Genomic DNA, 54583 nt, shown 5'->3' with positions numbered 1-54583 from the left:
CTCGAAGTCATTCCTGCCACAGCCTGAGGCCGCACCCACATGGATCGTGGCAGGCATGAAGGAAATGTTTCGGGCATAAAAAAGCCCCCATTGCCTGCATAGGCAATGGGGGCTTTTTAAGGGGGGCTTACTTCTCGACGAACGCACGCTCGATCAGGTAATCACCAGGCTCGCGCATCCGCGCCGAGATCTTCAGGCCGAAGCTGTCGAGCACTTCGCTGGTCTCGTCGAGCATGCTCGGGCTACCGCAGATCATCGCGCGGTCGTCCTGCGGGTTGATCGGTGGCAGGCCGATGTCGCTGAACAGCTTGCCGCTGCGCATCAGGTCGGTCAGGCGACCCTGATTCTCGAAAGGCTCGCGGGTCACGGTCGGGTAGTAGATCAGCTTGTCACGCAGCGCCTCGCCGAAGAACTCGTTCTGCGGCAGGTGCTCGGTGATGAATTCGCGGTAGGCGACTTCGTTGACGTAGCGTACGCCGTGAACCAGGATCACTTTTTCAAAGCGCTCGTAGGTTTCCGGGTCCTGAATCACGCTCATGAACGGCGCCAGACCGGTGCCGGTGCTCAGCAGGTACAAGTGCTTGCCCGGGTTCAGGTCGTCAAGAACCAGGGTGCCGGTAGGCTTCTTCGAGATGATGATCTCGTCGCCTTCCTTCAAGTGCTGCAGTTGCGAGGTCAGCGGGCCGTCCTGCACCTTGATGCTGAAGAACTCCAGATGCTCTTCCCAGTTCGGACTGGCGATCGAGTAAGCGCGCATAAGCGGGCGGCCGTTGGGCTGTTGCAGGCCGATCATCACGAACTGACCGTTCTCGAAGCGCAGGCCCGGATCGCGGGTGCACTTGAAGCTGAACAGAGTGTCGTTCCAGTGATGAACACTGAGGACACGCTCGTGGTTCATGTTGCTCATGTACGTTTGACTCCTGGAGATTGGGTCTGCGCTGGCTTTTGAAGGCGACGGTGCGCAATTGCATCGCATTCTAATAGCGACGACAATATCTGTTAACTGGATTATTAAGATAAGGGTTATCGGTTATATCGATATGCGATTTACTCTCCGTCAACTGCAAGTCTTCGTCGCCGTCGCCCAGCAAGAAAGCGTATCCCGTGCTGCGGGTCTGCTCAACCTCTCGCAGTCGGCCGCCAGCACGTCGATCACCGAACTCGAGCGCCAATCCAGCTGCCAGCTGTTCGACCGCGCAGGCAAACGGCTGAGCCTCAACGCCCTCGGCAAACAGCTCTTGCCGCAAGCGGTGGCCCTGCTCGATCAGGCCAAGGAAATCGAAGACCTGCTCAACGGCAAATCCGGTTTCGGCTCGCTGTCGGTGGGCGCGACGCTGACCATCGGCAATTATCTGGCGACCCTGCTGATCGGCAGTTTCATGCAGCGCCACCCGGAAAGCCAGGTGAAGCTGCACGTACAGAACACGGCCAATATCGTGCAACAAGTCGCCCACTACGAAATTGATCTGGGTCTAATCGAAGGCGATTGTAGCCACCCGGACATCGAAGTGCAGAGCTGGGTTGAAGATGAGCTGGTGGTGTTCTGCGCGCCGCAGCATCCGCTGGCCCAACGCGGCAGCGCGACCATGGAAGAACTGACTCGCGAGGCATGGATTCTGCGTGAACAGGGTTCCGGCACGCGGCTGACCTTCGATCAGGCCATGCGTCACCATCGTAGCGCACTGAATATCCGTCTGGAGCTGGAACACACCGAAGCGATCAAACGCGCGGTGGAATCAGGACTAGGGATTGGCTGCATCTCGCGGCTGGCGCTGCGTGATGCGTTCCGCCGCGGCAGTCTGGTGCCGGTGGAAACGCCGGATCTGGATCTGGCGCGACAGTTCTACTTCATCTGGCACAAACAGAAATATCAGACTTCTGCCATGCGCGAATTTCTCGATCTGTGCCGCGCTTTCACCGCCGGGGTGCAGCGCAGCGACGAGATCGTTTTGCCGACAATCGCTTAAAGCAGAATCACTGCCCACACCAGCGCGATCATGCTCAATGCCACGAATTGTGCGGCGCTGCCCATGTCCTTGGCATTCTTCGACAGTGGATGCAGTTCCAGCGAGATGCGGTCAATGGCCGCTTCTACCGCCGAATTCAGCAACTCGACGATCAGCGCCAACAGGCACACAGCGATCAACAGCGCTTGTTCGACACGGCTGACACTGAGGAAGAACGTCAGCGGAATCAGCACCACATTGAGCAGTACCAGTTGGCGGAACGCCGCTTCACCAGTGAAAGCTGCGCGCAGGCCATCCAGCGAGTAACCGGAGGCATTGAGGATACGTTTCAGGCCGGTCTGGCCCTTGAAAGGTGACATAAAGTAGAAACCAACCAAAAAGGAGTGGGAAAGCTAGATCAACAAAAGTCAAAAAAGCGTGAAGACGCCAGCCATTATTGGCTCGGAATTGACTCAAGTTGTTGCAGCAGTAAAGCCGCTTGCGTGCGAGTGCGCACATTCAGCTTGCGAAAGATCGCCGTGACGTGGGCCTTGATGGTCGCTTCCGACACGCTCAGTTCATAGGCAATCTGCTTGTTCAACAGGCCTTCGCAGACCATGGTCAACACGCGAAACTGCTGCGGCGTCAGGCTGGCGAGGCCATCGCTGGCGGCTTTGGCTTCGTCGGAAACACTGACCGCCTCGAACGCTTGTGGCGGCCAGAACACATCGCCATCGAGCACTTTGCGCACCGCTTCCTGAATCACGCTGAGGTCGCTGGACTTGGGAATAAAACCACTGGCGCCGAACTCACGGGATTTGACCATCACCGAAGCTTCTTCCTGCGCCGAAACCATCACCACCGGAATCTGCGGGTACTGCCCGCGCAGCATGACCAACCCGGAAAACCCGAAAGCGCCGGGCATGTTCAAGTCCAACAGGACCAGATCCCAATCAGCCTTTTCGGTCAGACGCGCTTCCAGCTCGGCGATGCTCGCCACTTCCACCAGCCGTACATCCGGGCCAAGGCCCAGCGTCACCGCTTGATGCAGGGCGCTGCGAAACAGGGGGTGATCATCGGCAATCAGGATGTCGTATGTGGCCATTTTTCAAATGATCCTGTTTTTGATGGCAGACCCGGAGCATTCCGGTCTGGCCAAAGCAACTCAAGATGCCGCTTTCAAGCGATATCCACAGGGGCACGTTCAACGCCAATCATCAGCAAACACGGCGTTTCAAACCTTGGCCGCACCCTAATCGGCGCCAAGCATGCCCAGCGAAGACGGGGTGGTCAAGCAGCACGGCCGCTGGCTTGTACAGTATGGGCCACTATTGGGCCAACTCCGGCTGCGGCTTTCGTATATAAGGCAACAACTCGGCGTGGGCCGGCGTCGCTTCATTCATGTCCAGTTGCTGTTTGGCGCCGAGGTAATGCTGGCTGAACACGTCGAAATAGGCGTCCAGAGCCGAGGCGGCGTCGCTGTCACCGGCCAGCTCCAGGCACAACGCCGCGACTTCGGCGGTGCACAGGTGCTCACTGCGGGTCGAACGGCGCAAGCGGTAGCGCGAGAGTTTATCGGGCAGCAGACTGAGAATCGGCAAGCGATCGAAATACGGGCTCTTGCGGAAAATCTTCCGCGCTTCGGTCCAGGTCGCATCCAGCAGAATGAACAACGGGCGCTTGCTGCTATCGATCGCGACAGTATTGGTCACTCGCGACGGCTCCACGTATTCGCCGGGAAACACCAGGTACGGTTGCCATTGCGGGTCGTTGAGCAGCGCCAGCATCTGTGGATCGGGCTCGGTGCGCGACCAGATGAACGCGTGGTTATCGCGCACGACGTCGGCAATCAGCCAACCGGTGTTGCTCGGCTTGAACACTTCCTTGCCGGTCATGATCAGACACACGCCCGAACGCGTTTCGACACTCGGCCGCCAGGCGCACAGGCAATGGCTGATGATCACCCGGCAATCGCGGCAACGTTCGGAGCGAAAGCCACGGGCCTGAATCGGCTTGATGCCCTCGTCCTCGCGCTGATCGCGCAAGCGGGCTACGGCGTTGGGGGCATGATGGGTCACGGGCAACGCCTTACGGCAGGAAAACTCGACACGCACAGCACTCGGCAAGGCTATAAAGGCCGGCAGTTTACCAGAGCGGCGAGTGCAAACCTGTACCGTCCCGACCGGCTCCCCTATAATCCGGCGCCACTGAACGCACAGCCACAGGGCTGGTCGAACCACCAGTCACTGAATCAGGAGAGTTTCATGCTGCGCCTTATCGTTCCTACCGCTGCCATTCTGCTGGCGTCGTCCTTCACCGCTCAGGCTGCATCCCTGAGTGAGCAGAATCTGAACCGCGAGCTGCGCAACGTCGCCGCACAAAGCAGCGTCGGCACGCCACGCGCCATCAGTGAAGACATTCTTGATCAGGGTTTCACCGTGGAAGGCACGCAGTTGATCAACCACCTGAGCGTGCAGAAGAGCCACGCCGACAAAATGCGCGCTGACCCTAAAGCCGTGTATTTCCAGTTGGGCGCCTCGGTGTGCAACAACCCGTCGTTCCGCAAGCTGATGGCCAAGGGTGCGATCATGCGTTACGACTTCACTGAAGTGAAAACCAACAAAGCGATCGGCTCCGCCAGCTACCAGGAATCGGATTGCCCGAAAGCCGCCCCAGCGAAGAAGAAGTAATCATCGCGAATTGGCGCGCCGCTGTTCATCCTCGGCGCGCAGTTCGGCCAGCAAGGCCTGCAGATAGTGTGAACGGCGCTCGCCGCCCGCCAACCGCCGGCAGCACTCCTCTTCGAGACTGAGTTGATTGGTCTCGGCTGCCGCTTTCAACATCCGATACAACTGCGTATCGATCTCCAGAATCACTCTGGCCATATGTCCCGCCTCCTTGCCACCCACGAATCCTTGAATTGCATGCGCCTGGCCTACGGTCGTTGACGCAAAGCTGTCGTACGGCGCCTGTACGTTAGTTAATCAGAGGGATTGCCGCTTGGCGCACGTTCGGACGAGCGGTGAAGCAACGCGCGGAAAATCAATAAACGATTGCCAGCCAAAACTTTACGGCGCAATGATCAAGTCAGCGCAAATCCGTGCGAGGGTCTAGATTCAGTGTATTCCCGATCTTTTTTCAACGGCAGGCAAGGAACTGCCGATCGTGTGTTTTTTGCAGCGCGGCACTGACGCCGCTCGTCAGGGCCGACGCCCTGTGCAGAAGGAGACGTTGAATGCCTTACCAACCGAATGACTTGCTCAGTCGTCATTTTCAGGAAAGCGGCCCCGACCTCATCAGCAAGGTCGAAGAACAACTCAACCGTGTTTCCCCCAACAGCCCGAATATCCCTATCTACCGCGACATGATCCTGACCGTGCTGCGCATGGCCCAGGAAGACCACAATCGCTGGAACGCCAAGATCACCTTGCAAGCCCTGCGCGAACTGGAGCAGGCGTTTCGGGTACTGGAGCAATTCAAGGGCCGACGCAAAGTCACCGTATTCGGTTCGGCGCGCACACCGGTCGAACATCCGTTGTATGCGATGGCTCGCGAACTCGGTGCAGCCTTGACCCGCTCGGGAATGATGGTCATCACCGGGGCTGGCGGCGGCATCATGGCCGCCGCGCACGAAGGTGCCGGCCGCGATCACAGCCTTGGCTTCAATATCACCCTGCCCTTCGAACAGCATGCCAACCCGACGGTGGACGGTACCGGCAATCTGCTGCCGTTCCACTTCTTCTTTACCCGCAAGTTGTTTTTCGTCAAAGAGGCCGACGCACTGGTTTTATGCCCCGGTGGCTTCGGCACGCTGGATGAAGCGCTGGAAGTGCTGACATTGATCCAGACCGGTAAAAGTCCATTGGTGCCGGTGGTGCTGTTGGATGCGCCGGGCGGCACGTTCTGGCAGGGCGCGATGGACTTTATCCGCCAGCAACTGGAGAGCAACCGCTACATCCTGCCGACCGACATGAAACTGATGCGACTGGTCTACAGCGTCGACGAGGCGGTGGAGCAGATCAACCAGTTCTACAGTAACTTCCACTCCAGTCGCTGGCTCAAGCGCCAATTCGTAATTCGCATGCATCACAAACTCAGCGATCAGGCGCTGGAGCACATGCAGGAAGCATTCGCCGATCTGTGCCTGAGTGACCAGTTTCATCAGCACGACTACGCCGGCGAGGAACACGATGAAGCGCAGTTCAGCCATTTGGCGCGACTGGCCTTCACCTTCAACGCGCGCACTCACGGGCGTCTGAGGGAGTTGATCGATTACATCAACCTACCGGAAAACTGGGCAGATTCCCAACCGCAAACAGCGCAACGCAGCCGCGAACCGTCAAAGGTAATTTGAGGGCAAAAAAAAAACGGCCCGCTATTTTCATAGCGGGCCGTTTTTATTGAATCGGTTTAATCGTCCATCCCTCGACCGCTGAACAAGCGGTTGATCATCTCCATCGAGAACCCCCGATAGGCCAGGAACCGGCCCTGTTTGGCCCGTTCTTTCGCATCAATCGGTAAATGCCCGGAGAACTTGCGTTGCCACGTCTCCTGCAATTGCTCCTGCCAACTGATACCGCTTTCGCGCAGGGCGAGTTCGATATCGGCGCGCTGCAAACCGCGATGGCTCAGCTCTTCGCGAATCCGCAGAGGGCCATAGCCGGAACGGGCACGGTAGGAAACAAAGCTTTCAAGGTAACGGGCTTCGGAAAGCAGCCCCTCTTCCGTCAAACGGTCGAGGGCTGTTTCGATCATCTGCGCCTCGGCGCCGCGCTGACGCAATTTGCGCGTCAGCTCGACTCGACCATGCTCGCGACGTGCGAGCAAGTCCATGGCGGTTCGTCGCACCGCGACGAGGGTATCGAGTACTGCAGTGGTCATCGCTGCAATCAGATGTCAGCGTCGGCCAGGTCGTCTTCAGTCTCTTTGACTGCTGAGGCCTTGGAGTCGATCACGGCTGGAGTAAGCAGCTTGTCACGCAGTTGCTTCTCGAGCTTCGCGGCGATTTCCGGATTGTCCGCCAGGAACTTGGCCGAGTTGGCCTTGCCCTGACCGATCTTGGTGCCTTCGTAGGCATACCAGGCGCCGGACTTCTCGACGAAACCGTGCAGCACGCCCAGGTCGATCATCTCGCCATTGAGGTAGATGCCTTTGCCGTAAAGAATCTGGAACTCGGCCTGACGGAACGGCGAAGCGACCTTGTTCTTCACAACCTTGACGCGGGTTTCGCTGCCGACCACTTCGTCGCCTTCCTTCACCGCGCCGGTACGGCGGATGTCGAGACGAACCGAAGCGTAGAACTTCAGCGCGTTACCACCGGTAGTGGTTTCCGGGCTGCCGAACATCACGCCGATCTTCATACGGATCTGGTTGATGAAGATCACCAGGCAGTTGGCGTTCTTGATGTTACCGGTAATTTTACGCAGCGCCTGGGACATCAGACGGGCTTGCAGGCCCACGTGCATGTCACCCATTTCGCCTTCGATTTCAGCCTTCGGTACCAGGGCTGCCACGGAGTCGACGATGATCACGTCAACAGCGTTGGAGCGCACCAGCATGTCGGTGATTTCCAGCGCCTGTTCGCCGGTGTCCGGCTGGGACACCAGCAGGTCGTCGACGTTGACGCCCAGCTTGCCGGCGTATTCAGGATCGAGGGCGTGTTCGGCGTCGACGAATGCGCAGGTCGCGCCGGCTTTTTGCGCCTGAGCGATCACGGACAAGGTCAGCGTGGTTTTACCGGAAGATTCAGGACCGTAGATTTCAACGATACGGCCTTTTGGCAGACCGCCAATGCCGAGTGCGATGTCCAGACCCAGAGAGCCAGTCGAGATAGCCGGGATCGCCTGACGGTCTTGATCGCCCATACGCATCACGGCACCCTTGCCGAATTGACGTTCGATCTGACCCAGGGCCGCAGCCAAGGCTTTCTTCTTGTTGTCGTCCATTAAAGTCCTCACGTAATCAATAAGGCCTGACGGCCAACACCTGTATAAGTAGCCAGTATTATTCCACAGCGTTCGCGGATCGCCTACCCCTGATTTTCGATTTCTCGTGCCGCTAGTCGCAAGAGCCCCTCTAGCGCGGCCTTCACCGTTTGTCGGCGGACTTCATCGCGGTTGCCGGGAAAGTGCTGAACCTCAGTGGTGACCATCTCGCCAACGCCCCACGCCAGCCACACCGTACCGACCGGTTTGTTCGGCGAGCCACCGTCCGGCCCGGCGACACCGCTGACCGCTACGGCAAATCGCGCCAGGCTTTTGTCCTGGGCACCACGTACCATCGCCTCGACCACCTCGCGGCTGACCGCCCCGACTGTTTCGAACAGCTCGACCGGCACATTCAGTTGCTGAGTTTTCTGCCGGTTGGAATACGTGACGTAGCCAGCCTCAAACCACGCCGAACTGCCCGGGATACGCGTGATCGCTTCGGCAATCCCGCCACCGGTACAGGATTCAGCGGTGGTGACGTGGGCATTGAGCAGTTGCAGACGTCGGCCAAGGTCGGCGGCCAGTTGAGTGATCTCTTTCACGGCGTGCTCCGGATCGTGTGGAATGCCTCCACCGTACACGAGCCGGTTGCGCTTTCAATACACAGACTCATTCAAAATGTTCGGGCGCCAGCGCTCTGATATACGCCTGACACGCCTGCAAGGCGATCAGTCCACGGTCGCCGGTGTCGGTGATGGCGATAATTCGTTGAGCATGCGCCGGGTCAAGTCGGGCGCGTACGGTTGCATGATCCACGCGGCCGGCGCCAGCGGTGGCTGGCACGTTGCAGCCTGGGGCGATGTCGCTGGCGTCGAGAAGGACTGACAGGCGCACATCAGCAGTGGCAAGACGATCGCGCAGGCGATCCTGATCACGTTGGGCATCGCTCAGCGCTCGATAATGGGTTTGTTCGCTGGTCGCGAGCCGCTGCTCCAGCGCCAGGCGTTTATCCTGCTCGGCCTGTTGCGCGGTGGCGGCGGTCTGCGTCAGTTGATTAAGGGTTTCGGCGTTTAACCGGGCCTGCTCGGCCAACTGTCGGCCGTAGCGCCAGTCCTGAAACTGCCAGGCCGCAGCAAAAGCACCAGCGGTCAGCAATAAGATGCCGATCATTCGCCAGGGGATTGGCATAGCACCGCCCTCGCCCGCGCCCAGATTTCCAGACGATCCTGCAGGCCGTTCAACCCGCCGTTGATGCGACGGGTAATGGTGTTGAACTGATCGCGATCAGCCAGTTCGTTCAAGCCGTTCTGTTCCCAGAACCATGCCGCAGACTCGGCGGCCCATTGTGGCTGTTCGAGCAGTTCGGGCAGGGACAACAGACGTTCATCGCCGAACAGGCCAACGCTGCACTGGCGGTAATTCGAACGGCCAGTAATCTGGATCAACCCGCGTCCGCGGTATTTTTGCCCGTCGCCGTCAGCCTCTGGTGTGTTGCCCAGACGCAAGGCCAACGTACCGGTGTCGTATTTGCTCAGGTATTGGTTGTTGCCCAGTTCGCGCACATAGCGCAATTGCCCGGACTCGTGACCGACTTGCGCAAGGAACGCCGCGACGCGTTTGGGCGAGTCGATATGACGGCGAGCCATGGCACTGTTGAGTGCAGAAACAAAAACGCCCGCTTGGGAGCGGGCGTTGGGCATGATGTCGATAAGGTTGCTTTCAGTTATTTGCATAATGCTTGATCCTCCCTGGATATTGCCCCGATTGAATCACGGTTGACGGTTAATGCCTGTCAGCCATTTTTTTGCCAGAGTTTTCAGGGTGCCGTCCCGCGTATGTTCTTCGGGTAATGCAAACACCCAACCGAGGGTGCCGAAGTTGGCGGTCCAGTCGATTTGCGGTGCTGGAGTGATTTCAGTGATGTCGACCCAAAGCAGATCCGGGTGAAACATCTCGGCCATATTGCCTTCGGTGGAGAACAGTTCGACCACAGTGCAGTTGACGATGCGTGCGTAGGTTTTCATCAGGCGTACTCGTAGATGATCACGGCGCCTGAAGCACCTGCGCCACCAGGTCTGCCAGGTTGACTGGGTGCGTTGGCAATTCCTCCCGCACCGGAACCGAAACCGGAGCCTGGTGCGGCCAGAGAGCCTGCTGCGCTGTTGCCAAAACCGCCTCCACCCAACGGCGAGCTGCCACCGTGCCCAGCAAGGGTCGAGCCGTTGACAGAGATCCCGGGAGCGCCCGCGTTTCCCGCGTTGTTGACGATGTTGCCTCCACTGGCCGACTGGCCGGGATAGCCTCCGGTATAAAGTCCCATCCCCTGGTTCGCAACAAAGCCAATCCACGGCGACCCTCCACCACCGGCAGCCGAAACCAGCGAGCCGAAAGAGCTGGTGCCTCCTCCCCCGGCATTCGCCGCGGCCTGTCCCGCGCTTCCCCCAGCCCCCACAGTGACAGCCTGACGAGAACCAAGCGCCTCGGAAGGTAACCACGCTTCAGCATAACTACCGGAGGCGCCGCCACCCACGGTTGCATATTGGGAAGTTGTGGTCGCCCCGACTCCCGCACTTCCACCACCACCGCCCACAACCTTGACCAGAACGTGCTTCGTCCCGGCTATCGGCTCATAGGTGCCGGATACGGTAAACGTCTTTACCCCCAACAACCGGCCGCTCGCAGCATTACCACCGCTCGCATACACCAGCACCCAACTGTCCAGCGCCGCGCTGTACACCACCGAACACACACTGCTGCCGACAATCTCCGCTGGCCGCAATGCACTCTGTCCAAGGCTCAATAACGGCTTGGGCAGCAAGCCATTCGGTGCGAACGTGCTGGCTCCAGTGTTGGCATTACCAGCGGTAAAGCGCAGCGCCAGACCGTCCTTCAACGTAGTGATGACCGGCACGTAGTTGGCCATGTACAGATTGGCGGCGCCGATATCGGTCGCATGCTTGCCTTCACCGGCCTGACTGATTTTTTTCAGCGCCTGCAATAGCTGCGTCGCATCGGTTTCGTTTGGTTCAAGACCCGCAGATTTGACGACGTTCAACAATTCATCGGTAACGCTGTTGCCCCAGGTCGCCGGGATCAACGATCCGGGCAATCCCGCGACAACATCTTCATTGACGAACTTGCCGTTCACCAGCCCGACGCTGGGAGCGCTTTTTGGATAATCCATGTCGACTCCTCAGCCATTGGCCTGTAGCAAACCATCAAGCCAGTCAGGTTCGACAGGGCGCGAACGGGCATCGGGGAAGTCCGGATGATTGGGCCAGTCACGCAGTGCTTGCCGATAGGCCAGGAGTTCTTTGAACTCCTCGGTACGCAAGGTTGTGCCCTCGCCCATTTCCAGTTCTTCGGCATCGCGAAGGACCAGCCATTGAGTACGATCCAGTGCCTTGTCGCGCCAGAACCTTTCTGCGGCGTCGGTGGTTGGTCCAGCCAACACCACCCGCTCTGGACGCCCATTAGCGTTCAGCGAAAGAACTGTCCCTGCCGGAGCATTAGAGACCAACGCGCAATACTCGCCCTCGCTCAACGCAAACGCGTCAGCGGGGATATTCGCACCGTGTAGATCTGAATGATAAAAGCCAGAAGTTTGCGGAGAGAAATAATACATATTCAGTACCCTATACCGATTACGCGAGCAGCAATGGAGCCTGTCGGATAATCAGGACAGCGAACATTGATGCCCGCCAGCCGACTGATCGTCGCGTTGTTCCAGACCAGTAAAGTTGCCGATGAAGTGCCCTCATGGGTAGCAACTGCGAGAAATAATGCGTTGGGAAACATCAATGGCCATGGGTTTACATCACCATAATTACTATTGCCTGCCTGGCTGGCACTGCCACTGATCCATTGGATAATGACGCCACCCATCCACGAAGGAAAAACAACATAACCTGATGGCCCTAACCTAACCATGAACCCGAGTCTGAGCTTTTTAGGGGTCACAATAGATGTGTCACTGACACCGGCGTTGACCTCTGCCTGAGAGGCGATTTTTGCGGTTCCTACGAGGGACTCTGTGGCCTGTTGCACTTTTTTCGCAATGGCTTGAAAGACTCTTAACGGCGTCATCAACCGTGTATTGCTGGTGCCGGATTCGGCTTCGTCCTGACCGGCAAGACTCTCGCTTTGCTTCCTCGCTATAAGCGTATCAATGGCCGCTTTTAGTTGAGTGTTATCACTTTCATCAGCAGCCGCTCCTGAGACTTTGATGACTTCCAGAATTTCCTGCGTAACGGCATTTCCCCAACTTGCCGGAATCAACGAACCCGGCGTTCCAGTGAGAGGGTTTTCATCAACAAACCTGCCATTCACCAGGCCGGCGCTGGGAATATTTTTTGGGTAGTCCATCAATCTTCTCCATATTTTTAAAGCATCAACAAAACGTCTCAGGCAGAAACGCCGACCATCCACTCGGGTGCAGTCGGACGGAAAACCACTTCCGGGAAGTGGCTGGAATCAGGCCAGTCGCGCAGCGCTTGTCGGTACTCGAGCAGTTCCAGATATTGCGCAGCCTTGAGCAAAGTTCCGCGCCCCAGTTCCTGCTCATCGCGATGGCGAGTGACCAGCCATTCGGTCGCTGAAAGGGATGCCTGACGCCAGCTGCGTTCCGCTGCAGCAGCCGCTTGATCTGCAACAATCGGCGCCTGGAGGATCAACGGACTTTGCTGCGCGGACAGTGGGTCGGCAGCTGTCGGCAACTCACTGATCGGCGCGCCGATTTCGACCGCCTGACCATCCGGCACTCGCACCATCGACTCGACAAAAGACGGCGCGAACAGTTGGCTGATTGCGTAGTCACCGGCGTCGATCCGTTCGACGACTACGCCGTTCTCGATCCGTGCATAAACGGCCATTATTCGTACTCCCAGATTTCACAGAAGGCGTTGCCGCCGACACCGCTAAGGACAGAGGCGGACGCACTGGTCGAACAAGAACCGCTGCCACCCGAGCCTCGGCTCCCTGAAGTACCGGGGCCACTGAGGCCCATTAACGGGCCACCGCCATCAAACGGGCTCGCCCCGCCACCGCCGGCCAATACGCCCCAATTGGCGTTGTACATGGCGTAACCACCGCCCACTCCACGTGCGTTAGCCAGGTTGCCACCTGTGACGGCTTGCCCTCCGGCGCCACCCTGGACGAAGCCGACTGCCGTGGCTGTCACGGGGAAGGTCAGGATTTGCCCGCCCATGCCTCCCGCCACGCTCATGTAGCTGCCAAAAGAAGCACCACCACCGGCCTGCCCCATCGAGTTACGTGAAGCGCCACCCGCTCCCAGTGAAACCGGCACGCCGGCCATCATTTCCGCGCTCACGTCGTACAAACTCTCGCCATAGGCGCCACCGCCACCGCCACCGCCGATGCTGTGATAACCCGCTGCCACCGGTGCACAGCCGCCCCCCGAGCCTCCGGCTCCAACCAGACGCACACGAATGCGCCTGGCTCTTGGGTTCGGCTTGTAAACCGTGATCCCGACCGTCTCGATCTGCCGGACTGCCAGCAACCTCCCCACCGCATCGGTGATGCCATAGCCGGCCAACGTGGTTGGGGTATTTTTCAGTTTGTTGAAGTCGACCAGTGCCCCGATTGCGCTGGCCAATTGATCGGTTCTGGCTTCATCCGGCGTCAATCCGGCAGCCTTGATCGCGTTGAGAATTTCTTGCGTGACGCTGTTGCCCCACGCAGCGGGAATCAACGATCCCGGTGTTCCGGCGAGCGGGTTTTCATCGACGAAGCCGCCGTTGACCAGCCCCACCCCGGGAATGTTTTTTGGATAGTCCATGTCGGCACCTTCTAGGTTTTACAGGCAGCCGAATGCCGGCAGCACAGGGCCGTCTGTAAGGTTTTTATTGAGTGAGTGGCGAGTTACACGGTTGGCGGCGCAGGCCAGTCAATAACCGATGGATAATCCGGCTGCTGCTCGATCCGAGCCAATGTCAACGCATAACGCTTCCACGCTTGCAGAGTGGTCAACTGATCACTGCTCGCCTCGCCCAACTCATAGGCATATTGCAGAGGCGCAACCCGAATGACTGCTTCGCGCAGCCTGCTGTCCCGATCGATCTGCGCGTGCGCGATAAGACCTGTGCGCTCGGCTTCGACATCCAGTTCCCAATCGTCACTCTTCCAGAAGTGATAGATACCCGGTCTGGGCTTGGCAGTGAGGTGATCGGGTAGGCATCCCAATTGCGCCCAGTACTGGGGATTGCCATTGTCTTTGCGAAAAACCGTGCGGTTGCGCAAATCCACCGCTTGCAGGGCGCGCTGATTACGCCATACCCAGACATGTCCGGAGTCGGCCGCAGGCAACACTTGCGGCAGCTCGATTGCATTGCCCGGTACAACAACCCCCATGCCTGGGCAAACCGGCAGTTCGACGGGCCCGGTCAGTTCCCCGGTGAGTTCGTTGACATAGTAATAAGCCATAAATACCTCAAATCAGTTTAAGGCGACCTGGATACGCAATGTTTCTAGGTCGGGCCATTCCCCAATACGGGGCGCTGAAGTTTTCAGCATTAGTGGCAGTGACGTAGTACGTCAGGCCGAGGAAAGCGGTCGGATCTGCCCCGATCGTCTCCAGATTGCCGATCGCGTGAACCGCCGGGGCGGATCCGTTATCACCGGCGATGTTGGTTCCCGTCTGCCATGAGCCGGCCACTCGGCCCGCATCAATATTGCGTTGCTCATCCAGCATCCGCAGGAACTCGCCGCGAACCTCAGGCCCGCGAAAGGTCTTGATGCCGTCACCGCTGCTCCAGCCACCCGCGCGGTCAGCTTCGACACGCAACATTCCCGATTGAACAGCGTGATCCCAGAGCCACGGCCATTCGGCACGCAGAAACTCACGACCGTTGAGTGCGCCATATCCACCTGGGCTGAGCGCAGTCGACGTCTCAAATACAATTCGTCCCAACGCACTGCCATCGAAGCGCCCCACCGGCCACCAGTTACCCGAACCATCGCTGCGCAAGTGCCACCAGTCGCCCGCCCCCATCAGCACCAGAAACGGGTAGCCGTTTGCCGACAGATGAGTATGAAAGCGGACTCGATCATTGCCGGCGGCTTGCACTACCAAGCGGTTAGCGCTGTTGTCGGTTCGACGGACAATGACGTCGCGCACACCGGAAAGAGCGTTCACCGGCGGCAAAGTGATCGTTACATCGGCCCCATTGGCACTGATCAAGACCAGCCCCAGCTCATCGGCAATCAATGTCTTGGATCCGGAAACTTCCGTCACCCGTGATGCCATGGGACTGGCCAGGCTTAGAAGTTTTTTGAATGCCGCCAACAACTGATCCGTAGCGGCTTCGGCCGGGGTGATTCCGGCCGCCTTGATAACGCTTAGCAACTCTTCGGTGACGCTGTTGCCCCAAACCGCCGGAATCAACGACCCCGGCGTACCCTCCACCCGGTTTTCATCGACGAAGCGGCCATCGACCAGGCCGACGCTGGGGACGCTTTTTGGATAATCCATAGCTTGCTCGTTCCTTTGAAATGACAAATGACCGGCGTCGACACAGCTTCTTCTGCGTGCCTGTCCACGGTCCGTTTTCTGAAAATAAAAAGCCCACAACGAAGTGGGCTTGGGTGACGCTGAACGGAGGTTTTTCGGCTTAGCTGGAAAGGCCACTGGCCAATTCGCGAATGGCGACCAAAGCTTCGTCACCAGCGCTGCGCGCCAGATCCATGTTGCCTTTGGCAGCCTGTGCGCGAATTTGCGCTTTGGCCTTCAGGCGCAGCGTACGCAGCGCCAGCAGATGGTCGGTCAGTTGATCGGCCTTGCTCAGAATCTGCTCGGCGGCTTGTTTGGCAGTGCGTCCTTTGCCCACCCACGCCGCGACCGACAACGGCACTTCCTTTTTCGGGTAACCGGCGTCCTGGTAGGCCTGAGCATCGGCGGCTGCCTGGGCGTATTCCATGGCTTTGAGCGGGTCGCCGGCCAGTGCAGTACGAACATTGTGAGCGGCGGCATCGACTTTGCTGCACAGGCGTTCGGATTCCTGCTGTTCCAGCTCGGCGACTCTGGCGGGATTCAGCTGCCACTTTTCGCCATCCCAATCATGAGCAACAGATGGTTGTGCCGGGCGCAAGCCGTCCTCGAACTGATGCAGTTCTTGAAGGATGATCATCGAATCAACTCCCAGGAAAAACTGATGTTGACCGCTGCGGTGAAATTGACAGCGATACCCGATGCATAGTCAGACAAACCGTGACTCTTGAGCCCCATGCTGAACAGCAGTTCATCGCTTGCGGCGTTGCTGGCGCCCCAAGTGTGTTCTGTCTGGTAGCTCTGCCAAAGCGAGCGCAATTCAGAGTGGTCAAAGCTGGCAGTGAGGGTCGAGACAGTCGTGTCGCTCACGACGTTGCTGGAGAAAATCAATACAGGTGCATTTGCAGTTGCCCAGCCGTCCCAGTTACTGGATGTTCCAATCGTCGGGTTCAAGAAACAGTAATTGCCGCCGAGCCACCCTGCGGGTGCAAACCCGACAGAACTGATAGCCGTCGGATGCGGCGTCGGATTGCCCACCACCAGCCGCGCCGCACGCGCATGTGGATCGAGTGGAAGGTAAACCACACCATTGCCGTTAACTGTCTGCGTCCACGACAAGCGACTGCGGTTATAAATCGGCCGGACAATCGGCACCGAGCCGGGACCAGCCGTCACCACCCACGCCAGACAAAGATCCAGCGTCGTCGATTGGAAACCGCCTCCCGCCGCTCCATTGATCGTGCCTTTCAAACCTTCCGGAGTAGCGTCATAGATCGTACCGCGCTGCATGTAGAAGGTCAGCGCGCCGGCAACCACTTGCGCACGCAGAAAGTAACCAGAGTTAGGCAACAGATCGGCACTGCTCCAGGCTTGTGTCGTAAACGTACGCGGACGACCCAACTGACCTGCCAGCACTTCCTGGCCCAGGCTGATCAGTACACCGGGCAGAATCGATAACCGCCCGCCGCTGGTAGCAAACGCGGTCGGCGTGATGGGCAATCGCCCGTCTGCCGTAGCAACGGTAGCGGTTGGCAAGGCGCCAATCGGCAACGCCGAATCCAGATTCCAGCCCTTGGCCGAAACGCTCTGAATCGCCTGCAACAACTGATCGTATTTCTTCTCGTCCGGCGTCAGGCCCGCCGCATTGATCACATTGAGAATTTCCTGGGTAACTCCGTTACCCCAATCCGCCGGGATCAGCGATCCCGGGGTTCCGGTCATTGGGTTCTCATCGACAAACTTCCCATTCACCAAGCCGGCGCTGGGCACACTGTTCGGATAATCCATGGCTCATGCCTCCCTAGTCATAATTGATGTGCACCTTGGTATGCGCCGGTGCGCTGCGATGAATCAGGCATTCCAGTGCCGACCCCGGATTGACGCCGAAACGCTCGCCCCAATAGCTCGCGCCGAAACGCCGGCCGAGCAGCAAGCGGCCGCCGGTGTTGAGCGTCCACATGAACTGCGCCTCCCACGTGCCCCAGTGCGCCGAGCCGAAACGCGAGCGGCCCATGCGCGGGGCTTCGAGTTCGGTGATGGTGGCGTTGGGGTAGCCCTGGCTTTTGGCGATATCGAGGTAGTAACCGACGGCCTGGCTGCCGACCGCGAGCAAGCGGCGGCGTACGGCGAGGCGGCGGTCGTCGAACAGCGGCGTGGCGCCCAGGCACGGGTCGGGCAGGTTCATCACCCGTTCCCAGTCCGGCACCAGTTCGCTGACGCCGGCCGGGTCCATCTCGTTGAGCAGGTCGGCGGCGCGGGCATCAAGGCGGGCCAGTTCGACGGCGACGCCTTGCAGCACTTCTTCCAGTTCCGGCACCCGTTCCGGGTCCCACGCCGGGCCAGTGGGCAGCAAGGCGCGCAGTTGCGCCTGATATTGCGCGGCGGTTCTTATGCCCCCCATACGCAACCTCCGAAGGTCAGCAGTTCGCTTTGCCCGGCAGGCACGTCAGCGGCCGGCGCGGTCAGGGTGTGATCGTACTCACCACCGGCGCTGCTGATGGCTTCGCGGATATGGCTGATCAGCAACGGCACACCCAGATCGGCCTCACGGTTGTGCAGGTCGCGCAATTGCGCTTCAACGGCGGCACGCACGGCGGTGGTGTCCGGGTTGACGCTCTTGAAGCGATACACCACCGGCACCTGAATCGGCCGCTGCACGTGCACTTCCGCAGTCACCGGACGCAACGGTTCGATGTAGTCCTGAACCTCCGCCAATTGCTCATCGTTGGGCACCGGTTGCGGGTCTTCATCACGCATGATGAACACCGTCACTGTGCCTGGCCCGAGCAGGCCGCCACGACACCAGGCGCGCGTTACGCCCGGCACTTCCAGCGCCCACGTCTCGTAGTCACTGGCCGAGCCACCGTGGGGAATCACGCGGTAGGAACGAATCACCCGCGAGCGCAGCGACTCCAGACTTTCCCGCGCCACGCCGCCGCTGAGACCCGGTGTCAACACCACAAAACTGGTGCCGACCACGCCGGCAATCGGTTGCACCGGTGTCAGCGCCAGACCGGCGTCGGCATTACCGAGGCTGCCGGCATCCAACGCCGCGATGGTAGTGGTGTTGCTGCCATTGACGGTGGTGCGTGCGGTGGTGACTTTGTAGGTGCGGCCATCGCTCGCTTGCAGCAGCGTGTCGACATCCAGCACGGCACCGGCAGTGGCGGTAAAGCTGACGCTGCCGGTGGCGACTTGCGCAGGTTTGCGCGGCTGGTTCAAACGCAGTGCGGCGATGCGCTCCAGGGTCGACTCATCGGCCTTGTCGGGCAGGATCTGCTCGGCAATCCAGTCAAGATAACCGTACAGACCATAAGCCGCGCCACCGAGGGTACGGGCCAGCACTTGCGCATCGGACTGGCGCAGCGAATCGCCGGCCAGGTCGCTTTGGGTACGCTTGATCAGCACCGGCAGCGAAGGGGTTTCAAACGGCATAGATCACCTGCCAACTGTTATCGGGGTTGATGTCCAGACGTTCGCCGTCGGCCAGGGTCAGGACCGTGCGCAGGTTCAGGCGCTGGGCGTCGAGGCGTTCGCTGATAATGTCGATGGCGCTGCAGTGGCCGTCGTCGATCAGCCATTGCAAGGCTTCGCGGGCATAGAACTCGGCGTCCATCTGCGTTTGTCGGGTCAATTTCACCCGCCTCAGTAGCCATAGCCGCGAGCCGATGCGATCGTCGGCGACGGTGGGAAAGGTATCGCCCCACCAGCCAAAACGTTCTTCGTCGTCGAGGGCGTCGTCATCGGCGGCGCGGCGCCAGGTGAACAGGCTGATGAGTACGGCGCGGGTCAGCGCGGCGTGGAGGTTCGGGCTGATCAGCATCACTTGCCTCCTGCCGGCGCGCCGGTCTGGCCGCTGCCGGCCTGTACGCCGACGTGCACGTGTTTGATCTGGCTGATGCCGCCGGCAATCTGGTCGCCGGCGGAGACGATCTTGCCGGTCTGGTTGATCACCGGCGTATCGAAGTTCACCGCGCTGCTGGCGCGGATGTTCAGCGTGGCGGTTTCGATGTCGATGATCCGCCCGCGTTTGAAATGAATTTTGTCGCCCTCGTCGGTGTAGATCGCCACTTCGCCCGACGCCAGCGATTGCAGGCGATAACGGCGGTCGGCGATGACCAGTGCGATGGCGTGGGAGCGGTCGCCACCGAGAAAAGTGACGACACCTTCGGCGCCGGCCAGCGGGTTACTGGTGAAGCCGTAGGGTTCGAAATGCTCCATGTCGTCGTTCACTTCGCCGGCGGTGAGGCGCATTTGCAGCGATTGCAGCTTGGATGCCGAATTGGCGAGCACGACAGTGCCGCGCGCCAGCAGGCGTGTCAGTAGGCTCATGAATTGTCCTCAAGTGGTGAGGTTGACGCTGATCCCTGTGGGAGCGAGCTTGCTCGCGAAAGCGTCCTGACAAGCACCAGAGCGGTGTCTGATCTGACGCCTTCGCGAGCAAGCTCGCTCCCACAGGGTCGGGTGTCAGGCTGAAGTTTTCTTAGGGGGTGTCGGATTGGCATCGAAGGTATGCGGCGGCGCCACTTGCAGCGTGGTCACCGAGCCTTGCGCCGACAGCGAATACGTGACTTTGGAAATCAGCATGTCGCCATCAAATCCAAGCACCGGATCCGTGACCTTGACCAGCGTGTTATGGCGCCACAGATCGCCGTTGGACTGGCGCCAGCCCTGCACCTGATAGGTGGTGGTCTGCGCCCGGCCCATACGGGTGGCGCTCTCCCACAGGGCGCGCTGCTGGGCCAGTTCGAACGTCAGCGCGGTGCCCTCGTTGATGATCGTGGTGCGTCGACGTTTGAAGCTCAGATCGGTCGCGCTGGATTCAACCTCGCTGACTGCCGCCCCGCTCTTCTTGTCCGAACCTTTCTGCTGGCCGATCACCCGGTATTCGGAAAACACCTGGCTCTGATCCATCGACGCGCTGGCGGACAAAATATTCTTGCCCAGCTCCAGCGCATCACTGGCCCGCCCACCGCTGCCCGGCTTGGCCAGCACCAGCCGACCCTGCTCGTCATCGGTGGAAAACACCCGCAGCAGCGAGAGCAAACGGTCGATCGACTGAAACACCGTTTCTCCCGGCACAATCGTGTGTTTGGTCAGCCGCGCGGTCTCGGGGATTTCATTGACCACCATCAGCCCGTACTCCATCGCCAGCGCCTGAACAATGCTCAGCAGCGGTTGTTCCTGCCACTGGTTCGGCGTGTTCCTGGCAGCGCAATCGACCAGATCCTGAGTCTTGGAACTGCCCTCGATGCTCAGGCTGATCTGGCGTCCGTCATAGCGGATCGGGGCCTTGAACACATAGCCGGTGAGCACCAGGTCCTGGCCGATTTTCACTTCGCAGGGGTCACCCGGTTTGATCCGCTGATCCACCGTCTGCCCTGGCCACTGCCAGGTGATGTCGAGTTTGAAGGTGCGGAACTGGCGCTCCAGATCAGCGGTGATTTCCACGCTTTTCCAGCCGCCGTATTCCATGTTGTTGACGGTCAGCGTGACATGGTTGTCCATTACGTCCATGACTACTCCCGAGAGACTTTCACGTCGTTGGGTGGCAGATACAACGGGTTGGTCGCTCCGTTACGCTGGACCACTTCGGTCACCCGTGTCGCATCACTGAATTGTTTGTAAGCCACTACCAGTGCCGGCAAACTTTCCTGAAACGACTTGGTGACCAGACGCACCCCCGATGACGCTACGGCTTTGAGGTGCGCCACCAGAGCATCCTGCACGTCGCTGATAGCCTGATAGTGCGCTGGACCGGCTTTGTTTTTGGCCATTTGGAGCGCCTCGACCAAGTCCTTTTGAAGCGCCTGCAAATCGTCGGTAGCCGGTACTTCCTGTCGAGAAATCGGCTGCTTCGACTGCTGATCCAAGGAAGGGGTCGACAGCAACTTCACCGGTTTCGCCGCCACCGGCATTGAGGCAACCCATTGCGCCACTTTGACAATCAGAGTGTCCTGCACCAGATCGGCCATGGCTTGCGCCGCCGCATTGGTGTCCTTGCCCGTGGTGATCTTCGGCGCATCAGCCTTGCGGATCGCTTCGAGTTGTTGGGACACGTCGGCAATCACGCCACGGTAGCCCTCCTTCGCGAACGCCTTGAGCTCCTTGATATCGCCGAGCAACCCCTTGAACTCCGCCGCCACTTCCTTGGGCAACTCCTTGACGGCTCTGACCAGTTCAGTGATTTCCTTGTATTGCGCGATCAGTGGTTTCAGCTGTTCCTTAATCACATCGAACACCCCGRTCAGGCTGTTTCGCAGATTGTTAATGCCAATCCGTGCCGCTTGAATCCGGACAATGACCTCTTCGAAACGCGACACTGCTGACCCCAGCAACGTATCAGCCTTGGCCAACAGGACTTTTTGCGTACTGACGGTGGCAGTCGGAAACGGCAACGGCCGATCGGGGTAGAACTTCAGACTGAACGTCACCAGCCCGCCGTCCTGGCGGGTATGGGTCATGTCGCACTCACCGACCTTGACTTGCAGGCGCCCGAGCCACGGGTGCACCAGCTCACCATTGCCCGCTTCCAATGCCTTGAGCAGCTTGTCGCGCTGCTCCAGGCAATCGGCGCCGATGACGAATGCCGTGATGTCGTGAGTCTTGGCCTGCTGGCCCAGATCCTCGAAATACGGCAGGTCGCGTTGCGGGTATTCGTGCAACTGACCTTTGCGACCGACCGGGGTTTTCGCCTGATCGATCCAGAACCCGACACCACGAAAGGATGCCGGCAACAAACGGTCACGCCAGTTCATTGGAACCTCCTGCCGACAGCGAGCGATAGCCGATGCGCGACGACAGCGCCAGCCCTGGTTGATTGGTTTGCGGTTGATCGGTACGCAGGCCTGCCGGCGCATTTTCGAAGCGCACGGTCAGGCCGCCTTCGAGTTGCGTGCGGTTGTTGATTGCGCTTTGTTGAATCAGTGCGCCAGAACTCTGTGGCAACGAACCACTTTGCAGTGCACCGTTACCCGTGGCTTGCGGTGTTGCTCCGAAGAACGCGGGTGCCAGTTCCCCTTTGCCTTCGGCATTGGTCTGGCGTTGCGCTTCGGTGAACGTTTCAACCTTGCCGGTGACCTTGGCGATCAGTCCGGCAAAGCCGCCGTCGAACAGCTCTTTGATCGGCGCAATCACGGTTTGCAGTTTTTGCCACAACTCGCCGAACCACTCGGTGATCGGCCCCCAGTTTTTGATGATCTGCCCCAACGGCGTCCATTCGAACATGTTGTGCAAAAACTCGAGTACCGGTGCGGCCAACGCCTGCACCACGCCCCACAGCGCCGAAAACACTTCGCTGATCGGTTGCCAGTACATGGCGATCTGTTCCAGCGGCGACCATTCGAACAGACTCTGGAAGAAGCTTTTGATCTGCTGCGCCGACGCTTGCAATGCGGCCCAGACCGGTTCGAAGAAGGCCACGATACTGCCCCAGTTGTTGACGATCATGCCCACAGGGGAATAGTCGAACAACGTGCCGAAGAAGTCCTTGATGGCTTGCGCCGCCGGTTGCAGCGCCGTCCAGATCGAGGCGAAGAAGCCGGTGATCGATCCCCAGTTGTTGATGATCATCCCCAACGGTGTCCAGTCGAACAGACCGTTGAGGAACGCCATCACCGGCACACTCAAGGCCTTGAGCAAGTCCCAGATTGCCGAAAACAGACCGGTCAGCGGCGCCCAGTTTTCCAGGATCATGCCGGCGGGCGTCCACGAGAACACCGATTTGAAAAAGTCGATCACTGGCGCGGTGACCGCTTTGACCTTGTCCCAGATCCCGGAGAAAAATCCCGCGACCGGTGACCACAGCGCCGCCAGTGCATCCAGCGGTCGCCAATCGAGGATCGAGCGCAACGTTGCCATCGCACTCACACCGATGTTTTTCACACCCTCCCACATGCCCTTGAAAAAAGCACTGATCGGCGTCCAGTTGGCATAAATCAAACCGGCCGCCACCGCGATGCCCATCGCGATCAACATGATCGGATTGGTCTTGAGCACCATGCTCATGACGTCCATCACCTGGGTCATGCCGGTAACGGCGGTTTGCATCGCCGAGAAAGCAATCGCCCCCGCCGCCAGGCCTTCAACCAGTTTCGGGTTGTCGGCGAGCAGGCTGCCGACCTGGGTCAGCATCGGTTCCAACCCGACCACCAGTGCGCCCACCGCCGGCACCAGTGCCGCGTCCACGGCGGCCGAAACCTTTTCCATCGATGCACTGAACACGTTCATGTTTTGCGCAGCGGCTTTCGGCGTAGCGGGCAGGTCGACGGTTTTTGCCGTGTCGCTGACTTCGGTCAATTTGCCCTGAAACGCTGCCGCCGATTTGATCCCGTCCACGAACGGCGTGATCACGCTGCCGCCCTTGAACAGACCGCTGATGTCCAGTTTGCCGAGGCCAGCCTGTTCCAGATTTTTCTTGAAACCCTCGACCTTGGCTTGAAGGGCGCCGAGTTTGGGCGACAGTTCATCGATGCCCGTGATCAGCACCGGCGTTTTCACTTTTTTCTCTTCGTCTGCCATCACTGCACCTGCTGCATCGCATTGATCCGTTGCGCGTGCTCCAGCGATTCGCGGAGCACATCCAGTGGCCTGGCCATCATCTGTTCGGGGTCAACCTTCCAGAACCAGGCCAGGTCATAGGCGACGGCGATCAGGTCGGTGATGGCGCCGACGCCGCACTCATGAAAAAACTCGCAACGGCCCAGCTCAGCGCATTGAGGTCAGCCAGATCCAACTGGTTGACCGACGACGGTGGAATACCGGCGCACACGGCGATGTATTTGGCCGCCACGTCCATGTCGAGGCTGACTTCTTCGCTCTTGTCGATCTTGTACGGCAGCGCCTTGATCGCTCGCACCTCCTGCACCGTCGGACGGCGCAGGACGAGTTCGGTCAGGGGCTCGCCGTGAGCTTCGATCGCAACCTGAAGCTTCACGGCGCCGCTCATTGCCAGGTCCCCTTGATGCCTTCGAATTTCAGTTCGATGGTGGCGTCATCGCCTTTGGAGACGGGTTCTTCGACCAGGTAGGCGCCGGCCAGTACGTAGACTTTGCCGTTGCTGAATTCGCAGGTGACGGTGATGTCGGTGCCTTCGATCAGCTTCTTCAGCGGGAAGTCGGCGGTGTGCAGCGCGGTCACTTTGAACGACGGCGCGATGTCGGTTTCCTTGTAGAAGCCGGGTACGACGGTTTCGCGTTTGACCGCCATCAGCGGGGCTTCGCAGCCGCCATTGATGGTCAGTTGTGCGCCGTCGACTTTGACGTAGCAGGTGCCTGCAATCAGTTGACCCATGGTGTTACTCCCTTGAATAAAAAAGCCCACACGCGGTGGGCTGAATGCTGGTGGTCAAACGCGGCGATCAAGCCGCGTCGTCGTACTGCAGACGGAATTGGTTGAGCAGTGCGAACACGCGAAGACCGTTGATGTAATCCGGCGGGAACAGCACGTTCACGCGGCTCGGGTCCTGCACGTCGCGCTCGACGATCAGGTGCTCGGCAAACAGCTCGGCGTTCTCCACGTGGCCTTCGAGTTCCAGCTTGGCGTACTGGGCGATCAGCTCGCCGCGAATGGTCGCCGGGGTGACAATTGGCTGGCCGGCGCCGAAACGGGTGCCGTCGGAAGCCAGTTTGTGCCGGCCGTACTTGCTGGTGATCACGCTTTGCAGACGGCGCACGATGAACGCCGACTGGTGCATGGTTTCGCTGTCCAGGTAGGAGTTGTCGGCCTGACCGTAAGCGTTTTTCTGGTAGGTGGTGATCGAGCGCTGGATGCGCACGTAGCCGCCCTCGTAGTACGCGGTGGCGATGCCGTAGTTGAGCAGCGACTGACGCTCGGTCAGGGTGAAGCGCTCACTCGCCGGTGCCGGGTCAACGCCCGGCAGGCTGCCGCTCTGGGTCGGACGGCTGGCGTCGGCAGAGATGAATACGGCGGTGCGTGCAGCCAGTGCGGCGGCTTGTACCCAGAACGGTTGCGGTACGCCCGGCTCCAGCGCCTGAATGGTCATGTGCTGATCGTTACGCGCCTGGCCTGCTGCGACCAGCGTACCGACGGTGCCGCGCTTGGCGCTGTAGACGTGACCGAACAGTTGCTTGGCCCACGACCAGCGACCGGTGCTGTCATCCATGACCGCTTGCCAGGTGTTGAGGGTCGACAGATCGGACCATGGCAGTGCGATGAATTCGAACGGCTCGTCACCCAGCGCGGCAATGGCTTCAACCTGATCCGGCACACCGGCACCGCCGGTCATGGCAGTGACTGCAGTGGTCAGGCCAGCCGGGGTTTCTTCGCCGTTGCTCTTGCCCAGGCGATTGAATTGCAAGCTGATGTCGTTGCCGCTGTCGCCAGTCCATTTGGCGTTCAGGGTGACCACACCTTCGGCAGCGGCAGCGCTGACCGGCAGGTCGGCGGTGGCGTTGATTTTTTGCGCCAGTGCAGTGGCTGCCTGGGCAGCGGTGGCACCGTTGACCACGGTGGCTTGCACACGCACGCCGCCGACATACAGATTGAGCACGCCGGCCTGAGTGGCGGTGCCGGTCAGAGTCAGCACGCCTTTGGCGATCGCGCCTTCGGTGTTGTGCAGCGGCAGGCACCAGATCTCACCGATCGGGTCGGCCTTGCGGAAGGTCTCGTACATCGAGGCGAGCATCGAGCCTTGGCCACCGATGCTTTTCGCCAGCGCAACGCTGGAGACCAAAACCAGTTTGCCGACCTCGGTCGGCGCGATGTTGTCGTTGACCTGGGCAACGATCAAACGACGTAGGGTCGAACTCGCGCTATTGGCGGCCGAGTTGTCCATTTCGGCATAGAACAGCGGTACACGAATGTCCGCAGGGATGTTGCTGAATCCGATCGCCATTATTTGGCTCCCTTTTGTTTGGCTGGTGCGGTTTTGAGGGTGATATCGCCGTCGGCCAGACGTCGGCGCCACCAGGCGCTGTCCAGCACTTCACGGCCTTCGGCCGGCAGCAGATCGCCCGCCTCCGGGTCCGGTACGACACGGCCAGCGGCCGGCAGTACGGTGATGCGATTGCTCATGGGGTTACGTCTCCAGAGAAAGTCATTTCCACGCGCCCATCGGGGCCCGGGCGTTTCAGGTTGGGGTCGGCCGGGTCGATCGCATCGACCCGCACGGTGGCCCCGGTAAAGGACGACAAACCGTCCAGTTCGCGTTCGTGCCAACTCTCCGCAGGCTGACTCGGCAGATTGCGGCCGAGCTGGAACTCGGCAAAAAAGCGCAGCCGGTAAAAGGCGCGGCTGCTGTTGATCGAGACCATTTCGCCGCCGTCGTAAACGATGGCGCTGTAGGTGGAATCAGGTTTGAAACCGACCAGCGCGCGCCACAACTCGGCGCGCAGGTCGTGCAACAGATCCAGCGCTTTTGTAGCGTCGGTAGCGTCAAGCACCAGGACGATTTCGAAGCGGTCGCGGATCGGTTGGGTGGTGAGGTTTTGGGTGGTGCTGTTGCTGGCCAGATCGGCAATTGGCAGCACGTAGGCCGAGGGTGTTGGCAGATCCGGGTTGCCTTGTAGCAGCGCCAGATCGACACCCACCGAAATGTGATTGGCCAGGCTCGGGCATTGCCCACGCAGCTGCGTGAGGATCGGGGTGATCTTCATGGGGGTGTTCCAAATAGTGGGAGTTACCGCAGGACTCATGTAGGAGTGAGCCTGCTCGCGATAGCGGACTTACAGTCAGAATCGATGGTGACTGACACACCGCAATCGCGAGCAGGCTCACTCCTACAAGGGATTGGTGGTGTTGAGAGATCAGTCTTCAGCCTTTGGATCGAGGCCGCTGGCATCGATCAGGCAGCGATAGCTGTTCTCGCGATTGCCGCTGGCGGTGACCTTGTCGATCGACCAGCGTCCGCGCATGAAATCCGGCCAGGTATCATCGAGCAGCACCAGGCCTTCAGCGGCCAGTCGCGGATTGCCCGGGCAGGTGATCTTCACCTTGAACTTTTGCCGGAGCATTTTGCGCACTTCGCCTTCGCCCACGGCAATGGCGTCGGCTTCGTTGGGTTGCTTCTGGCGGATGGTCTTGAACGGCGCAAGTCCCGTTTCGACCCAGTGCAAAACGCCTGTAACAGCATCGACAAAACAGGTCTTGCAGCCCTTGGCCTGCTCGCGGGCGGATTCTTCCAGAGTGGCGCTGATAAAGGCGTGATCGCCGGGGCGGTTGTTGCGGGTCACCGACAAGGTCACATCCGCCAGCGTCTGCCCCGACAACGATTTGGTCTGGCCGGACCGCGCCAGCACGTAAATCTGATCGTACGGTTTGGCGACCACGTTGTACTTCATCGCCAATCGCGTCAGAAAGCCCATGTCGGTTTCGTTGGTCTGATCAATGTGCTCGATACGGATCAACGACACATCGGGAGCGACCCGTGGTGAAAAGCCGTGCCGCAACACCAGTTCACGAAACAGCGCACCTAAAGTGGTCGGCCCGTGACTCGCCGTGCGGCGCTGCTTGAAGCCGGTCTCGTCATCCTTGCTGAATGGCGCTGCAGTAGCGACCAGGGTCAGACGGAACGGGAACAGCGTCGGCGTCAAGCGAGTGACTTTGAATTGGCCTTTGTCGACCATGCCCGATTCCAGGTAACCGACTTTCAGACCGATTCGGCCACCGAGACTCGGCAAACCGTCGAGACCTTCAAGGTCCACCGTCAACGTCAGTTGATCCGACTCGATGCCCGCGGCATCGATATGTTCCCAACTGATCAGACGCTGATTGAGCAGGGCCGCATGGGCGCCGTAGATTTCTATCGCCGGGGTAAAACCCAGTGTCATGCGACCTCCTTAATCCCAGGCTGTGAGCGATTTGATTGCGGCGGGTTTGCTGTCGAGTTCAGGCAGCACAACCCAGACGCCTGCGGGCAGGATCGGGCCGTGCTCGGCCAGGGTCGGATTAAGTTTCCACAGCGCTTCTTCAGCCACATCATCGCTGCGCCCCGTTTCGCGATAGAGCAGCAGATTCACCGAATCACCGGCCACGCTTCGAACCTTACGCATTATTGAACTCCGCCAATTCGATGACCCAATCGACCACCATCGCCGTACCGTCATCGATGATGTAGGTCTGGGTTTCCTGAACGTTGTTGATCCGCCACAGACCCCAGTTGCGACCGATGCCATCGATCAGCGGCAGCGGTATACGCAGCGCCTGCAAGTCGCGCAATTCATCCAGCCGATCCATGGCCACGGCGTACATCGACTTGCCGGTGATGGTCAGGGTTTCCGACTTCTGGCCGGTCTGGCTGGATTTCGGTTTGCTGGTGAGGATCTGTATTTCCGTCCAGCCGCCATCGGACTTGCGCAACAACGAGTGGTACGCAAACTGGCGCGAGAGGCCGAAGATGAAACTGCCCAATGCCATTTGTTGTTTCATCAGGCGACTCCATCGGTCAGGGCTGCGTCACGGCGGGTGGCGAGTGGGTTGCTGGTCATCAGCGGTGTGAATTGGCTGTGGAACTGGCTTCGCAGGTGCTGTGTCACCAGCAATCCGATGTTTTCCGAACTCCCCGGATCACTGCAGTACACCTGAACCGAAGGTGCGTAAGTGACATGCTGGTTGGCGGCCTGGGCGCTCGCCAGATCCTTGCTGACCTGGCCGGGCGCGGAGAGGGTGTCGGGAGCGAAGAACACGAGCCGATCACTCAATGCGGCTCCCGCATCTTTGTCCGAAGCTGGAGCAACCTGGGTATTCGTTTCCATGGCAACGCTCGGAGGCCCCAGGCGCGGCGTATTGAGCAAGGCTGTGGGTTCGCCGATGTCCATTTCCCTGGCAGTCGCGGGCGCCAGACTGGCGATCTCCACCACCGGCGCATCCGTTGGAAGCTGCACTGCAGAATCGCCGGTAGATGAAAGATCGGGAGGATTGCCCGGTGCGCCACCGGGTATCCGTTTGCCCAACCGCTCTTTCCCCTCCTCGACAGCGGTGTCCAACAGCACATCGAATATCTTTTTCAAGGCTGTGCCGACAGTGATGATCACCGCAGCCGTCGTCGGATGGGCCTCGGCGAATTCACTCATTCTGTCGAGGCTGGCACCGGCAACACTTAGCGCCTCTGGAGAAGGTGCCACGGCATTGGCGCTGGCGATGGTCAACCGATCGCTTCGCGCATTCTGAGCGTTCCACTGCCCTTGCGGGGTATTGGAGAGCGCCAGTGCAGACTGGCGCACCGAACTCTGATCACCGACCTTCGACGTCGCGTACTGGTCTTTGTCCTTCACTTGCGAGAAGGCCTGGTTGACGTCGCCAAGGTTCTGCGACAGCAACTGCACCGCATTACCGCCATCGGCAAATAGTGTCTGCGCCAACTGGGCGCGTTGCTCGGCCGGTTGGGCGTTCAGCGCAGCCAGCACTGACAGTACCGCTCCCTGTGCACTTTGCTTGTCCGGGTCATGCATCGCCGCGGTCACGGCCGCGGGATCCAGCCCCAGTTGCTTCCAGGCGCCACGCTCGGTGGCGGACGCGTTATCCCCCTTGTCCAGCGCGTGGGAAATGCGCTTCAACGCCTCGCCGGCATCGTCTTTTTTCGTCCCGCTGTTGAGCAAGGCTGCGGAAAGCGCGGCGGCTTGCTCGGGTTGCAGGCCCGCCGCAATGGCCGCATCACCCGACTGTTTGAGAACGGCACCGATGTCCGCCGGTTTGGCGCCACCCGGTATTTTGCCGAGCTGGTTTGTCGCATCCGCGAGATCAAACGCCTGATCGCGAGTGAGCTTCATCGAAGTGCGCCAAACCGCCATCATTTCGGCGACTTCCATGGCCGGGATTTTGAAGGCTGACGCAACGATCGCAGCGTCGCTGGCGAAGTTGAGCAATTCAAAAGGTTTGTCCGACGCATTGGTGAGCTCATTGCCGACCCCTGCGTCAGCCGCCAGTGTGGCGACCTTGAGCAACTCTAGACCACTCGTGCCGCCCGCCGCCACCAATGGCCTAGTAGCCATGATCAGGCTCGACAGCGCCATTTCATTGGACTGCTTTGGCGGCAGTTGTGCGGTGCTGCCCAACTCGGCAGCAGCCGTGTACAAGTCAATCGCTGGCTTGAGACTCTCAGGCACCTTGGCCCGCTCACTGGCCTCACCCGGCGTTGTCGGTTCGCGGGGCGACTCGCTCTTCGCATTGCCGTTCAGCGAGATCGAACGCAGGCTGGACAACGCCAGCCTCAATGAGTCGATCGCGGCCGTCAGCGAGCCGATCTTGATACTCGCGGTGATCAGCGCCTGACTCAGGCTGGAAATCTGCTCGCGGCCAATCGCTCCTGTGCCGGAGCTCAACGCTGCCATGTTCAAACTGATATTGCCGGGGGCTGCCGCACTGCGCTCATCGGCGTACGTCGGCGAATATTTACTCTCTGCCATTGCCGCTCTACTCCTGTTTCACGCCAAGGCGAGTGATCGCTATGTCGTAGCGGCGCAACGCCTTTTCGGCGTCCCATTCGAGAATTTCCGCCTCACTTACCGGGTAAATGAGCGGGACGATATCGAGGATTACTTCGATATCGCGTTCCGAAAGTAGGCCGCCGGCTGGTTTAAAAAATCGTCGATGCGCACCTGCAATTGCGTCCAGTCCGGGACGGTCATCAGGGCCAGATCAGGGATCATCAGACCGGTGCAATGGGCGGTGATGAACTCGGCGCGTTCCTTGGCCGTTTTCAGTTTCTTCATCACTTTGGTGGCGCGAAGTGCCGGCATTTCCAGCGACAGCGAGGTCACGGTGCGACCGGTCACGGCGAGCGGTTGCAGCAGTTGCACTTCGTCGGGATCGGCGGATATTTCCGCGTCTTCGACCTGGTCGAGAAAGTACGACGCCGGTCGGGTCGACATCTCGTGCACGTACTGGGCGATGCTCACGTAGTCCGGGCGCTTGAGCTGGTCGAGTTCCTTGACCGACAGGCCGGTGGCGAGCAGGGCCAGTTCGAAGAACTGATCGTCTTCGTCATCGCCGGCGCGTTCCAGCGCTTCTTTCTGTGCGGCGTAGAACAGCGGTTTGAGCTGGATCGTTTCGATCTGCGAACCGTCGTCGCCGGTAATTGGCGACAGCAGGTCATGCTGGGGTGGCATCCACGACATGTATGAATTCCTTGGTGATTCTTGGGGGTTACTCAATTTCTGCCAGTCACACTGGCCCACTGTGGGAGCGAGCCTGCTCGCGAAAGCGGTCGTTCAGTCACATTGATGTTGAATGTGCCTAAGGCTTCGCGAGCAGGCTCGCTCCCACAGGGTTTTGTGATTGCCTGTGAGCCGTGAGTTACGGCATCAGCACCGCACGCCGCGCATCACCGAGGATGTCGACGCCGTTGAGCACGAACTTCTGGGTACGCACGTCGATGTCGATCACCGGCACGCCGTTTTCCAGGCGGTTGTAGGTGCGGCAGGACAGCTCCAGGTTGGTCTTGGGTTTTTCACCCATTTTCACTGCGGTTTCTTCGAGGGATTTCAGCTTGCCGCCGACGGTGTGATAGGTGAACCAGGTGTTGCCATCCTGATCCTGACCGGCTTCACGCACGTTCAGCAGGATGTCGTCGCCCAGCTTCACACCCAGTGCGAGCATGACTTCGGCGCCGAGGCCTTGCAGGGTCAGCTTGGCGTTGAGCGCTTTGCCGCCCTTGGCCATTTCTTCGACGATGAAGCGGCCGCCACGCATTTCTTCCACGTCGAATTCGATCTTCGGCGGGGTGAATTCTTCAACGGTTGCCGACAACGGCAGGCCTTGCAGGGTGGCCGCGATGGCCTGTCTTACGCGGTTGGTAAACATTAGAGAACGTCCTCCAGGAACTGCTCGATGATTTCATCGCGGGCGTTGAGTTGATAAACCATGTGTTCGTTCGGCGCGTAGCGGCCGTAGTCGATGACCACGTACCAGGTGCCGTTCTTGTACTTCTCGACGCTGTTCAGTTCCGGGTGCAGATACACGCTGCCGCCAGGAATGGTTTCGTCGGCGACCAGGGTTTGCAGCCAATCGTTGATGCGCTTGACCTCTTGATCCATGAACGACTTGGTGAGGTTCTTGGCCATGGCTTTCTGGCCGGCCTTGACCAGCTTGCGGCTGATCGCATCTTCAAGGCCGACGTAGCTGATGAACTTGCCGGTGATCGAGCGGTTACCCAGCAGCGAGAAGCCGCCGAGCACGGTGCGGGCGTAGTAGCTGACGCCGTAGCGGTTGAGCAGATCGCCTTCGGTGGAGGTGTCGAGGATGTTGTATTCAACGACCCGCGAAACGTCTTCAGCGTAGGTCACCTGGTTGCCCGGGCTCTCCCACTGCTTGACCTTAGCCAGCGCGGCAATCGCCAGGCTGGAAGGCGACAGGAAGACGTTTTTCTTCGCCGCTTTCGAGTACACCGCCGGCATGTTGTGCACCACCAGGCAACGGTCGAAACCGAGGTCGGCGCCGCCCAGCTCCTGGCTGTAAAGCACTTGATCGGCGACCGAGGCGTCCTTGCCGTCCAGCACCACACGGGCCTTGATGCGCTTGCCGAACGAGGCGAACTCGCTGGCCACCGCTTTGGTGCCGGTGAAGCCCGGCGCACCGATGATGGTCAGGTCTTCCGGGACACTGCCCAGCGCGGCCAGACCGAGCTTGCGCCCGGTCAGCGGATCAACACCGCCGATCACGTTGTTGACGGTGTCGGCCGGGGTCGCGCCCGCTTCGACGATCACCACATACACCGGCACCTTGACCACTTTGAGGATCTGGTAGACCGCGTGGTATAGGGTGCCCTCTTCCGCACCGGTCGGATCGAGCAGCGCGTGGGTGGTGAAGCTGTTGATGCGGAACGGCGCGTTACGCGGAATCAGCGGATCGGCTTTCGGCGCAGTGCCGACCAGACCGATGACGTTGTCACCCAGGCCACCCATGGCCTCGGGGGATTCGGTGGCATTGACGGTAATGCCGTTGTGCTCGAAGTTCAGAACTTCAGCCATAGTCAGTCAGCCTTCTTGGCAGCGGCCTTTTTGGCCTGGGTGGTTGGGGTTTTCAGTTCCAGTCGACCGGCGAAGTGCAAGGCACTGGCCTCGACGTCGAGCAGATCAAGGTCTTGACCGACGCTCGACCAGTGCCCACCGCCGGTGGGGAATGGGACGAGCACGGTGTAGGTTTGGCGGGTTGCCATTTTTCGTTTCTCCATAAACGGGAAAGCCCCTCTTGGGGAGGGGCTTGGCGGGTGTTGAATGCATTTGGGGGATAAGAAAACGCCCCGAAATTCAGGGGCGTTCTACTGAAGGTTTGTGACTGGCGTTTCAATCATGGAGTCTGGCCAGCCCTCGGTCAGCATTTCGCTGCCGTACTTTCCTGCTCGAGCAGACTCGGACAACGCTTTTTCCCGATCAAAGCAGGCCTGAACATGAGACCGCAAAGCTTGTGCAATTTGCAGGATTTGCGGGGCGGTCAAATCGACAAACCCCGCGACAGACTTGTAGCTGCAGCGATATTCAGGATCGAGCATCGCGGAAACCGCCATTCCAGCGATCAGTGATTGACTGTCACGGGATGAGTCTATACCTACTCCCGCAACCACGATGCCCGAACCTTCTCGGCGAAATCGCTCTTCAGCAATTAGGTCCAATTGATGCTTGACGAACATCTCGCCGTTCGCCAAACCGAAGGCATCTTCCAGCTCTTGAAGGGTGGGTTCATGGTCAAACAGTACTTCACCGTCAGCCAATGGCCAGTCTGGGGCGACACACCGAAAGGTCGTCCCCACATTTGAGTAGGCTCTAAACATAGATGACCCCTTAAAAAGTGTATTGGGAGATGTGGACATCGTTTGCACGGGAAACCGACGAATAGAGTCGATAAAAGATAGTCTGCGGAGTCGTCATGACCAGATCAGAGAATGGGCTGAGAACACCCAGTCCGACGATTCCACCGATGCCGCATGCTTTCAGCCCCACTTCGGTGACATCCGACGAAAGCCCCAGAGAGCCACCACCTGGGAAATCAGCGCTTCCGATGTAATGAACGTAACCACCGACAGTTTTCGCATTCCTCGGAACAACAGAGGCCAGCGAGATCGGTGTCGGCAACATCGATAAACCGTTTTCCAGCACTATCGTCTGAGCAATGGAAATTGAACGCTGATGCTGAATGCCGGTGTTCATCAATCGATTGGCATCGGTTTGCCACACACTGACGAGCGCACTTGCGCTATAACCGGCGGGCATGCTGGTGCCAGCATAAACGTCGGGAGCGGAACTAGATGTCGCATTGATGCCCAGCAACTTCGCAACCCTTAACTCGGGGTTGTAGATGACGTAAATACCGACACTACCGTTGACAGGTGCAGCACCGCTGTCCATTCCGCCAGCGCCAGTGACTGTCAGATTTATCGAAAGACTGAGATTCGCCAACTTGTACTGACCGACACCCGGTTGCTCGACAATCAGTTGGTCAGCGGTAAGTGTTGCAACCGATGCGGCAGCCGGCAGCGACATTCTCAGATTACGCGCGGCGCCCACCTCTGCGCCGTTGAGTCGGGCCAGTTTGGCATCAGCCGCCAACGCAGCGACATCAATGTTTCCCTGATTGATCGGCGCGTTCCAGGCTTTGATGCACCACATGACCGCAAGGTTACGGGGACGTGCTTCAGCTCCACCCGACGCCTTTGTTACGACATCGTCAACATTGTTGTATTGCTGAAGATAATTACGTCTGACATCTCCGGCCGCGAAAATATCGCTGATGACGTCATAGGTAGTCCCGTGAATGTGGGATTTATTGTCGTCAGCTTGCCAAGTGCCGATGCCACGCCCGGCGTCCACGCCGCGTCCGTGATCCCAGCCACGAAGGAACTCACCACGCGACTCCGGCAATCGGAAGTTGCCCGCACCTTCATTGCCTTTGTTATAGACAGTGCCGAGATAGGCTGCCAGATCCGGATAAGTCGCAATGCTCTGCACACTGCCATCCAGCTCCAGATAACCCGGCGCGACGATGCCCGTCGGGAATGCCAGAACAGCACCCACCGGAACAGCGGATTTGAGCCGTTCGACTTCCTTCGCCAGCGCGGCTACGTCGATGGTTCCCTGATTGACCGGGGCGTTCCAGGCTTTGATGCACCACATGACGGCGATGTTGCGAGGTCGTGCCTCCGGGCCACCAGAACTATTGAAGCCTGCTGCGAAATTGGTCATTACGGCCGTATTGCCGTTGTCTACCACTACGGCACTCGGATTACTGCCGGTCGCATTGGCGAACGCCTGCATGCGGGTGACGGTATGAGCATGCGCCTTGTTGTCGTCGGCCTGCCAACTGCCGAGACCACGTCCGGCGTCTACTCCACGCCCATGATCCCAACCACGCAAGAACTCCCCACGCGCCTCGGGTAAGCGGAAGTTGCCAACGCCCTCATCACCCTTGTTGAACTTGCTACCTAGATAAGCGCTCAAGTCCGGATAAGTCGCACTGCTCTTGACGCTGTTATCCAGCTCCAGAAAACCCGGCGGCGGTGCATCAACCGGGAACGCCACAATCGAACCCACCGGCAACGCTGAGGCCTTGGCAATCAGCGCTTCGACTTCAGCCTTGGTGTACGAATCCTTGATGCCAAATCCTGCCAGCGTCTCCGGGTTTGCACCCGCAGTCGCACGACCATATTCGTCAACGGTCAGAGTCTTGTAAGTCCCGGCCGCAATTCCGGTGCGGCCCGCGAGCATCTTGAATGTCAGCGCAGTCGTACCGAGTGTAATTGGCGCATTGGTAGTCAGGTGCCACAGCGAATCACCGTTGGCCGTCCCCTCCTCGACCATTACCGTAACGCCCGGCGTTACCTTGCCGCTGGTGTTAGCGTCGTTAGCCCGCTGCCAGTCACCGTTGGCAACAACCCACAGGCCGTTATCCTTGGCCAGCGTCTGGCTTGGCAGCAGCACGCGGTCGCCAGCAACCACTGCAACACCATCGATTTGCTGCGCACCGTTCAGCACCACGTTGGTGGTAGCCGCAACACGCACCGACTGCTTGCCATCAAGTTTGCCGAGCTCTTCGGCAAGGTAACTCATGACCCAGGCGCGCGTGGCTTTAACGACGGTGTCATCAATCAACAACGTCACCAGCGAAGCATTGCTCGTCTCGAAAATCGAGCGAATGTAAAACTCTTTACCCGAACCCGACGTCGCCAGTACCGGTTTGAACGACTCCGGATATTTGACGATGGCGTAAAGAATCCCGGTATCAGTCCACAGCCCCGCCTCTCGCACATACCAGCCGCCAACATCCGGCGGAATGGTCACTTCGGCGAGCAGCCAGCTCGGGTTCTTCTCGTCCTGGAACAGCGCATTGAGCGGGCCGCGCCAGACTTCGCGTTTCAGCGCGGTGGCGGTCGCGGCCGGGTTGTAGACCGTGCCGCCGCCGTCACCGACGGAAATCTGCGTCAACTTGATCGGCGTGCCCGCGGCCTTGCACGCCGTTTCGTAGGCAATCCCTGCGTTGGTGAGCAGGGTGTAATAGTCAGCCATTCAGGCCCCCTGAGGATAAATTGTGGATGTTTCGACGGTGTACATGCCGGCAGCCATGAATGCCTCTCCCGAGGTTTCGAGCCCTTCGATGAACACCGGATAAACCGTGGTCAGTTCACCGCAGAACGTCGCGGCGGCGATGACGTGATTGCCGAAAGCGCTCAAGCCGACCGAGACCGTCAGCACATCGCGTTCGCTCTTGGCATCCGCCAGACGTCGGTCGAGACGAGCATCGATTTCTTCGCTGTAGGGTTGGTCGCTGAAGGCGCGCACGGAAAAGCTGTACGGCGCACCGGGTGGTGTCTGTTCGTACCAGGCGCGGATCTCGGGTCTTAACTGCAAACCCTTGGCGGCGTTTTCCAACGCCTTGCGGGTGCCAGCCTGGCGCGCGGTGGGCCAGGCCAGTTCGACGGTCAGGCGTTTTTCAGCTTCCGGTGCGGCGGTGCTCCATTCAGCAACACCGCGATCCGCTGCCAGATACGGCAGAAAGGCGACTGGTGTTTCTGCTGGGTTCATCAGTTCGGGAAACGGCGGCGCGATGCGATCAAGCAGTGCGCCGAAGCCCAGATCCAGACTTCGTTCGAGTGCCGAGCTGTTGGCCGGCAGCAGCGTCGGACGCTGAGTTGGCTCACTCATAGCGTCAGCACCTCAACTTCGACTGCGGTGCAGTACGGCGCTTGAAACGCCGTCGTCACGATCGGCGCCAGCGGTTCGAGAATCTGCAGTTGCACAGCGCCGGCGCTGTGCAGCGTGTAGTCGATCCAGCTTGGATCAACGCGGCCTTCAAGACGATGGCAACTGTCAGCGTAGGCCTGCAATTGTTGCTGTGCGGCGACTTTGGTCAGACCCGAATCGGGGCCGGAATTTATCTTCGCGACCACGCGAATCTTGTAGCGCTGAATATCGGCTGCCTTGACCGTGACAAGGTCGGTTTCCGGTCGTACATCAGGCCGCGCGAAGTGCTGACGAACGCCGTCAAGCAATGTCGCGGAAGGCGCGCCATCACCGTCGCGGGACAGCACAGTGACCTGCACTTCGCCCGGCGCGGTGCGCCGACCATTGCCATCCTTGACCTGTGCAGCGAGGCCGTCCGGGTTGAAGGTGTAAGTGACATTCACCACACCCGCCTCAGTGGATTCGACCTGCACCGTCGGACGCTCGCCGAGGGTGAAAACTTCGCGGCGATACTGCATCCGCGAACCTGCTGCCGGCGCATGGGGCGCCAGGTAATAACGCAAGCGGGCATCGTCGTCGCTTTCATAAATCGCCGGCACTGGCGGGAATGCCGCCGGGTCGCCGGGATCAAGCAACTGCCGCTCCAGGCCCATGTCCGCTAGCCGCGCATCGAGGTTGCTCCCCGTCGCCCACCACGCCAGCATCTGTTTGATGCGGGCGTTGTATTTGCGTTCGTGGGTTTGCAGCCGAACACAGAAAGCCTCAAGCGCCAGGGTCAGCAGTTCGCTTTCGTTTTCCAGGCTGGTCTTGAGTTTTGCGGCACTGTCCGGCGAACGCACACCGACGTATTCGATGACGAAAGTCTTGAACTCGGCGAGCAAGTCTTCGAAGGCTTCAACGGTGATCAGCGCGGGTTCGGCCAATTGGTTCTGGCCGGGGATCAACATGCTCATGTCACGACCTCGAAGGTTTGTTGACGGTTTTTCCAGATGCCGGCGAAGCGCAGCCGCAGACCGGCGCCCTGGCGGCTGGCGACGATCACTTGTGGCTGAAAATCGTCGATGCCGTTTTGCTTGTTGTAGAACGCTTGCGCCGCGTGGCTCTGGGCCAGAAGCAGAACGTCGTCACCGAGGTTCTGCCCCAGCAGCGTGGGGATCAACGATCCGTACAACGGGCGTTTTTGCCGGGTGCCCAGCGGTGTGGTCAGGGCCCGGGTCGCGCGCTGCACAAATTGCAGCCAGTCGTCGACCGTGGCCCCGCTGTCTCTATCGATTCCGATCATGTGGAGGCTCTTGAATCAGGGGCTGATGACACGGCCCTGGTGATCGACCAATGGACCGCTGAAGTGCACGCCCGAAGGGTCGATGGTCAGGCCGACGGCACCCAGTTGCAGGGTGATCAGTTGTGGCGTCATCGCCAGTCGTGCCGGGCCGATGCTCAGTTCCAGCGACTCGCGAGAACCGCTGAAAGCCGCTGGGCCGTTTTGCCAGTGGAGGGTGTGCGTGGCATCGTCGTAGCCGCTTTCGCTGCCGTCGACATGAACCCGTCGCGTCAGCGTGGGGACAGTCGAAACGGGTGGAAAGCGATCACTGTTCAGGCCGAACAGGGCGACACTTTGTGCGCCACTTTCGCCGCTGCCGTAGTTGAACAGCAGACACTGCTCACCCACGGTCGGAATCCGCGACTCACTCTGTGCGCCGGCGCTGGGGTTGAAAAACTTGATCGCTGGCGTGAGCAAGCCACCGTGGCTGACCTGGCAGGTATTGCTCGCAGCGTCGACTGTCTGGCAAATGCCGATGCGACAGAAGCTTTCAGCGCGGCGGTGCAGGTCGTCGATCTCCGCTTCCATTTCGGCCAGGCGTTCGATGATCGGCCCCAGTTGCATGCGCAATAACGCGTCGAACATCGGTCAGGCCTCCAGCGCGGTGTATTGGTCTGGATCGTCGATGTTGCTGACTTCCCAGGTGCGGGCGAATTTCGGTGTGCCCAGTGGATCATCGAGCAAGGTCGGGCCGAGGTAGAGGGTCTGGTTGAACGTCAGGGTCCAGGTTTTGAATTGCTCGCCGAACAATGACGGCAAGCCATCGATGTTGGTCGGCAAATCACATTGATCACCGGGCAAGTTCCAGCGGTTATCAGTGATCAGGTTTTTCAACACGGCAATCAGATCGCACGCTGCAAACGCGGTTGCAGAAAGCGCCGGGACGACTTGCAGCGACACCGTCATGACATGAGCGATGCGCCCGTCAGCGGCACGCCATCCTGATGCATTGCGGTCAAAGTCGATCAGCACCCAGGCCTGATCGCCTGGCGCCGTGAAATCGTCGCGACTGCCGACGCTGATATTGAGTTCGGCGGTGTTGCGCAGTGTCGTCGCGATGGCTGTGAACAGTTGCGACGGCTGCTCGATCGGTGTGGGCATACATGACCTCCTTTTCAATCGTCCACGCGCAGCCCTGCCGCCCAAAGGGCGGCACGAATCACATTCGAGGTTAAGGCTGGTCGCGGGGTGGGACTTCGCAGACGCCGATGCGCTTGGCGGCCCAGCGTTCATAGAGACCTATGGCCACATCGGCCCCGGCCATTGCAGTCAGGCAACCAAACGCGCCAGCGGCCCAGATCGACATGCCGGCGGCATACAGCAGCATGATTGCCGACACGCCGCAGATCATGCAGGCGCCGGAACGCAGGGCCAGGCGCCGCAGCAATGACCAGCCGCGTGCCCCCTCCTTGTCGGCACGCCACATTTCGCCGGACACCCCGCCGACAACGGCAAGAAGGATGACCAGCCAGATCGGCATGTCCGCCAACGCTTGTTGCTCGCTTGTCATGTCACGCCTCCGTAGGTGATTGATGAGTGATGTGTGTTGGGTTCAAGCGATATCTCTTCAGGTAGGCATTCCAAAAAGCCCGGCGCTCGGGCCGGGCTTTTGAGCAATGCGATCCTGGTGCAAAAGCAAGTCGTTGCGAGCAGATCAGAATGGCGCTACTGGCCAGTTAAGCGTGTATGGATAGCCGGACTGTTTCGACAGGTCGCCGAGATCAATGCAGTACTGCTTGTAAGCAAGCAGCAACGCTTGGTCTTCAGGTGTGGCGACGCCAAGGTCCGCCTTGTATTGCAGCGGATGCACCAACAGCCACTTGCTGGCAGCAGTCAGCAATTCCAGAGCGTCCTGGGCCACATCTTTTTCAAATTCTTGATAGGTTGGTTGACTGAAAACCCAGTCAACATAATTTGTAGTTGTAGCCTTCCATCCCACCTGAACGGCTGTATTTCCTGTGATATCAACCCACATACCGTCCCCGGTCATTGGGGCTTCATCAGCGTCCACAATCTGCATGACTTTGTTGAACGGCTTCGAATAGCTGGTTCGAACTAATGCATAACGGTTCATCTACTGCTCCCTTTGATTACTCATAGCGAATATCGCCTTAGGTTCTGCACTCCTGTGTGTCCGCACACTTGACGTGAGCAGAGCACGTGTCAGGCAGGCATTCCAAAAAGCCCGGCGTTCGCACACCGGGCTTTTCAGTAATGCGCTCCTTCGCCTTCCTTCAAATCCTGTGTTCAAGAAGGAAGCTGACTTTTCGGCGCTACTGGCGCGGTACGAGTCCGTTCAAATTGTTTTTTCCGACCGCGGTCCCTGCCCGCCGGATAACTGCTTCTGGTGCTTTACGCTGCACACCCGGGTCAGTTGCCAACCCTCTGAACCGTTGAGGCCGGTTCATCGCTGCCTGTTCTTGTGGAACTAAAGAGCTTTCTTGCCAGCCGCTTTGTCGAGCGGCTTGGTGACAAGAATATGCATGTATGCATATCCAGTCAATGCGCAAATGCATTTATTTATGCACAGGAAATGCGCAGATGCATGGAAGCCCCGCAACTCAAGGGTTTGGCGGTTTCATCAAGGCGAAAAAAAACCCGCCTGCGAGGCGGGTTTATCTGAGAAGGGTCGGGTTAGCGGGCGTACATGCCCCACCAGAAGACGTGACCGAGGATGACGATTTGCTCCTCCTGGATTTCCTGGAAGCTGTAGTCCTCGTCCGGGTGTTCATCGCGATTGAAGCTGCGCAGACGAATGCCGGTCGGCAGGCGATAGAGTTGCTTCACGCGCAACTGGCCGTTGTGATTGATCGCGTACAGGTCGCCATCAATGATGTCGCCGATGCCGCACTTGCCGGCGTTGACGCCGACGGTGGCACCATCACGCAACACCGGCAACATGCTGTTGCCACGTACTGTCACGCATTTGGCCTGGTCGAACTGCACACCGTTATGGCGCAGGCTGCGCTTGCCGAAGCGCAGGCTAGAGCGCTCGCTCTCTTCGATGACGAATCTTCCTGATCCAGCAGCCAATTCAACCTCGCGAAGGAACGGCACCGATACTTCGTCATCATCGACCGGCGTATCGTCGTCCCACAGCATTATGTCCTTGAGTTCCGCGTGCACGTCATCACGCGCGGCACCGGCCGACGGCGCGACGTCCGCGCGCCCGCGCAATTGATCGGTACTCACGGCGAAGTATTCGGCGATCTTCGAGATGTGTTTATCCGAGGGATCGACGATCTTCCCGCTGAGAATCCGCGAGAGAGTGGATTGAGGCACGCCGGTGCGACGGTGGAGCTCCGTGGGGGAGATCCCGTGCTGGTCGAGCAGTGCTCTTAAGACGGAGGCTACGTTGCGTTTTTGCATAACGCGCATAGTGCTTGAAGTTATTCGCGAAGACAAATGCTGATTTGCATAAATCATGCATAAATACACTTTCCGATGAAGAAAGCCCTCACCCGGCCGCGATGCCTGCGTCCGACAGACTGCCCATGGTAACCTTGCGCCCATCGCGGAAAAGCCCGGCTTATGCCCTCGCTTTTGCCCTACATCTTTTAACGAGTTGCCTGACAATCCGATGAATAAAGCCGTCTCCGACCTGTCCTCCCACACCCCGATGATGCAGCAGTACTGGCGCCTGAAGAATCAGCACCCGGATCAGCTGATGTTCTACCGCATGGGCGACTTCTACGAGATCTTCTACGAAGACGCGAAGAAGGCGGCCAAGTTGCTCGACATCACCCTGACCGCGCGCGGACAGTCGGCGGGGCAGGCGATTCCGATGTGTGGTATTCCTTACCACGCGGCGGAAGGCTATCTGGCGAAGCTGGTGAAGCTTGGCGAGTCCGTGGTGATTTGTGAGCAGGTCGGCGATCCGGCCACCAGCAAAGGCCCGGTTGAGCGTCAGGTCGTACGGATCCTCACGCCGGGTACGGTCAGTGATGAAGCGCTGCTTGATGAACGCCGCGACAACCTGATTGCAGCCCTGCTGGGTGACGAACGTCTGTTCGGCCTTGCCGTGCTGGACATCACCAGCGGCAGTTTCAGCGTGTCGGAAATCAAAGGCTGGGAAAACCTGCTGGCGGAACTGGAGCGGATCAACCCGGTTGAGTTGCTGATCCCGGATGACTGGCCGAGGGATCTGCCAGCGGAAAAACGCCGTGGCGTCAGTCGTCGTGCGCCGTGGGATTTCGAGCGTGATTCAGCACTGAAAAGCCTTTGCCAGCAGTTCTCCACCCAAGACCTGAAGGGTTTTGGCTGCGAGAACCTGACCCTGGCCATCGGCGCTGCGGGTTGCCTGTTGGCCTACGCCAAGGAAACCCAGCGCACCGCCCTGCCCCACCTGCGCAGCCTGCGCCACGAACGTCTGGATGACACCGTGGTGCTGGACGGTGCAAGCCGTCGCAACCTCGAACTCGACACCAACCTGGCCGGTGGTCGCGACAACACCCTGCAATCAGTCGTTGATCGCTGCCAGACCGCCATGGGCAGCCGTCTGCTGACCCGTTGGCTGAACCGTCCGTTGCGCGATCTGACCGTACTGCTGGCGCGCCAGACCTCGATCACGTGCCTGCTCGATCGCTATCGTTTCGAAAAGCTGCAACCACAGCTCAAGGAAATCGGCGACATCGAGCGAATTCTCGCGCGGATCGGCCTGCGTAACGCACGTCCTCGTGACCTTGCTCGCTTGCGCGACGCCCTCGGTGCCCTGCCTGAACTGCAAGTGGCGATGACTGACCTGGAAGCACCGCACCTGCAAGGTCTGGCGACCATCACCAGCACCTACCCGGAACTGGCGGCACTGCTGGAAAAGGCCATCATCGACAATCCGCCGGCGGTGATCCGTGACGGCGGCGTGCTGAAAACCGGTTACGACAGCGAACTCGACGAGCTGCAATCGCTGAGCGAAAACGCCGGCCAGTTCCTCATCGATCTCGAAGCCCGCGAGAAAGCTCGCACCGGTCTTAGCCACCTGAAAGTCGGTTACAACCGCATTCACGGCTACTTCATCGAATTGCCGAGCAAGCAGGCCGAGTCGGCACCGGCGGACTATATCCGTCGGCAAACCCTGAAAGGCGCCGAGCGCTTCATCACGCCGGAATTGAAAGAGTTCGAAGACAAAGCCCTGTCTGCCAAGAGCCGTGCCTTGGCGCGCGAAAAGATGCTCTACGAGGCGCTGCTGGAAGACCTGATCAGCCAGTTGCCACCGCTGCAGGACACCGCCGGCGCGCTGGCCGAACTGGACGTGTTGAGCAACCTCGCCGAGCGTGCGCTGAATCTTGACCTGAACTGCCCGCGCTTCGTCAGCGAGCCGTGCATGCGCATCTCCCAGGGTCGTCACCCGGTGGTCGAGCAAGTGCTGACCACGCCGTTCGTGGCCAACGACCTGAGCCTGGATGACAACACCCGTATGCTGGTGATCACCGGCCCGAACATGGGTGGTAAATCCACCTACATGCGCCAAACCGCATTGATCGTGTTGCTCGCTCACATTGGCAGCTTCGTGCCCGCAGCCAGTTGCGAACTGTCGCTGGTCGACCGCATCTTCACTCGAATCGGTTCCAGCGATGACCTGGCCGGTGGCCGTTCGACCTTCATGGTCGAGATGAGCGAAACCGCCAACATCTTGCACAACGCTACCGAGCGCAGCCTGGTGCTGATGGACGAAGTCGGGCGCGGCACCAGCACCTTCGACGGTCTGTCGCTGGCATGGGCGGCGGCCGAGCGTCTGGCGCATCTGCGCGCGTATACGCTGTTTGCCACCCACTACTTCGAACTGACCGTGTTGCCGGAAGCCGAGCCACTGGTGGCCAACGTCCACCTCAATGCGACCGAGCATAACGAACGCATCGTCTTCCTGCACCACGTGCTGCCGGGACCTGCCAGCCAGAGCTACGGTCTGGCGGTGGCGCAACTGGCTGGTGTGCCAAGTGAAGTGATCGTGCGTGCCCGTGAGCACTTGAGCCGACTGGAAGAAACCGCTTTGCCGCATGAAGCGCCGAAACCTGCCGCCAAGGGCAAACCGGCGACGCCACAGCAAAGCGACATGTTCGCCAGCCTGCCACACCCGGTGCTCGATGAACTGGCTAAACTGGATCTGGATGACCTGACCCCGCGCCGAGCTCTCGAAATGCTCTATGCACTGAAGAACCGGATATAAGCACTGAAGAAGCGGATATAACGCAAACGGCTTCAAGCTGTTAGAATCTCGCGCGGTTTGGGATGCTGCTGGCTAATAGCCTGGCCAGCAGGTATCGCTCCCGAACCTGGCGACCCCAACCGTGAAGGGGCAACGCTGCCGCCGCCTGAGGAGAAAATTAGAAATGACCTTCGTCGTCACCGACAACTGCATCAAGTGCAAGTACACCGACTGCGTAGAAGTGTGTCCGGTGGACTGCTTTTACGAAGGCCCGAACTTCCTGGTGATTCACCCGGATGAGTGCATCGACTGCGCCCTGTGCGAACCGGAATGCCCGGCTGTAGCTATTTTTTCCGAGGACGAAGTTCCGGAAGAGATGCAGGAATTCATTCAACTCAACGTTGAGCTGGCTGAAATCTGGCCGAACATCACCGAGAAGAAAGAATCGCTGCCAGATGCCGAAGAGTGGGATGGCGTCAAAGGCAAGATCAAAGACCTCGAGCGCTGATCAGCCCCGCGCTCGAACGAAAAGGCCCCTCGCGGGCCTTTTTACTTTTCTGCAGGCAAAAAAAGGGGCGGTATGACCCGCCCACATTTTTTCCCTATTCCCTGTATTCCTTTTCATCGTCCTGATGAATCGCGTCCTGCGATGTCCGTTCCCCTCTTCCTTGAAGGGCGTGTCTGTCCGTCGACACAGCCCCGATACTAGAGAGTTCCCTGACAAGAGCAATCGGCTGCGGGTGCCGAAAAAGATTGTCATAAGCACTTAATGTTAAAAAATAAACATATAAAACAATAAGTTAAATTACGGCGATGTCCGTAATCGACGTCTGCCGTCTTGTAAAAATAGGGAACACTTACGAGAGAGTAAGCCAAGGCTTACACCCCGAGACTACAAAGGATGGAAATGCCAACCGTACGTCCGACAATGAAAAAGAGCGGCGGAATGCCCAGAAAATCGAGGCCAACAAAAAACCCCGAACCAGTCGGGGCTTCTTGCGGGCGAGCGTGTGAGGCGCTTACTGGAACAGCGACTCGCTCGACAGGCCATTCTTCTCGAGGATTTCACGAAGGCGCTTGAGGCCTTCTACCTGGATCTGCCGCACCCGTTCCCGGGTCAGGCCGATCTCCAGGCCTACATCTTCCAGCGTGCTGCTCTCGTGGCCGCGCAGACCGAAGCGGCGTACAACCACCTCGCGCTGCTTGTCGGTCAACTCCGACAGCCATTGATCGATGCTCTGCGACAGGTCGTCATCCTGCAGCAGTTCACAAGGATCGGTCGGACGATCGTCGGTAAGGGTGTCCAGCAGGGTTTTATCCGAATCCGGACCCAGCGAGACGTCGACCGAAGAAACCCGCTCGTTCAGGCCAAGCATGCGCTTGACCTCACCCACCGGTTTTTCCAGCAGGTTGGCGATTTCTTCGGGTGAAGGTTCGTGGTCGAGCTTCTGCGTCAGCTCCCGTGCAGCCCGCAGGTACACGTTGAGTTCCTTGACCACATGGATCGGCAACCGGATGGTCCGGGTCTGATTCATGATCGCGCGCTCGATGGTCTGACGAATCCACCAGGTCGCGTAGGTCGAGAAGCGGAAGCCGCGCTCGGGATCGAACTTTTCCACCGCCCGGATCAATCCGAGGTTGCCCTCTTCGATCAGATCCAGCAGCGACAGCCCCCGATTGACGTAACGCCGGGCGATTTTGACCACCAGCCGCAGGTTACTTTCAATCATGCGCTTGCGTCCGGCCGGATCGCCACTTTGCGACAGTCGCGCAAAATGAACTTCTTCTTCCGGAGAGAGCAGTGGGGAAAAGCCGATTTCGTTGAGATACAACTGCGTGGCATCAAGTGCACGCGTGTAGTCGATGTACTTATGTTGTTTAAGTGAAGCGGAGTGTTTGGATTTGGAACGAACGGAAGGTGGAGCAGCCCCTTCATCATTCGACATCGAAGATTCCGAATCGATGCCGGTCTCCATAAGGAGAACCTCATCGTCGATGTCAAACTCCGGCACTTCTTTACTGAGAGCCATTGTTATAGTCCTTTGGTGAGTTCGACCCCAAGCTCAAGCGACGCCTTTATCCTTGGCAGCGCTGGAGCCTGTCCCCTCTACGCGACGGAACAGGCTGGCTTACAAATCAACGTCTTGGCAGGAACTGCAGCGGATCTACAGGTTTACCTTGGCGGCGAATCTCAAAATGCAGTTTCACCCGGTCTGTACCCGTTGACCCCATTTCGGCAATTGTCTGTCCGACCTTGACCTGCTGTCCCTCCCGAACCAACAGCCTGCGGTTATGTCCGTAGGCACTGACGTAGGTTTCGCTGTGTTTGATGATGACTAATTCGCCGTAGCCCCTTAAGCCACTCCCGGCGTATACCACCGTCCCATCAGACGCAGCTAAAACAGGCTGTCCCAAATCTCCGGCGATATCAATTCCTTTATTCAAACTACCGTTTGAAGAGAATTTTCCAATCAGAATGCCATTAGATGGCCATCCCCAGCCGGTCGGGGCTGGGCCTGCCGGAGGCAACGGCGCGGGCGCTTGCTTGTTGGCGACGGACGGTACAGCCCCCGTAGAACCGGTGGTTGTAGTGGTCGTGGTGCCATTTGCCTGGCGCCGGATTACCGTGGTTTTACTCGACGAAGAAGGTGAAGAACTGCTGTTGCTCACCACCGCCGTCGGCGTTGAACCGGTGCGGCCGTCGAAGCGAATCGTCTGACCCGGATGGATCGTATACGGCGTAGGAATATTGTTCCGGGCCGCGAGGGCTTTGTAGTCCCAGCCGTAGCGAAATGCGATCGAAAACATCGTATCGCCCGGACGGACTACATACTGTCCGGTCGTCACCGTAGGACGCTGGGCCACCGCGTTGTTGCGATCGACCACCCGCACATTGCTCGATTTGGTGCTGGAGCAACCGACCAGCAAGGTGCTCAAGACAAGGCCAGTCACCAGGCGCTGAAAGCTCGTGTTACCCATACGCTGCGCAATGACTGTGAGACTCACCCGCCGCTCCCTTTGTGGTGGCTGAAAAATGTGGAATGCCGGATGTCGGCATGAGGTGTCGCAAGTATAACGGGCCGGATCGGCTTTACCTTTAATGAAGCGAAATCGCTTCACGCACACGTTTGCCATCTGACAATCTGCTGCGTTTAAACCATCGTTGCCCGAGTAAGACAGAGGCGAACGAAAGGAATTCAGCACGCGTAAACAAATGCTCAGGCCAGTGGCCCATTGAGCAACGGCACAAAACGGACAGCCCCGAGAACATGCCGGGAAAAGCCGTTTTCCTCACGCACGATCAGCAACAATTGCTGCACTTCCCCGGAGCCTACCGGAATCACCATGCGTCCGCCCGGAGCCAGTTGATCAAGCAAGGCTTGCGGTACATCCGTGGCCACGGCGGTGACGATAATGCCGTTATAAGGTGCCAGCGCCGGCCACCCTTCCCAACCATCGCCCCAGCGGAACACCACGTTGCGCAGGTTCAGTTCAACCAAACGTTCCTTGGCGCGATCCTGCAGTACCTTGATGCGCTCAACCGAGAACACCCGCTCAACCAGTTGTGACAACACCGCCGTCTGGTAACCGGAACCGGTGCCGATCTCCAGCACCTTATCCAGTGGGCCCGCCTCCAGCAGCAGCTCGCTCATGCGCGCCACCATATAAGGCTGGGAAATCGTCTGGTTATTGCCGATCGGCAGCGCCGTGTCTTCATAAGCACGGTGTGCCAGCGCTTCATCGACGAACAGGTGACGCGGCGTACGCCGGATCACTTCCAGCACCTTGGCGTTGGACACGCCCTCTTCGTACAGGCGCTGGATCAGCCGCTCGCGGGTACGCTGAGAGGTCATGCCGATCCCGCTGCGCAGCCTGTCTTCATGTTCACGGGCCATCAGCGCAGTCCCTCCAGCCAGCCATCGAGGCTTCTGAACGCATCATTGAAGGTGCGATCGAGCTGCAACGGGGTGATGGAAACGTAGCCCTGCATCACCGCATGGAAGTCCGTGCCCGGGCCGCCGTCTTCGGCGTCGCCGGCTGCAGCAATCCAGTAACCGGCCTTGCCACGCGGATCGACCACTTTCATCGGCGCCGCCGCACGGGCGCGATGGCCGAGGCGGGTCAACTGAATACCGCGAATATGGTCGATCGGCAGATTGGGAATGTTCACGTTGAGCACCGTGCGCGGTGGCAGATCAAGCCCGGCATGGGCCTCGACCAGTTTGCGCGCAAAGTAGGCCGCTGTCGGCAGATTATCCACCTGCCGCGAGACCAGCGAAAAAGCGAACGACGGACGCTCGAGAAAACGTCCCTCAAGGGCGGCCGCCACTGTCCCGGAATACAGCACGTCATCGCCAAGATTGGCGCCGAGGTTGATCCCGGAAACCACCATGTCCGCCTCGCGCTCCAGCAAGCCGTTGAGGCCCAGGTGCACGCAGTCGGTCGGAGTGCCGTTGAGGCTGATAAAGCCGTTGGCCAGGTATTGCGGGTGCAGCGGACGGTCGAGCGTCAGCGAACTGCTGGCGCCGCTTTTGTCCTGCTCCGGGGCGATAACCACGCACTCGGTGTAATCCGCCAGCGCAGCATAAAGCGCGGCGAGACCGGGTGCGGTTACCCCATCGTCGTTAGAAATCAGAATACGCATGGGCTGTCCGTCTGCCCCACCGGCACCAGATCAACGAGTTCGCGCACCAATACGGTGGCGAAGCATCCGGCCGGGAGGACGAATTCCAGTTGCAGAATGTCAGGCTGGGGATAATGCCACGTCAACCCGCCAATGGGCAGCCGCAGGATGCGACGTTCGTGGCTCATACCGGCGTTGATCAACCAATCGCGCAGCTCTGCTTCACCGGCAGCAATCCCCTGCTCCAGATCATGGACAGCGCCTGCGGTCGGCGAGTCACCCTCGCCCCACTGCGGGCCGGTCGGATGCAGGTCAAGAATCGCCAGACGCGGGTCGCTGCACTCGGCTTCACCGGCCGGGAAAAAACTGCGGCTGTCGGTGAACGCGAGCAGGTCGCCGACCAGGGCTTTTTGCCAGGTGCCATCGGCCACTCGTGCGGCGAGCACCTTGTTGAAGAGAAAACTGCGCGCCGTCGAGAGCAGGCGCGAACGCACATTGCGTTGTTCCGGCAAGGCCTTGCGCGCCGCCCACGAACGCGCGTCAACGACGTTGCCGCCGTCGTGGCCGAAACGCTGGGCGCCGAAATAATTGGGGATGCCTTGTTGGGCTATCAGTTGCAGACGCTGCTCAATCGCCGCTTTATCGCCGTCGAACTGAGTCAAACGCAAGGTGAAACCGTTGGCCGAATGCGCACCGCGTTGCAGTTTGCGTTTGTGACGAGTTGTCTTGAGAATCTTCAGCGTGTCGTTTTCCGCCGCCGATAGATCCGGATCGGCCTTGCCCGGCAATTGCACGCTGAACCACTGGCGAGTCAGCGCCTGACGATCCTTGAGACCGGCATAGCTGACGGTGCGCAACGGCACGCCGGCAGCCTTGGCGATACGCCGCGCAGCTTCTTCAGTGTTCAGGCCGCGTTTTTCGACCCAGATCCACAGATGTTCGCCATCGCCGCTGAACGGAATATCGAGGACTTCATCGACCTGAAAGTCTTCAGCGATGGCTTTCAGTACCGCAGTGCCGAGGGGTTCACCATAGGCCCGCGGGCCGAGCAATTGCAGTTCGTTCATGCGCGCAGCAACAAGGCAACGGAGTGCACGGCGATGCCTTCTTCGCGACCGACAAAGCCGAGCTTTTCGGTGGTGGTAGCTTTCACGTTCACTTGATCCAACTCAACTTGAAGATCCGCCGCGATCAGCGCGCGCATCGATTCGATATGCGGGGCCATTTTCGGTGCCTGGGCAACGATAGTGTTATCGACATTGCCGACTTTCCAGCCTTTGGCATGGATCAGCGCGACCACATGACGCAGCAGCGCACGGCTGTCGGCGCCCTTGAATTGCGGGTCGGTGTCCGGAAAATGCTTGCCGATATCACCCAGCGCAGCGGCGCCGAGCAAGGCATCGCTCAAGGCGTGCAGCAGGACGTCACCGTCGGAATGAGCGAGCAGCCCGAAGCTGTGTGCGATGCGCACGCCGCCCAGAGTAATGAAATCGCCTTCAGCGAAACGGTGCACATCATAGCCGTGGCCAATACGCATAAAAAAACGCCCCGATTTTTGTCAGGGCGTGATTCTACCTGCATTAGTCCCGAAGGGCTTGTGCGTGATGCTGCAAGTGGTCGTCTATGAAGCTTGAGATGAAGAAATAGCTGTGGTCGTAGCCCGGTTGCAGGCGCAATGTCAGCGGATGACCCGCTTGTTTTGCCGCTTGTTGCAGAGCTTCGGGTTTGAGCTGGGTGGCGAGGAAGTCATCGCGATCCCCTTGATCGACCAGCAGCGGCAGTTTTTCATCCGCCTCGGCAATCAGTGCGCAGGCATCCCACTCTTTCCATTTGGAACGGTCTTCGCCCAGGTAGCGCGAAAAGGCTTTCTGACCCCACGGGCAATCCATCGGGTTGTTGATTGGCGAGAACGCCGACACCGATTGATAGCGTCCCGGGTTACGCAGCGCGCAGACCAGCGCACCGTGACCGCCCATGGAGTGACCGCTGATGCTGCGTTTGTCCGAGGCGGGGAAATGCGCTTCGACCAGTGCAGGCAACTCATGCACGACATAGTCATGCATCCGATAGTGGCGCGACCAAGGTTCCTGCGTGGCATTCAGATAGAAACCGGCACCGAGGCCGAAATCCCACGCGCCATCCGGATCACCCGGCACATCCGGCCCACGGGGGCTGGTGTCCGGCGCAACGATGATCAGACCCAGTTCGGCAGCCATGCGCATCGCGCCGGCCTTTTGCATGAAATTCTCGTCGGTGCAGGTCAGGCCGGACAACCAGTACAGCACCGGCAACTTGCCGCCCTGCTCCGCCTGCGGTGGCAGGTACACGGCGAACACCATGTCGCAACCGAGCACGTCTGAGCGATGGCGATAACGCTTGTGCCAACCGCCGAAACTCTTCTGACAGGAGATGTTTTCCAGACTCATGGGATTCTCCCAGCTGCAAGTGGCAAGCTTCGAGCGTCAAGAAAGGGCAAAAGCGCCTTTGCTTGCAGCTTGAAGCTTGTACTTGGCGCTGCTTTTAGAAATGAATGACGGTACGGATGCTCTTGCCTTCGTGCATCAGGTCGAAGGCCTTGTTGATGTCTTCCAGGCCCATGGTGTGGGTGATGAAAGTATCCAGCGGAATCTCGCCGCTCTGAGCCATGTCGACATAGCTTGGCAACTCGGTACGACCGCGCACGCCGCCGAATGCCGAACCGCGCCAGACGCGACCAGTCACCAGCTGGAATGGACGGGTAGCGATTTCCTGGCCGGCACCGGCCACACCGATGATCACCGACTCGCCCCAACCTTTGTGGCAGCACTCAAGGGCGGCGCGCATCAGTTGCACGTTGCCGATGCATTCGAAGGAGAAGTCGACGCCGCCATCGGTCATGTCGACAATCACTTCCTGAATCGGACGATCGAAATCTTTCGGGTTTACGCAGTCGGTAGCGCCGAGTTGTTTGGCGATCTCGAACTTGGCCGGGTTGATGTCAATGGCGATGATTCGCGCAGCCTTGGCTTTCACCGCGCCAATGACTGCGGACAAACCAATGCCGCCCAGACCGAAGATGGCCACGGTGTCACCGGGTTTGACCTTGGCGGTGTTGAGCACCGCGCCAATACCGGTGGTCACGCCGCAACCCAGCAGGCAAACCTTCTCGAGCGGCGCATCCTTGGAGATCTTGGCCACGGAGATTTCCGGTAACACGGTGTATTCCGAGAACGTCGAAGTACCCATGTAGTGGAAAATGGTTTCGCCCTTGTAGGAAAAACGCGAAGTGCCGTCCGGCATCAAACCCTTGCCCTGAGTCGCGCGAATCGCCTGACACAGGTTGGTCTTGCCCGACTTGCAGAATTTGCACTGGCCGCATTCCGGGGTGTACAGCGGAATGACGTGATCGCCCACCGCAACCGAGGTCACGCCTTCGCCGATCGCTTCGACGATGGCGCCGCCTTCGTGGCCGAGGATCGACGGGAAGATACCTTCCGGGTCTGCACCGGACAGGGTGTAGGCATCCGTGTGGCAAACCCCGGAAGCCACCACGCGCAGCAACACTTCACCGGCCTTGGGCATGGCGACATCGACTTCTACGATTTCCAGCGGCTTCTTGGCCTCGAAGGCAACGGCGGCGCGCGACTTGATCATGCTGACTCTCCAGTGAATCCATTGAATAAAAAACCAGACGGCCAGTGTAGTTCAACGCCAACTGATGAATAATCAGGACAAAAGCAAAACATTATTGCCATACAGGGATAATCCAGATGTCCGAAAGCCGCTGGGAAGGCATTGACGAGTTTGTTGCCGTTGCCGAATGCAGCCAGTTCACTGCCGCTGCCGAGCGTCTTGGAGTTTCGTCCTCGCACATCAGCCGACAAATCGTACGGCTGGAAGAAAGACTTCAGACGCGCCTGCTCTATCGCAGCACACGCCGGGTGACGCTGACCGAGGCTGGGCAGACCTTCCTGCAACATTGCCAACGCTTGCAGGATGGCCGCGAAGAAGCCTTGCGCGCCGTCGGCGATCTGACCAGCGAACCGAAAGGCATGCTGCGCATGACCTGCGCCGTAGCCTACGGTGAGCGTTTCATCGTGCCGCTGGTGACGCGGTTTATGGGCCTTTATCCGCAATTGCGCATCGATATCGAATTGAGCAATCGCCAGCTCGATCTGGTGCATGAGGGCCTGGATCTGGCGATTCGCCTGGGCCGCTTGCAGGATTCGCGGTTGGTCGCGACACGCCTGGCGCCACGGCGAATGTATCTGTGCGCGTCACCGTCCTACGTCGAGCGGTACGGTCGCCCACATAGCCTGTCGGAATTGAGTCGGCACAATTGCCTGATTGGCAGCTCGGACATCTGGCAGCTTGAGCAAAACGGGCGGGAGTTTTCCCAGCGCGTGCAGGGCAACTGGCGCTGCAACAGCGGGCAAGCGGTGCTGGATGCGGCGTTACAGGGGGTGGGATTGTGTCAGTTGCCGGATTATTACGTGCTGGAGCATTTGCACAGCGGTGCGTTGATTTCGCTGCTGGAGGCGCATCAGCCGCCGAATACGGCGGTGTGGGCGCTGTATCCGCAGCAACGGCATTTGTCGCCGAAGGTGCGCAAGTTGGTGGAGTTTCTCAAGGAAGGATTGGCTGAGCGGCCGGAGTATCGAAGCTGAGTGATGGGTTGCTCATGCGTCCGCCTTCGCGAGCAAGCTCGCTCCCACAGTGGACCTGCAGTGACTGCAAATCTGGTGTCAGGCGCAAATCAAATGTGGGAGATTCTATGGTTGAGGGGAAGCCCTCAACTGACTTTTGCCTGATATTCGCTTTGCCCTTTCAGCAAGGCGAATACCACCCGAGCAAGTTTGCGAGCCAGCATCACCAACGCCTGCGTGGTGCTGAAACCCCGTGCTCTTTGGGCTTCGTAAAACCCTTTCCAGGCTATCGTACGGCTAGCCGACATCGCTGCGTTGTGCAAAAGTCGGCGGGCCTCGGGGTCTCCGCGCTTGGTCAAGCTAAGCT

The 54583-nt window shown here is 59.3% G+C and carries 66 protein-coding genes and 1 pseudogene (1 of these 67 cut by a window edge); 8 read left to right on the top strand and 59 right to left on the bottom strand.

Annotated elements, in window-relative coordinates:
* Positions 1-27, top strand: the final stretch of a protein-coding gene (gene tsaA / locus AC1DVF_RS16300) for a tRNA (N6-threonylcarbamoyladenosine(37)-N6)-methyltransferase TrmO (RefSeq protein WP_477782787.1). 672 nt of this gene lie to the left of the window's left edge; the window shows 27 of its 699 coding nt (coding positions 673-699); its start codon lies off the left edge, out of view; its stop codon occupies positions 25-27.
* A gap of 100 nt (positions 28-127) precedes the next feature.
* Here tsaA and fpr read toward each other — a convergent pair whose 3' ends face one another.
* On the bottom strand, positions 128-907 hold the full coding sequence (fpr, locus tag AC1DVF_RS16295; RefSeq protein ID WP_007908723.1) for a ferredoxin-NADP reductase: 780 nt from the start codon (positions 905-907) through the stop codon (positions 128-130).
* Positions 908-1040: 133 nt separating this feature from the next.
* Between fpr and AC1DVF_RS16290 the strand changes: the two genes are divergently transcribed.
* Complete coding sequence (locus AC1DVF_RS16290; protein ID WP_093436421.1) at positions 1041-1967, top strand: LysR family transcriptional regulator; 927 nt, start codon at positions 1041-1043, stop codon at positions 1965-1967.
* Here AC1DVF_RS16290 and AC1DVF_RS16285 read toward each other — a convergent pair.
* Both AC1DVF_RS16285 and erdR read right to left on the bottom strand, forming a co-directional pair.
* Entirely contained in the window at positions 1964-2326 is a 363-nt protein-coding gene (locus AC1DVF_RS16285; protein WP_099758166.1) for a diacylglycerol kinase, read from the bottom strand. The two genes, AC1DVF_RS16290 and AC1DVF_RS16285, sit on opposite strands and share 4 nt — an antisense overlap.
* Positions 2327-2400: 74 nt before the next feature.
* Complete coding sequence (gene erdR / locus AC1DVF_RS16280) at positions 2401-3051, bottom strand: response regulator transcription factor ErdR (RefSeq protein ID WP_095119237.1); 651 nt, start codon at positions 3049-3051, stop codon at positions 2401-2403.
* Between erdR and AC1DVF_RS16275 the strand changes: the two genes are divergently transcribed.
* Positions 3044-3202: a hypothetical protein gene (locus tag AC1DVF_RS16275; protein ID WP_156685511.1), complete on the top strand. Its 159-nt coding sequence runs from the start codon at positions 3044-3046 to the stop codon at positions 3200-3202. The genes erdR and AC1DVF_RS16275 overlap by 8 nt on opposite strands.
* A 72-nt stretch (positions 3203-3274) precedes the next feature.
* On the opposite strand, the gene AC1DVF_RS16270 is transcribed toward AC1DVF_RS16275, so the two are convergent.
* A complete protein-coding gene (locus tag AC1DVF_RS16270; RefSeq protein WP_099758165.1) occupies positions 3275-4024 on the bottom strand; it encodes a tRNA-uridine aminocarboxypropyltransferase in 750 nt (249 codons plus the stop codon).
* Between the two features lie 186 nt (positions 4025-4210).
* Here AC1DVF_RS16270 and AC1DVF_RS16265 point away from each other — a divergent pair, with 186 nt between their 5' ends.
* Complete coding sequence (locus AC1DVF_RS16265) at positions 4211-4636, top strand: PA3611 family quorum-sensing-regulated virulence factor (protein ID WP_016985722.1); 426 nt, start codon at positions 4211-4213, stop codon at positions 4634-4636.
* Here the strand turns inward: AC1DVF_RS16265 and AC1DVF_RS16260 are convergent, their stop codons facing one another.
* Entirely contained in the window at positions 4637-4831 is a 195-nt protein-coding gene (locus tag AC1DVF_RS16260; RefSeq protein ID WP_077571372.1) for a hypothetical protein, read from the bottom strand. It lies immediately after the preceding gene.
* A 350-nt stretch (positions 4832-5181) separates the two neighbouring features.
* Here AC1DVF_RS16260 and AC1DVF_RS16255 point away from each other — a divergent pair, with 350 nt between their 5' ends.
* Positions 5182-6300 (top strand): LOG family protein, encoded by a 1119-nt coding sequence (locus AC1DVF_RS16255; RefSeq protein ID WP_093436427.1) that lies wholly within the window; start codon positions 5182-5184, stop codon positions 6298-6300.
* Positions 6301-6356: 56 nt separating this feature from the next.
* On the opposite strand, the gene recX is transcribed toward AC1DVF_RS16255, so the two are convergent.
* The 45 genes from recX to AC1DVF_RS16030 form a co-directional block, all read right to left on the bottom strand.
* Positions 6357-6827 (bottom strand): recombination regulator RecX, encoded by a 471-nt coding sequence (recX, locus tag AC1DVF_RS16250; RefSeq protein ID WP_477782786.1) that lies wholly within the window; start codon positions 6825-6827, stop codon positions 6357-6359.
* An 8-nt stretch (positions 6828-6835) separates the two neighbouring features.
* Positions 6836-7891 carry a recombinase RecA gene (gene recA, locus AC1DVF_RS16245; protein ID WP_007908746.1) on the bottom strand — a complete coding sequence of 352 codons (1056 nt, stop codon included), beginning with the start codon at positions 7889-7891 and terminating at the stop codon, positions 6836-6838.
* Positions 7892-7974: 83 nt separating this feature from the next.
* Entirely contained in the window at positions 7975-8475 is a 501-nt protein-coding gene (locus AC1DVF_RS16240) for a CinA family protein (RefSeq protein ID WP_460090033.1), read from the bottom strand.
* Positions 8476-8542: 67 nt separating this feature from the next.
* A complete protein-coding gene (locus AC1DVF_RS16235; RefSeq protein ID WP_460090032.1) occupies positions 8543-9061 on the bottom strand; it encodes a lysis system i-spanin subunit Rz in 519 nt (172 codons plus the stop codon).
* Positions 9040-9606, bottom strand: a complete 567-nt coding sequence (locus tag AC1DVF_RS16230) for a glycoside hydrolase family 19 protein (protein ID WP_007908750.1) — start codon at positions 9604-9606, stop codon at positions 9040-9042. Before AC1DVF_RS16230 ends, AC1DVF_RS16235 begins: the two co-directional genes overlap by 22 nt.
* 36 nt (positions 9607-9642) lie before the next feature.
* Entirely contained in the window at positions 9643-9897 is a 255-nt protein-coding gene (locus AC1DVF_RS16225; protein WP_460090031.1) for a hypothetical protein, read from the bottom strand.
* A complete protein-coding gene (locus AC1DVF_RS16220; RefSeq protein WP_477782785.1) occupies positions 9897-11057 on the bottom strand; it encodes a glycine-rich domain-containing protein in 1161 nt (386 codons plus the stop codon). Before AC1DVF_RS16220 ends, AC1DVF_RS16225 begins: the two co-directional genes overlap by 1 nt.
* Positions 11058-11066: 9 nt before the next feature.
* Positions 11067-11498, bottom strand: a complete 432-nt coding sequence (locus tag AC1DVF_RS16215; protein WP_116254544.1) for a phage tail assembly chaperone — start codon at positions 11496-11498, stop codon at positions 11067-11069.
* Between the two features lie 2 nt (positions 11499-11500).
* Complete coding sequence (locus AC1DVF_RS16210; RefSeq protein ID WP_116254545.1) at positions 11501-12238, bottom strand: gp53-like domain-containing protein; 738 nt, start codon at positions 12236-12238, stop codon at positions 11501-11503.
* A gap of 38 nt (positions 12239-12276) precedes the next feature.
* Positions 12277-12744 (bottom strand): phage tail assembly chaperone, encoded by a 468-nt coding sequence (locus AC1DVF_RS16205; protein WP_477782784.1) that lies wholly within the window; start codon positions 12742-12744, stop codon positions 12277-12279.
* The gene (locus tag AC1DVF_RS16200) at positions 12744-13670 is read right to left on the bottom strand and encodes a glycine-rich domain-containing protein (protein ID WP_477782783.1); all 927 of its coding nucleotides are present in this window, start codon (positions 13668-13670) and stop codon (positions 12744-12746) included. Before AC1DVF_RS16200 ends, AC1DVF_RS16205 begins: the two co-directional genes overlap by 1 nt.
* Positions 13671-13753: 83 nt before the next feature.
* Positions 13754-14314, bottom strand: coding sequence for a tail fiber assembly protein (locus AC1DVF_RS16195; RefSeq protein WP_477782782.1), 561 nt, complete (start codon positions 14312-14314; stop codon positions 13754-13756).
* 7 nt (positions 14315-14321) lie between these two features.
* On the bottom strand, positions 14322-15362 hold the full coding sequence (locus tag AC1DVF_RS16190; protein ID WP_477782781.1) for a phage tail protein: 1041 nt from the start codon (positions 15360-15362) through the stop codon (positions 14322-14324).
* Positions 15363-15501: 139 nt separating this feature from the next.
* Positions 15502-16017 carry a phage tail protein gene (locus AC1DVF_RS16185; RefSeq protein ID WP_477782780.1) on the bottom strand — a complete coding sequence of 172 codons (516 nt, stop codon included), beginning with the start codon at positions 16015-16017 and terminating at the stop codon, positions 15502-15504.
* On the bottom strand, positions 16014-17165 hold the full coding sequence (locus AC1DVF_RS16180) for a phage tail protein (protein WP_477782779.1): 1152 nt from the start codon (positions 17163-17165) through the stop codon (positions 16014-16016). Before AC1DVF_RS16180 ends, AC1DVF_RS16185 begins: the two co-directional genes overlap by 4 nt.
* A gap of 13 nt (positions 17166-17178) precedes the next feature.
* Positions 17179-17778, bottom strand: a complete 600-nt coding sequence (locus AC1DVF_RS16175; RefSeq protein WP_477782778.1) for a YmfQ family protein — start codon at positions 17776-17778, stop codon at positions 17179-17181.
* Positions 17766-18812, bottom strand: coding sequence for a baseplate J/gp47 family protein (locus AC1DVF_RS16170; protein ID WP_116254550.1), 1047 nt, complete (start codon positions 18810-18812; stop codon positions 17766-17768). The genes AC1DVF_RS16175 and AC1DVF_RS16170 overlap by 13 nt, the downstream gene beginning before the upstream one ends.
* A complete protein-coding gene (locus AC1DVF_RS16165) occupies positions 18802-19200 on the bottom strand; it encodes a phage GP46 family protein (RefSeq protein WP_093436478.1) in 399 nt (132 codons plus the stop codon). The genes AC1DVF_RS16170 and AC1DVF_RS16165 overlap by 11 nt, the downstream gene beginning before the upstream one ends.
* Positions 19200-19709 carry a phage baseplate assembly protein V gene (locus AC1DVF_RS16160; protein ID WP_460097978.1) on the bottom strand — a complete coding sequence of 170 codons (510 nt, stop codon included), beginning with the start codon at positions 19707-19709 and terminating at the stop codon, positions 19200-19202. The genes AC1DVF_RS16165 and AC1DVF_RS16160 overlap by 1 nt, the downstream gene beginning before the upstream one ends.
* A 135-nt stretch (positions 19710-19844) precedes the next feature.
* Positions 19845-20894, bottom strand: a complete 1050-nt coding sequence (locus AC1DVF_RS16155; RefSeq protein ID WP_116254551.1) for a phage baseplate assembly protein — start codon at positions 20892-20894, stop codon at positions 19845-19847.
* Between the two features lie 2 nt (positions 20895-20896).
* Positions 20897-22135, bottom strand: coding sequence for a DNA circularization protein (locus AC1DVF_RS16150; protein WP_477782777.1), 1239 nt, complete (start codon positions 22133-22135; stop codon positions 20897-20899).
* A complete protein-coding gene (locus AC1DVF_RS16145; protein WP_477782776.1) occupies positions 22122-23897 on the bottom strand; it encodes a phage tail tape measure protein in 1776 nt (591 codons plus the stop codon). The genes AC1DVF_RS16150 and AC1DVF_RS16145 overlap by 14 nt, the downstream gene beginning before the upstream one ends.
* A 130-nt stretch (positions 23898-24027) precedes the next feature.
* Positions 24028-24324 carry a phage tail assembly protein gene (locus AC1DVF_RS16140; RefSeq protein WP_007908778.1) on the bottom strand — a complete coding sequence of 99 codons (297 nt, stop codon included), beginning with the start codon at positions 24322-24324 and terminating at the stop codon, positions 24028-24030.
* Complete coding sequence (locus AC1DVF_RS16135; protein ID WP_007908779.1) at positions 24321-24668, bottom strand: phage tail tube protein; 348 nt, start codon at positions 24666-24668, stop codon at positions 24321-24323. Before AC1DVF_RS16135 ends, AC1DVF_RS16140 begins: the two co-directional genes overlap by 4 nt.
* A 67-nt stretch (positions 24669-24735) precedes the next feature.
* Positions 24736-26232, bottom strand: coding sequence for a phage tail sheath subtilisin-like domain-containing protein (locus AC1DVF_RS16130; RefSeq protein ID WP_095050429.1), 1497 nt, complete (start codon positions 26230-26232; stop codon positions 24736-24738).
* Entirely contained in the window at positions 26232-26411 is a 180-nt protein-coding gene (locus AC1DVF_RS16125) for a DUF2635 domain-containing protein (RefSeq protein ID WP_093436496.1), read from the bottom strand. The genes AC1DVF_RS16130 and AC1DVF_RS16125 overlap by 1 nt, the downstream gene beginning before the upstream one ends.
* Positions 26408-26992, bottom strand: coding sequence for a phage tail terminator protein (locus AC1DVF_RS16120; protein WP_477782775.1), 585 nt, complete (start codon positions 26990-26992; stop codon positions 26408-26410). Before AC1DVF_RS16120 ends, AC1DVF_RS16125 begins: the two co-directional genes overlap by 4 nt.
* Before the next feature lie 150 nt (positions 26993-27142).
* Positions 27143-28165 carry a phage late control D family protein gene (locus tag AC1DVF_RS16115; protein ID WP_477782774.1) on the bottom strand — a complete coding sequence of 341 codons (1023 nt, stop codon included), beginning with the start codon at positions 28163-28165 and terminating at the stop codon, positions 27143-27145.
* Between the two features lie 9 nt (positions 28166-28174).
* Entirely contained in the window at positions 28175-28387 is a 213-nt protein-coding gene (locus AC1DVF_RS16110; protein ID WP_477782773.1) for a tail protein X, read from the bottom strand.
* Positions 28380-28763, bottom strand: a complete 384-nt coding sequence (locus tag AC1DVF_RS16105) for a phage tail protein (RefSeq protein ID WP_477782772.1) — start codon at positions 28761-28763, stop codon at positions 28380-28382. The genes AC1DVF_RS16110 and AC1DVF_RS16105 overlap by 8 nt, the downstream gene beginning before the upstream one ends.
* Positions 28763-30739, bottom strand: coding sequence for a phage tail tape measure protein (locus tag AC1DVF_RS16100; protein ID WP_477782771.1), 1977 nt, complete (start codon positions 30737-30739; stop codon positions 28763-28765). The genes AC1DVF_RS16105 and AC1DVF_RS16100 overlap by 1 nt, the downstream gene beginning before the upstream one ends.
* A 129-nt stretch (positions 30740-30868) precedes the next feature.
* Positions 30869-31450, bottom strand: a complete 582-nt coding sequence (locus AC1DVF_RS16095; RefSeq protein ID WP_477782770.1) for a phage tail assembly protein — start codon at positions 31448-31450, stop codon at positions 30869-30871.
* Between the two features lie 178 nt (positions 31451-31628).
* Positions 31629-32135, bottom strand: coding sequence for a phage major tail tube protein (locus AC1DVF_RS16090; RefSeq protein ID WP_016985055.1), 507 nt, complete (start codon positions 32133-32135; stop codon positions 31629-31631).
* Positions 32135-33301, bottom strand: coding sequence for a phage tail sheath protein (locus AC1DVF_RS16085; RefSeq protein WP_242204863.1), 1167 nt, complete (start codon positions 33299-33301; stop codon positions 32135-32137). The genes AC1DVF_RS16090 and AC1DVF_RS16085 overlap by 1 nt, the downstream gene beginning before the upstream one ends.
* Positions 33302-33303: 2 nt before the next feature.
* Complete coding sequence (locus tag AC1DVF_RS16080) at positions 33304-33489, bottom strand: hypothetical protein (protein WP_122843259.1); 186 nt, start codon at positions 33487-33489, stop codon at positions 33304-33306.
* A 102-nt stretch (positions 33490-33591) separates the two neighbouring features.
* Positions 33592-34041: a DUF4376 domain-containing protein gene (locus AC1DVF_RS16075; protein ID WP_477782769.1), complete on the bottom strand. Its 450-nt coding sequence runs from the start codon at positions 34039-34041 to the stop codon at positions 33592-33594.
* Positions 34042-34111: 70 nt separating this feature from the next.
* Positions 34112-36829 carry a phage tail-collar fiber domain-containing protein gene (locus AC1DVF_RS16070; protein WP_477782768.1) on the bottom strand — a complete coding sequence of 906 codons (2718 nt, stop codon included), beginning with the start codon at positions 36827-36829 and terminating at the stop codon, positions 34112-34114.
* Positions 36830-37465, bottom strand: a complete 636-nt coding sequence (locus AC1DVF_RS16065; protein ID WP_477782767.1) for a phage tail protein I — start codon at positions 37463-37465, stop codon at positions 36830-36832.
* Positions 37462-38457 carry a baseplate J/gp47 family protein gene (locus tag AC1DVF_RS16060; protein ID WP_257357137.1) on the bottom strand — a complete coding sequence of 332 codons (996 nt, stop codon included), beginning with the start codon at positions 38455-38457 and terminating at the stop codon, positions 37462-37464. The genes AC1DVF_RS16065 and AC1DVF_RS16060 overlap by 4 nt, the downstream gene beginning before the upstream one ends.
* Entirely contained in the window at positions 38454-38786 is a 333-nt protein-coding gene (locus tag AC1DVF_RS16055; RefSeq protein ID WP_093436526.1) for a phage baseplate protein, read from the bottom strand. Before AC1DVF_RS16055 ends, AC1DVF_RS16060 begins: the two co-directional genes overlap by 4 nt.
* Before the next feature lie 15 nt (positions 38787-38801).
* Positions 38802-39410, bottom strand: a complete 609-nt coding sequence (locus AC1DVF_RS16050; protein WP_477782766.1) for a phage baseplate assembly protein V — start codon at positions 39408-39410, stop codon at positions 38802-38804.
* A gap of 3 nt (positions 39411-39413) precedes the next feature.
* Complete coding sequence (locus AC1DVF_RS16045) at positions 39414-39926, bottom strand: hypothetical protein (protein ID WP_477782765.1); 513 nt, start codon at positions 39924-39926, stop codon at positions 39414-39416.
* Positions 39927-39996: 70 nt separating this feature from the next.
* Positions 39997-40335: a phage holin family protein gene (locus AC1DVF_RS16040; RefSeq protein ID WP_236427604.1), complete on the bottom strand. Its 339-nt coding sequence runs from the start codon at positions 40333-40335 to the stop codon at positions 39997-39999.
* Positions 40336-40479: 144 nt separating this feature from the next.
* The gene (locus tag AC1DVF_RS16035) at positions 40480-40899 is read right to left on the bottom strand and encodes a tail fiber assembly protein (RefSeq protein ID WP_477782764.1); all 420 of its coding nucleotides are present in this window, start codon (positions 40897-40899) and stop codon (positions 40480-40482) included.
* Between the two features lie 560 nt (positions 40900-41459).
* Positions 41460-42194 carry an XRE family transcriptional regulator gene (locus AC1DVF_RS16030; protein ID WP_007908821.1) on the bottom strand — a complete coding sequence of 245 codons (735 nt, stop codon included), beginning with the start codon at positions 42192-42194 and terminating at the stop codon, positions 41460-41462.
* Positions 42195-42405: 211 nt separating this feature from the next.
* Between AC1DVF_RS16030 and mutS the strand changes: the two genes are divergently transcribed.
* Together mutS and fdxA are read left to right on the top strand one after the other, a co-directional pair.
* Positions 42406-44988: a DNA mismatch repair protein MutS gene (gene mutS / locus AC1DVF_RS16025; RefSeq protein WP_099758132.1), complete on the top strand. Its 2583-nt coding sequence runs from the start codon at positions 42406-42408 to the stop codon at positions 44986-44988.
* Positions 44989-45151: 163 nt separating this feature from the next.
* The gene (gene fdxA, locus AC1DVF_RS16020) at positions 45152-45475 is read left to right on the top strand and encodes a ferredoxin FdxA (protein ID WP_007908827.1); all 324 of its coding nucleotides are present in this window, start codon (positions 45152-45154) and stop codon (positions 45473-45475) included.
* 511 nt (positions 45476-45986) lie between these two features.
* Here the strand turns inward: fdxA and rpoS are convergent.
* The 8 genes from rpoS to AC1DVF_RS15980 all read right to left on the bottom strand — a co-directional run bounded on the left by rpoS (position 45987) and on the right by AC1DVF_RS15980 (position 53224).
* Complete coding sequence (gene rpoS, locus AC1DVF_RS16015; RefSeq protein ID WP_038357938.1) at positions 45987-46997, bottom strand: RNA polymerase sigma factor RpoS; 1011 nt, start codon at positions 46995-46997, stop codon at positions 45987-45989.
* 106 nt (positions 46998-47103) lie between these two features.
* On the bottom strand, positions 47104-47973 hold the full coding sequence (locus tag AC1DVF_RS16010) for a peptidoglycan DD-metalloendopeptidase family protein (RefSeq protein WP_093436549.1): 870 nt from the start codon (positions 47971-47973) through the stop codon (positions 47104-47106).
* Positions 47974-48185: 212 nt separating this feature from the next.
* Positions 48186-48821: a protein-L-isoaspartate(D-aspartate) O-methyltransferase gene (locus AC1DVF_RS16005; protein ID WP_171057346.1), complete on the bottom strand. Its 636-nt coding sequence runs from the start codon at positions 48819-48821 to the stop codon at positions 48186-48188.
* A gap of 41 nt (positions 48822-48862) precedes the next feature.
* On the bottom strand, positions 48863-49612 hold the full coding sequence (gene surE, locus AC1DVF_RS16000; RefSeq protein WP_007908831.1) for a 5'/3'-nucleotidase SurE: 750 nt from the start codon (positions 49610-49612) through the stop codon (positions 48863-48865).
* Positions 49600-50658 (bottom strand): tRNA pseudouridine(13) synthase TruD, encoded by a 1059-nt coding sequence (gene truD, locus AC1DVF_RS15995; protein WP_460090008.1) that lies wholly within the window; start codon positions 50656-50658, stop codon positions 49600-49602. Before truD ends, surE begins: the two co-directional genes overlap by 13 nt.
* A complete protein-coding gene (gene ispF, locus AC1DVF_RS15990) occupies positions 50655-51128 on the bottom strand; it encodes a 2-C-methyl-D-erythritol 2,4-cyclodiphosphate synthase (protein ID WP_034149878.1) in 474 nt (157 codons plus the stop codon). The genes truD and ispF overlap by 4 nt, the downstream gene beginning before the upstream one ends.
* Before the next feature lie 43 nt (positions 51129-51171).
* Positions 51172-52017: an S-formylglutathione hydrolase gene (fghA, locus tag AC1DVF_RS15985; RefSeq protein ID WP_093436555.1), complete on the bottom strand. Its 846-nt coding sequence runs from the start codon at positions 52015-52017 to the stop codon at positions 51172-51174.
* 94 nt (positions 52018-52111) lie between these two features.
* A complete protein-coding gene (locus tag AC1DVF_RS15980) occupies positions 52112-53224 on the bottom strand; it encodes an S-(hydroxymethyl)glutathione dehydrogenase/class III alcohol dehydrogenase (RefSeq protein WP_007908835.1) in 1113 nt (370 codons plus the stop codon).
* Between the two features lie 116 nt (positions 53225-53340).
* On the opposite strand from AC1DVF_RS15980, the gene AC1DVF_RS15975 reads away from it, so the two are divergent.
* Positions 53341-54237 (top strand): LysR family transcriptional regulator, encoded by an 897-nt coding sequence (locus tag AC1DVF_RS15975; RefSeq protein ID WP_093436561.1) that lies wholly within the window; start codon positions 53341-53343, stop codon positions 54235-54237.
* 125 nt (positions 54238-54362) lie between these two features.
* Here the strand turns inward: AC1DVF_RS15975 and AC1DVF_RS15970 are convergent.
* A pseudogene (locus AC1DVF_RS15970) lies at positions 54363-54583 on the bottom strand (IS110 family transposase); the annotation flags it as partial.

It is taken from the genome of Pseudomonas sp. P4_D7, from assembly GCF_056401755.1.
The sequence above is the reverse complement of the archived record's forward strand: the minus strand, read 5'-3'. Positions and strand labels throughout refer to the sequence as shown.

Coding starts and splice junctions, on each gene's coding strand:
- fpr (WP_007908723.1), bottom strand. CDS start 907: ATGAGCAACATGAACCACGAGCGTGTCCTCAGTGTTCATCACTGGAAC.
- AC1DVF_RS16290 (WP_093436421.1), top strand. CDS start 1,041: ATGCGATTTACTCTCCGTCAACTGCAAGTCTTCGTCGCCGTCGCCCAG.
- AC1DVF_RS16285 (WP_099758166.1), bottom strand. CDS start 2,326: ATGTCACCTTTCAAGGGCCAGACCGGCCTGAAACGTATCCTCAATGCC.
- erdR (WP_095119237.1), bottom strand. CDS start 3,051: ATGGCCACATACGACATCCTGATTGCCGATGATCACCCCCTGTTTCGC.
- AC1DVF_RS16265 (WP_016985722.1), top strand. CDS start 4,211: ATGCTGCGCCTTATCGTTCCTACCGCTGCCATTCTGCTGGCGTCGTCC.
- AC1DVF_RS16260 (WP_077571372.1), bottom strand. CDS start 4,831: ATGGCCAGAGTGATTCTGGAGATCGATACGCAGTTGTATCGGATGTTG.
- AC1DVF_RS16255 (WP_093436427.1), top strand. CDS start 5,182: ATGCCTTACCAACCGAATGACTTGCTCAGTCGTCATTTTCAGGAAAGC.
- recX (WP_477782786.1), bottom strand. CDS start 6,827: ATGACCACTGCAGTACTCGATACCCTCGTCGCGGTGCGACGAACCGCC.
- recA (WP_007908746.1), bottom strand. CDS start 7,891: ATGGACGACAACAAGAAGAAAGCCTTGGCTGCGGCCCTGGGTCAGATC.
- AC1DVF_RS16235 (WP_460090032.1), bottom strand. CDS start 9,061: ATGCCAATCCCCTGGCGAATGATCGGCATCTTATTGCTGACCGCTGGT.
- AC1DVF_RS16230 (WP_007908750.1), bottom strand. CDS start 9,606: ATGCAAATAACTGAAAGCAACCTTATCGACATCATGCCCAACGCCCGC.
- AC1DVF_RS16225 (WP_460090031.1), bottom strand. CDS start 9,897: ATGAAAACCTACGCACGCATCGTCAACTGCACTGTGGTCGAACTGTTC.
- AC1DVF_RS16220 (WP_477782785.1), bottom strand. CDS start 11,057: ATGGATTATCCAAAAAGCGCTCCCAGCGTCGGGCTGGTGAACGGCAAG.
- AC1DVF_RS16215 (WP_116254544.1), bottom strand. CDS start 11,498: ATGTATTATTTCTCTCCGCAAACTTCTGGCTTTTATCATTCAGATCTA.
- AC1DVF_RS16210 (WP_116254545.1), bottom strand. CDS start 12,238: ATGGACTACCCAAAAAATATTCCCAGCGCCGGCCTGGTGAATGGCAGG.
- AC1DVF_RS16205 (WP_477782784.1), bottom strand. CDS start 12,744: ATGGCCGTTTATGCACGGATCGAGAACGGCGTAGTCGTCGAACGGATC.
- AC1DVF_RS16200 (WP_477782783.1), bottom strand. CDS start 13,670: ATGGACTATCCAAAAAACATTCCCGGGGTGGGGCTGGTCAACGGCGGC.
- AC1DVF_RS16195 (WP_477782782.1), bottom strand. CDS start 14,314: ATGGCTTATTACTATGTCAACGAACTCACCGGGGAACTGACCGGGCCC.
- AC1DVF_RS16190 (WP_477782781.1), bottom strand. CDS start 15,362: ATGGATTATCCAAAAAGCGTCCCCAGCGTCGGCCTGGTCGATGGCCGC.
- AC1DVF_RS16185 (WP_477782780.1), bottom strand. CDS start 16,017: ATGATCATCCTTCAAGAACTGCATCAGTTCGAGGACGGCTTGCGCCCG.
- AC1DVF_RS16180 (WP_477782779.1), bottom strand. CDS start 17,165: ATGGATTATCCGAACAGTGTGCCCAGCGCCGGCTTGGTGAATGGGAAG.
- AC1DVF_RS16175 (WP_477782778.1), bottom strand. CDS start 17,778: ATGGGGGGCATAAGAACCGCCGCGCAATATCAGGCGCAACTGCGCGCC.
- AC1DVF_RS16170 (WP_116254550.1), bottom strand. CDS start 18,812: ATGCCGTTTGAAACCCCTTCGCTGCCGGTGCTGATCAAGCGTACCCAA.
- AC1DVF_RS16165 (WP_093436478.1), bottom strand. CDS start 19,200: ATGCTGATCAGCCCGAACCTCCACGCCGCGCTGACCCGCGCCGTACTC.
- AC1DVF_RS16160 (WP_460097978.1), bottom strand. CDS start 19,709: ATGAGCCTACTGACACGCCTGCTGGCGCGCGGCACTGTCGTGCTCGCC.
- AC1DVF_RS16155 (WP_116254551.1), bottom strand. CDS start 20,894: ATGGACGTAATGGACAACCATGTCACGCTGACCGTCAACAACATGGAA.
- AC1DVF_RS16145 (WP_477782776.1), bottom strand. CDS start 23,897: ATGGCAGACGAAGAGAAAAAAGTGAAAACGCCGGTGCTGATCACGGGC.
- AC1DVF_RS16140 (WP_007908778.1), bottom strand. CDS start 24,324: ATGAGCGGCGCCGTGAAGCTTCAGGTTGCGATCGAAGCTCACGGCGAG.
- AC1DVF_RS16135 (WP_007908779.1), bottom strand. CDS start 24,668: ATGGGTCAACTGATTGCAGGCACCTGCTACGTCAAAGTCGACGGCGCA.
- AC1DVF_RS16130 (WP_095050429.1), bottom strand. CDS start 26,232: ATGGCGATCGGATTCAGCAACATCCCTGCGGACATTCGTGTACCGCTG.
- AC1DVF_RS16125 (WP_093436496.1), bottom strand. CDS start 26,411: ATGAGCAATCGCATCACCGTACTGCCGGCCGCTGGCCGTGTCGTACCG.
- AC1DVF_RS16120 (WP_477782775.1), bottom strand. CDS start 26,992: ATGAAGATCACCCCGATCCTCACGCAGCTGCGTGGGCAATGCCCGAGC.
- AC1DVF_RS16115 (WP_477782774.1), bottom strand. CDS start 28,165: ATGACACTGGGTTTTACCCCGGCGATAGAAATCTACGGCGCCCATGCG.
- AC1DVF_RS16110 (WP_477782773.1), bottom strand. CDS start 28,387: ATGCGTAAGGTTCGAAGCGTGGCCGGTGATTCGGTGAATCTGCTGCTC.
- AC1DVF_RS16105 (WP_477782772.1), bottom strand. CDS start 28,763: ATGAAACAACAAATGGCATTGGGCAGTTTCATCTTCGGCCTCTCGCGC.
- AC1DVF_RS16100 (WP_477782771.1), bottom strand. CDS start 30,739: ATGGCAGAGAGTAAATATTCGCCGACGTACGCCGATGAGCGCAGTGCG.
- AC1DVF_RS16095 (WP_477782770.1), bottom strand. CDS start 31,450: ATGTCGTGGATGCCACCCCAGCATGACCTGCTGTCGCCAATTACCGGC.
- AC1DVF_RS16090 (WP_016985055.1), bottom strand. CDS start 32,135: ATGTTTACCAACCGCGTAAGACAGGCCATCGCGGCCACCCTGCAAGGC.
- AC1DVF_RS16085 (WP_242204863.1), bottom strand. CDS start 33,301: ATGGCTGAAGTTCTGAACTTCGAGCACAACGGCATTACCGTCAATGCC.
- AC1DVF_RS16080 (WP_122843259.1), bottom strand. CDS start 33,489: ATGGCAACCCGCCAAACCTACACCGTGCTCGTCCCATTCCCCACCGGC.
- AC1DVF_RS16070 (WP_477782768.1), bottom strand. CDS start 36,829: ATGGCTGACTATTACACCCTGCTCACCAACGCAGGGATTGCCTACGAA.
- AC1DVF_RS16065 (WP_477782767.1), bottom strand. CDS start 37,465: ATGAGTGAGCCAACTCAGCGTCCGACGCTGCTGCCGGCCAACAGCTCG.
- AC1DVF_RS16060 (WP_257357137.1), bottom strand. CDS start 38,457: ATGAGCATGTTGATCCCCGGCCAGAACCAATTGGCCGAACCCGCGCTG.
- AC1DVF_RS16055 (WP_093436526.1), bottom strand. CDS start 38,786: ATGATCGGAATCGATAGAGACAGCGGGGCCACGGTCGACGACTGGCTG.
- AC1DVF_RS16050 (WP_477782766.1), bottom strand. CDS start 39,410: ATGTTCGACGCGTTATTGCGCATGCAACTGGGGCCGATCATCGAACGC.
- AC1DVF_RS16045 (WP_477782765.1), bottom strand. CDS start 39,926: ATGCCCACACCGATCGAGCAGCCGTCGCAACTGTTCACAGCCATCGCG.
- AC1DVF_RS16040 (WP_236427604.1), bottom strand. CDS start 40,335: ATGACAAGCGAGCAACAAGCGTTGGCGGACATGCCGATCTGGCTGGTC.
- AC1DVF_RS16035 (WP_477782764.1), bottom strand. CDS start 40,899: ATGAACCGTTATGCATTAGTTCGAACCAGCTATTCGAAGCCGTTCAAC.
- AC1DVF_RS16030 (WP_007908821.1), bottom strand. CDS start 42,194: ATGCAAAAACGCAACGTAGCCTCCGTCTTAAGAGCACTGCTCGACCAG.
- mutS (WP_099758132.1), top strand. CDS start 42,406: ATGAATAAAGCCGTCTCCGACCTGTCCTCCCACACCCCGATGATGCAG.
- fdxA (WP_007908827.1), top strand. CDS start 45,152: ATGACCTTCGTCGTCACCGACAACTGCATCAAGTGCAAGTACACCGAC.
- rpoS (WP_038357938.1), bottom strand. CDS start 46,997: ATGGCTCTCAGTAAAGAAGTGCCGGAGTTTGACATCGACGATGAGGTT.
- AC1DVF_RS16005 (WP_171057346.1), bottom strand. CDS start 48,821: ATGACCTCTCAGCGTACCCGCGAGCGGCTGATCCAGCGCCTGTACGAA.
- surE (WP_007908831.1), bottom strand. CDS start 49,612: ATGCGTATTCTGATTTCTAACGACGATGGGGTAACCGCACCCGGTCTC.
- truD (WP_460090008.1), bottom strand. CDS start 50,658: ATGAACGAACTGCAATTGCTCGGCCCGCGGGCCTATGGTGAACCCCTC.
- ispF (WP_034149878.1), bottom strand. CDS start 51,128: ATGCGTATTGGCCACGGCTATGATGTGCACCGTTTCGCTGAAGGCGAT.
- fghA (WP_093436555.1), bottom strand. CDS start 52,017: ATGAGTCTGGAAAACATCTCCTGTCAGAAGAGTTTCGGCGGTTGGCAC.
- AC1DVF_RS15980 (WP_007908835.1), bottom strand. CDS start 53,224: ATGATCAAGTCGCGCGCCGCCGTTGCCTTCGAGGCCAAGAAGCCGCTG.
- AC1DVF_RS15975 (WP_093436561.1), top strand. CDS start 53,341: ATGTCCGAAAGCCGCTGGGAAGGCATTGACGAGTTTGTTGCCGTTGCC.